Origin of the sequence: Capnocytophaga sp. ARDL2, from assembly GCF_041530365.1 — a bacterium.
Classification (GTDB): domain Bacteria; phylum Bacteroidota; class Bacteroidia; order Flavobacteriales; family Flavobacteriaceae; genus Flavobacterium.
Window position 1 is genome coordinate 1839269 of sequence record NZ_CP168034.1, and the last position, 57671, is coordinate 1896939.

The 57671-nt window shown below is 34.1% G+C and carries 55 protein-coding genes and 3 pseudogenes (2 of these 58 running past the window's edge); 25 read left to right on the forward strand and 33 right to left on the reverse strand.

Going from position 1 to position 57671, the window contains the following annotated elements; translation table 11 throughout:
- The 9 genes from AB4865_RS09290 to AB4865_RS09330 form a co-directional block, all read left to right on the forward strand.
- A protein-coding gene (locus AB4865_RS09290; protein ID WP_372472983.1) for a murein hydrolase activator EnvC crosses the window boundary here: on the forward strand, nt 1-917 show its 3' portion. The gene continues 346 nt to the left of window position 1, outside the view; 917 of the gene's 1263 nt are visible here — the last part of the coding sequence; its start codon lies off the left edge, out of view; its stop codon occupies nt 915-917.
- Between the two features lie 3 nt (nt 918-920).
- The gene (locus tag AB4865_RS09295; protein WP_372472984.1) at nt 921-1433 is read left to right on the forward strand and encodes a 3-hydroxyanthranilate 3,4-dioxygenase; all 513 of its coding nucleotides are present in this window, start codon (nt 921-923) and stop codon (nt 1431-1433) included.
- Between the two features lie 326 nt (nt 1434-1759).
- Nucleotides 1760-2611, forward strand: coding sequence for an adenine-specific methyltransferase EcoRI family protein (locus AB4865_RS09300; RefSeq protein ID WP_372472985.1), 852 nt, complete (start codon nt 1760-1762; stop codon nt 2609-2611).
- Nucleotides 2604-2771, forward strand: coding sequence for a hypothetical protein (locus AB4865_RS09305; protein WP_372472986.1), 168 nt, complete (start codon nt 2604-2606; stop codon nt 2769-2771). Before AB4865_RS09300 ends, AB4865_RS09305 begins: the two co-directional genes overlap by 8 nt.
- A gap of 30 nt (nt 2772-2801) precedes the next feature.
- The gene (locus AB4865_RS09310; RefSeq protein WP_372472987.1) at nt 2802-3080 is read left to right on the forward strand and encodes a DUF262 domain-containing protein; all 279 of its coding nucleotides are present in this window, start codon (nt 2802-2804) and stop codon (nt 3078-3080) included.
- A 44-nt stretch (nt 3081-3124) separates the two neighbouring features.
- Nucleotides 3125-3589, forward strand: coding sequence for an HNH endonuclease (locus AB4865_RS09315; RefSeq protein WP_372472988.1), 465 nt, complete (start codon nt 3125-3127; stop codon nt 3587-3589).
- 118 nt (nt 3590-3707) lie between these two features.
- Nucleotides 3708-5255: an aldehyde dehydrogenase family protein gene (locus AB4865_RS09320; RefSeq protein ID WP_372472989.1), complete on the forward strand. Its 1548-nt coding sequence runs from the start codon at nt 3708-3710 to the stop codon at nt 5253-5255.
- 21 nt (nt 5256-5276) lie between these two features.
- The gene (locus tag AB4865_RS09325; protein WP_372472990.1) at nt 5277-5684 is read left to right on the forward strand and encodes a DUF2059 domain-containing protein; all 408 of its coding nucleotides are present in this window, start codon (nt 5277-5279) and stop codon (nt 5682-5684) included.
- A gap of 159 nt (nt 5685-5843) precedes the next feature.
- Nucleotides 5844-6341 carry an outer membrane protein gene (locus AB4865_RS09330; protein WP_372472991.1) on the forward strand — a complete coding sequence of 166 codons (498 nt, stop codon included), beginning with the start codon at nt 5844-5846 and terminating at the stop codon, nt 6339-6341.
- A gap of 45 nt (nt 6342-6386) precedes the next feature.
- Here AB4865_RS09330 and AB4865_RS09335 read toward each other — a convergent pair whose 3' ends face one another.
- Genes AB4865_RS09335 through AB4865_RS09350 form a run of 4 tightly spaced genes read right to left on the reverse strand, consistent with a single transcriptional unit; the run spans nt 6387 to nt 9962 of the window.
- Nucleotides 6387-7442, reverse strand: coding sequence for a M20 family metallo-hydrolase (locus AB4865_RS09335; RefSeq protein WP_372472992.1), 1056 nt, complete (start codon nt 7440-7442; stop codon nt 6387-6389).
- Between the two features lie 3 nt (nt 7443-7445).
- On the reverse strand, nt 7446-8198 hold the full coding sequence (locus tag AB4865_RS09340) for a glycosyltransferase family 2 protein (RefSeq protein WP_372472993.1): 753 nt from the start codon (nt 8196-8198) through the stop codon (nt 7446-7448).
- Nucleotides 8198-9307: an anion permease gene (locus AB4865_RS09345; RefSeq protein ID WP_372472994.1), complete on the reverse strand. Its 1110-nt coding sequence runs from the start codon at nt 9305-9307 to the stop codon at nt 8198-8200. Before AB4865_RS09345 ends, AB4865_RS09340 begins: the two co-directional genes overlap by 1 nt.
- Before the next feature lie 10 nt (nt 9308-9317).
- Entirely contained in the window at nt 9318-9962 is a 645-nt protein-coding gene (locus AB4865_RS09350; RefSeq protein WP_372472995.1) for a DUF47 domain-containing protein, read from the reverse strand.
- A gap of 561 nt (nt 9963-10523) precedes the next feature.
- On the opposite strand from AB4865_RS09350, the gene AB4865_RS09355 reads away from it, so the two are divergent.
- The 8 genes from AB4865_RS09355 to AB4865_RS09390 all read left to right on the forward strand — a co-directional run bounded on the left by AB4865_RS09355 (nt 10524) and on the right by AB4865_RS09390 (nt 18595).
- Nucleotides 10524-11840 (forward strand): hypothetical protein, encoded by a 1317-nt coding sequence (locus AB4865_RS09355; RefSeq protein WP_372472996.1) that lies wholly within the window; start codon nt 10524-10526, stop codon nt 11838-11840.
- Nucleotides 11841-11859: 19 nt separating this feature from the next.
- Nucleotides 11860-13971 carry a TonB-dependent receptor plug domain-containing protein gene (locus AB4865_RS09360; protein ID WP_372472997.1) on the forward strand — a complete coding sequence of 704 codons (2112 nt, stop codon included), beginning with the start codon at nt 11860-11862 and terminating at the stop codon, nt 13969-13971.
- A gap of 7 nt (nt 13972-13978) precedes the next feature.
- Complete coding sequence (locus AB4865_RS09365; protein ID WP_372472998.1) at nt 13979-15097, forward strand: HmuY family protein; 1119 nt, start codon at nt 13979-13981, stop codon at nt 15095-15097.
- A gap of 134 nt (nt 15098-15231) precedes the next feature.
- On the forward strand, nt 15232-16770 hold the full coding sequence (locus AB4865_RS09370; protein ID WP_372472999.1) for a T9SS type A sorting domain-containing protein: 1539 nt from the start codon (nt 15232-15234) through the stop codon (nt 16768-16770).
- Nucleotides 16771-16868: 98 nt separating this feature from the next.
- Nucleotides 16869-17090: a hypothetical protein gene (locus AB4865_RS09375; protein ID WP_372473000.1), complete on the forward strand. Its 222-nt coding sequence runs from the start codon at nt 16869-16871 to the stop codon at nt 17088-17090.
- A 41-nt stretch (nt 17091-17131) separates the two neighbouring features.
- A complete protein-coding gene (locus AB4865_RS09380) occupies nt 17132-17320 on the forward strand; it encodes a hypothetical protein (protein WP_372473001.1) in 189 nt (62 codons plus the stop codon).
- Nucleotides 17321-17434: 114 nt separating this feature from the next.
- Nucleotides 17435-17641: a T9SS type A sorting domain-containing protein gene (locus tag AB4865_RS09385; RefSeq protein WP_372474902.1), complete on the forward strand. Its 207-nt coding sequence runs from the start codon at nt 17435-17437 to the stop codon at nt 17639-17641.
- Between the two features lie 96 nt (nt 17642-17737).
- Complete coding sequence (locus AB4865_RS09390; protein WP_372473002.1) at nt 17738-18595, forward strand: ChaN family lipoprotein; 858 nt, start codon at nt 17738-17740, stop codon at nt 18593-18595.
- A gap of 58 nt (nt 18596-18653) precedes the next feature.
- Here the strand turns inward: AB4865_RS09390 and AB4865_RS09395 are convergent, their stop codons facing one another.
- The 13 genes and pseudogenes from AB4865_RS09395 to AB4865_RS09455 form a co-directional block, all read right to left on the reverse strand.
- Nucleotides 18654-19067: a CBS domain-containing protein gene (locus tag AB4865_RS09395; RefSeq protein WP_372473003.1), complete on the reverse strand. Its 414-nt coding sequence runs from the start codon at nt 19065-19067 to the stop codon at nt 18654-18656.
- Between the two features lie 112 nt (nt 19068-19179).
- The gene (uvrB, locus tag AB4865_RS09400; protein WP_372473004.1) at nt 19180-21192 is read right to left on the reverse strand and encodes an excinuclease ABC subunit UvrB; all 2013 of its coding nucleotides are present in this window, start codon (nt 21190-21192) and stop codon (nt 19180-19182) included.
- Nucleotides 21193-21266: 74 nt separating this feature from the next.
- Complete coding sequence (locus tag AB4865_RS09405; RefSeq protein WP_372473005.1) at nt 21267-22538, reverse strand: OmpA family protein; 1272 nt, start codon at nt 22536-22538, stop codon at nt 21267-21269.
- Nucleotides 22539-22649: 111 nt separating this feature from the next.
- Nucleotides 22650-22931: a DUF3817 domain-containing protein gene (locus tag AB4865_RS09410; RefSeq protein ID WP_372473006.1), complete on the reverse strand. Its 282-nt coding sequence runs from the start codon at nt 22929-22931 to the stop codon at nt 22650-22652.
- A 2-nt stretch (nt 22932-22933) separates the two neighbouring features.
- Nucleotides 22934-23290 carry a hypothetical protein gene (locus AB4865_RS09415; protein ID WP_372473008.1) on the reverse strand — a complete coding sequence of 119 codons (357 nt, stop codon included), beginning with the start codon at nt 23288-23290 and terminating at the stop codon, nt 22934-22936.
- 165 nt (nt 23291-23455) lie between these two features.
- Nucleotides 23456-24598: an acyl-CoA dehydrogenase family protein gene (locus AB4865_RS09420; protein ID WP_372473009.1), complete on the reverse strand. Its 1143-nt coding sequence runs from the start codon at nt 24596-24598 to the stop codon at nt 23456-23458.
- Between the two features lie 158 nt (nt 24599-24756).
- Nucleotides 24757-25431, reverse strand: a complete 675-nt coding sequence (locus tag AB4865_RS09425) for a metal-dependent hydrolase (protein WP_372473010.1) — start codon at nt 25429-25431, stop codon at nt 24757-24759.
- A 3-nt stretch (nt 25432-25434) separates the two neighbouring features.
- On the reverse strand, nt 25435-26070 hold the full coding sequence (gene menA, locus AB4865_RS09430; RefSeq protein WP_372473011.1) for a 1,4-dihydroxy-2-naphthoate octaprenyltransferase: 636 nt from the start codon (nt 26068-26070) through the stop codon (nt 25435-25437).
- Nucleotides 26067-26336, reverse strand: a complete 270-nt coding sequence (locus AB4865_RS09435) for a prenyltransferase (protein ID WP_372473012.1) — start codon at nt 26334-26336, stop codon at nt 26067-26069. The genes menA and AB4865_RS09435 overlap by 4 nt, the downstream gene beginning before the upstream one ends.
- Nucleotides 26337-26383: 47 nt before the next feature.
- Nucleotides 26384-26776, reverse strand: coding sequence for a PDDEXK nuclease domain-containing protein (locus AB4865_RS09440; protein WP_372473014.1), 393 nt, complete (start codon nt 26774-26776; stop codon nt 26384-26386).
- A 195-nt stretch (nt 26777-26971) separates the two neighbouring features.
- On the reverse strand, nt 26972-27103 hold the full coding sequence (locus AB4865_RS09445; protein WP_372474903.1) for a DUF1016 N-terminal domain-containing protein: 132 nt from the start codon (nt 27101-27103) through the stop codon (nt 26972-26974).
- A gap of 155 nt (nt 27104-27258) precedes the next feature.
- Nucleotides 27259-27381: pseudogene (locus AB4865_RS09450) on the reverse strand (DUF1016 domain-containing protein); the annotation flags it as partial.
- 155 nt (nt 27382-27536) lie between these two features.
- Nucleotides 27537-27926, reverse strand: coding sequence for a helix-turn-helix domain-containing protein (locus AB4865_RS09455; protein ID WP_372473016.1), 390 nt, complete (start codon nt 27924-27926; stop codon nt 27537-27539).
- 139 nt (nt 27927-28065) lie between these two features.
- On the opposite strand from AB4865_RS09455, the gene AB4865_RS09460 reads away from it, so the two are divergent.
- The 4 genes from AB4865_RS09460 to AB4865_RS09475 are packed head-to-tail and all read left to right on the forward strand — an operon-like array spanning nt 28066 to nt 32826.
- Complete coding sequence (locus tag AB4865_RS09460) at nt 28066-28512, forward strand: glucosaminidase domain-containing protein (protein WP_372473017.1); 447 nt, start codon at nt 28066-28068, stop codon at nt 28510-28512.
- Nucleotides 28513-28530: 18 nt separating this feature from the next.
- Nucleotides 28531-29868 (forward strand): hypothetical protein, encoded by a 1338-nt coding sequence (locus AB4865_RS09465; RefSeq protein ID WP_372473018.1) that lies wholly within the window; start codon nt 28531-28533, stop codon nt 29866-29868.
- Between the two features lie 3 nt (nt 29869-29871).
- A complete protein-coding gene (locus AB4865_RS09470; protein WP_372473019.1) occupies nt 29872-31521 on the forward strand; it encodes an MBOAT family protein in 1650 nt (549 codons plus the stop codon).
- 3 nt (nt 31522-31524) lie between these two features.
- The gene (locus AB4865_RS09475) at nt 31525-32826 is read left to right on the forward strand and encodes a GDSL-type esterase/lipase family protein (RefSeq protein ID WP_372473020.1); all 1302 of its coding nucleotides are present in this window, start codon (nt 31525-31527) and stop codon (nt 32824-32826) included.
- 31 nt (nt 32827-32857) lie between these two features.
- Here AB4865_RS09475 and AB4865_RS09480 read toward each other — a convergent pair whose 3' ends face one another.
- Both AB4865_RS09480 and AB4865_RS09485 read right to left on the reverse strand, forming a co-directional pair.
- Nucleotides 32858-33637: an alpha/beta fold hydrolase gene (locus AB4865_RS09480; RefSeq protein WP_372473022.1), complete on the reverse strand. Its 780-nt coding sequence runs from the start codon at nt 33635-33637 to the stop codon at nt 32858-32860.
- A 74-nt stretch (nt 33638-33711) separates the two neighbouring features.
- Entirely contained in the window at nt 33712-36102 is a 2391-nt protein-coding gene (locus tag AB4865_RS09485) for a thiamine pyrophosphate-dependent enzyme (RefSeq protein ID WP_372473023.1), read from the reverse strand.
- A gap of 179 nt (nt 36103-36281) precedes the next feature.
- Between AB4865_RS09485 and AB4865_RS09490 the strand changes: the two genes are divergently transcribed.
- On the forward strand, nt 36282-36737 hold the full coding sequence (locus AB4865_RS09490) for an antA/AntB antirepressor family protein (RefSeq protein ID WP_372473024.1): 456 nt from the start codon (nt 36282-36284) through the stop codon (nt 36735-36737).
- Between the two features lie 189 nt (nt 36738-36926).
- Here the strand turns inward: AB4865_RS09490 and AB4865_RS09495 are convergent, their stop codons facing one another.
- The 3 genes and pseudogenes from AB4865_RS09495 to AB4865_RS09505 all read right to left on the reverse strand — a co-directional run bounded on the left by AB4865_RS09495 (nt 36927) and on the right by AB4865_RS09505 (nt 42874).
- Nucleotides 36927-41945 carry a hypothetical protein gene (locus AB4865_RS09495; RefSeq protein ID WP_372473025.1) on the reverse strand — a complete coding sequence of 1673 codons (5019 nt, stop codon included), beginning with the start codon at nt 41943-41945 and terminating at the stop codon, nt 36927-36929.
- 43 nt (nt 41946-41988) lie between these two features.
- A pseudogene (locus AB4865_RS09500) lies at nt 41989-42337 on the reverse strand (IS982 family transposase); the annotation flags it as partial.
- A 15-nt stretch (nt 42338-42352) separates the two neighbouring features.
- Entirely contained in the window at nt 42353-42874 is a 522-nt protein-coding gene (locus tag AB4865_RS09505) for an FUSC family protein (RefSeq protein WP_372473026.1), read from the reverse strand.
- Between the two features lie 76 nt (nt 42875-42950).
- Here AB4865_RS09505 and AB4865_RS09510 point away from each other — a divergent pair, with 76 nt between their 5' ends.
- Nucleotides 42951-43928, forward strand: a complete 978-nt coding sequence (locus tag AB4865_RS09510) for a M28 family peptidase (RefSeq protein ID WP_372473027.1) — start codon at nt 42951-42953, stop codon at nt 43926-43928.
- A gap of 44 nt (nt 43929-43972) precedes the next feature.
- Here the strand turns inward: AB4865_RS09510 and lpdA are convergent.
- The 7 genes and pseudogenes from lpdA to AB4865_RS09545 form a co-directional block, all read right to left on the reverse strand.
- Nucleotides 43973-45377, reverse strand: a pseudogene (gene lpdA, locus AB4865_RS09515) (dihydrolipoyl dehydrogenase).
- A 90-nt stretch (nt 45378-45467) separates the two neighbouring features.
- A complete protein-coding gene (locus tag AB4865_RS09520) occupies nt 45468-46178 on the reverse strand; it encodes an RluA family pseudouridine synthase (RefSeq protein WP_372473028.1) in 711 nt (236 codons plus the stop codon).
- A 92-nt stretch (nt 46179-46270) separates the two neighbouring features.
- Nucleotides 46271-46621: a PUR family DNA/RNA-binding protein gene (locus tag AB4865_RS09525; RefSeq protein WP_372473029.1), complete on the reverse strand. Its 351-nt coding sequence runs from the start codon at nt 46619-46621 to the stop codon at nt 46271-46273.
- Between the two features lie 144 nt (nt 46622-46765).
- Nucleotides 46766-47581, reverse strand: coding sequence for a 2,3,4,5-tetrahydropyridine-2,6-dicarboxylate N-succinyltransferase (locus AB4865_RS09530; protein ID WP_372473030.1), 816 nt, complete (start codon nt 47579-47581; stop codon nt 46766-46768).
- 424 nt (nt 47582-48005) lie between these two features.
- Entirely contained in the window at nt 48006-48911 is a 906-nt protein-coding gene (locus AB4865_RS09535) for an ethanolamine ammonia-lyase reactivating factor EutA (RefSeq protein WP_372473031.1), read from the reverse strand.
- Between the two features lie 52 nt (nt 48912-48963).
- The gene (ppk1, locus tag AB4865_RS09540; protein ID WP_372473032.1) at nt 48964-51036 is read right to left on the reverse strand and encodes a polyphosphate kinase 1; all 2073 of its coding nucleotides are present in this window, start codon (nt 51034-51036) and stop codon (nt 48964-48966) included.
- A gap of 74 nt (nt 51037-51110) precedes the next feature.
- Nucleotides 51111-52568, reverse strand: coding sequence for an oligosaccharide flippase family protein (locus tag AB4865_RS09545; protein WP_372473033.1), 1458 nt, complete (start codon nt 52566-52568; stop codon nt 51111-51113).
- Nucleotides 52569-52636: 68 nt separating this feature from the next.
- Here AB4865_RS09545 and AB4865_RS09550 point away from each other — a divergent pair, with 68 nt between their 5' ends.
- A complete protein-coding gene (locus AB4865_RS09550) occupies nt 52637-53794 on the forward strand; it encodes a cystathionine gamma-synthase (protein WP_372473034.1) in 1158 nt (385 codons plus the stop codon).
- A 41-nt stretch (nt 53795-53835) separates the two neighbouring features.
- Here the strand turns inward: AB4865_RS09550 and AB4865_RS09555 are convergent, their stop codons facing one another.
- Together AB4865_RS09555 and AB4865_RS09560 are read right to left on the reverse strand one after the other, a co-directional pair.
- Nucleotides 53836-54090 carry a helix-turn-helix transcriptional regulator gene (locus tag AB4865_RS09555; RefSeq protein ID WP_372473035.1) on the reverse strand — a complete coding sequence of 85 codons (255 nt, stop codon included), beginning with the start codon at nt 54088-54090 and terminating at the stop codon, nt 53836-53838.
- A 48-nt stretch (nt 54091-54138) separates the two neighbouring features.
- Nucleotides 54139-54420: a hypothetical protein gene (locus AB4865_RS09560; RefSeq protein ID WP_372473036.1), complete on the reverse strand. Its 282-nt coding sequence runs from the start codon at nt 54418-54420 to the stop codon at nt 54139-54141.
- Between the two features lie 270 nt (nt 54421-54690).
- On the opposite strand from AB4865_RS09560, the gene AB4865_RS09565 reads away from it, so the two are divergent.
- Complete coding sequence (locus AB4865_RS09565; RefSeq protein WP_372473037.1) at nt 54691-54882, forward strand: hypothetical protein; 192 nt, start codon at nt 54691-54693, stop codon at nt 54880-54882.
- Between the two features lie 401 nt (nt 54883-55283).
- Here AB4865_RS09565 and AB4865_RS09570 read toward each other — a convergent pair whose 3' ends face one another.
- Nucleotides 55284-56387 carry a S1C family serine protease gene (locus AB4865_RS09570; protein WP_372473038.1) on the reverse strand — a complete coding sequence of 368 codons (1104 nt, stop codon included), beginning with the start codon at nt 56385-56387 and terminating at the stop codon, nt 55284-55286.
- Between the two features lie 287 nt (nt 56388-56674).
- Nucleotides 56675-57671, reverse strand: the 3' portion of a protein-coding gene (locus AB4865_RS09575) for an acetyl-CoA C-acyltransferase (protein WP_372473039.1). The gene runs 182 nt beyond the window's last position; the window shows 997 of its 1179 coding nt (coding positions 183-1179); its start codon lies beyond the right edge, outside the window; its stop codon occupies nt 56675-56677.

Sequence of the window (57671 nt, forward strand, 5' to 3'; positions counted from 1 at the left end):
ATTCTTATAAATACAAATCTGATGAATCAAAAGTGTTGTTTATCCTTTCATCAGACAATTTTTTGCAAGCATACAAACGAATACAATATCTAAAACAATATGCACAGCATAGAAAACATCAAGTAGATGAAATTCAAGCGAAAACAAACGAATTGAATCGATTGAATGACAATATTTCAAAGCAAATTGTTAAACAACAAGCCATAATCAAGGAACAAGAAATTCTCAAAGGTGATTTGGAAGAAGACCGTAGAAAACAAAAGCAATTGATGGCTTCTGTTCAAAAAGATAGCAGAAAATACAGTCAAGATATCAAGAAAAAACAACAAGAAAGTCGCAATATCGATGCACAAATCAAACGTTTGATTCAAAAATCGATTGAAGAAGCCAACCGCCGTGCTCGTGAAAAAGCAACCAGAGAGGCAAAAGCGAAAGGAAAAACTGTAGAAGCTCCGAAAAAATCTGCTCCAGGAAAGTTGGATTTGACACCAGAAGAAACATTGGTAGCCAACAACTTTAAAGCAAACCAAGGACGTCTTCCATGGCCAGTAGAAAAAGGATATATTTCGATGGGATACGGTAAAAACAGACACCCAGAACACGACAATCTTGAAATTACAAACAGTGGTATCGATATCACAACCGAAAAAGGTGCAAGTGTACGTGCCGTTTTTGAAGGAGAAGTGATGTCAGTACAGGTATATGGAGGACAAAGAGCCGTTGCGATCAGACACGGAGATTATATTACGGTATATTCAAACTTGTCAAGTGTTTCTGTGTCAGCAGGTCAAAAAGTATCTCACAAACAACGTATCGGTACTGTAGGAACTAATTTAGATAAAAACCCAGGTTTGAGATTTTTGGTATCACACAATACAAACATATTAAACCCACAATCGTGGATTAGTAGAAGATAAGTTATGAAAAAGCCTTTTAACCTCAATCAATGGATTAGCGAAAACAAACATTTGCTAAAACCACCTGTTGCAAACAAAAATTTGTATGTAGAAAGTGAGGATTATATCGTGATGATAGTCGGTGGACCTAATGCTCGAAAAGATTTTCACTACAACGAAACCGAAGAATTGTTTTATCAATTGGAAGGTAGTATCAAAGTAGCTATCCAAACAGAAAGCGGAAAAGAAATCGTAGAACTCAACGCTGGTGATATGTTTTTATTGCCAGCAAAAGTTCCGCATTCGCCGATGCGTACAGAAAATTCGGTGGGATTGGTCATCGAAAGAAAGCGAAACGACCTACCCGATGCAAAAGACGGGTTGCTTTGGTTTTGCGAAAATTGCAATCACAAATTACATGAGGTATATTTTTCATTAAACGATATAGAAAAAGACTTTTTATCACATTTTGAAAATTTTTACAATTCGGAGGAAAAACGCACTTGTAAAAAGTGTGGGACAGTAATGCAACCTTAACAAATAAAATAAAATAAAACAATTAAGTAATTTCTCAACAAATAATAAAAAAACAAAATATATAAGAATAGAAATACAATAACGAACATATAATTTATAACCGAGCTTTTAGCTCTTATTCTCTACTCCGTAAACGACCAAATTTTATAAAGTAGATGGGAATAAGACCACGAGAGTTCGCGTCTGTATAGGGCGTGAACTGTTCGTGCTTATTTATCTACTATGCTTTGGTCGGCTAACGGAATAAAATAAGCACATCAAGAACAGTTTCACGCTTTTTTTGTGCTTTGTCCGTAAGAGTTAAAGCCTTATAACTTTTACTATTTATGGCAAAATCTACGGCAAACAGCAACCTACACAAAGCTAAAAAAGGAAAAAACGATGAATTTTACAACCAACTTTCTGACATCGAAAACAAACTCAAACACTACAAAGACCATTTTAAAGGTAAAGTGGTATATTGCAACTGCGATGCCCCACGTGTAAGCAACTTTTTTCATTATTTTTCGCATAATTTTGAACTTTTAGGTTTAAAAAAGTTGATTGCAACCTGCTATAAAAACCAGCAAATAGACCTTTTTAGCGATAATTCTTCCGAAAAAGCCGTATATCTGATTTACGAAGGCGATAAAAACCAAAATTTCAAACCTGATGACGAAAAAATAGAAGTTTTTCCACTAAAAGGCGATGGCGATTTCCGCAGCGAAGAATGTATAGAACTCCTTAAACAAGCCGATATAGTGGTTACCAATCCACCGTTTTCTTTGTTCAGAGAATATGTGGCTCAATTAGTCGAATATGACAAAAAATTTTTGATTATTGGAAATCAAAATGCAATTACTTACAAAGAAATTTTTTCCTTAATCAAAGAAAATAAGATTTGGTTAGGATATAAAAATGGAGATATGGAGTTTAAAGTTCCTGATTATTACGAACCAAAAGCGACGAGATATTGGCAAGATGAAACAGGACAAAAATGGCGAAGTATGGGAAATATTTGCTGGTTTACCAATCTTGACCACAGCAAACGCCACGAAGAATTGATTTTGTACAAATCGTATCACGAAAATGATTACCCTAAATACGATAATTACGATGCCGTAGAGGTCAGTAAAGTAGACCATATTCCGATGGATTACAATGGATATATGGGGGGTACCAATAACTTTTTTGAGTAAATACAATCCAGATCAGTTTGAAATTAAAGGACTTTCTGCTTCAGCGGGTTACAATAAAGAAATTGTAGGGTTAGATTTTTTAGGAATAAAAGATGCCAGGCCACTAATAGATAATAAAAATACATATGCACGAGTATTCATCAAAAACAAAAAAATATAACATTCGTTTCACCTAATAAAAACCAAAATAATGAAAATCCAACTTAAAGAAATTACCGTAAAAGAATTGGTAGAAGGCTATCAAGACAATGAAGAGCAAGGCGTAAGAGGTTATGGAGGAAAGTTAGATATTCGTCCGCCATACCAACGCGAGTTTGTATATAAAGAAAAACAGAGAGATGCTGTAATTCATACACTTACACAAGATTTTCCGCTCAATGTAATGTACTGGGCAGTGCGTGATGACGGCAATTTTGAGGTTATCGATGGGCAACAACGCACCATTTCTATATCCGTCAAGACTACTTAGAAACCACCATCAAATGGATTTCAAAGGGCAATATTGAGGTATATATGAGCAATCATCAGCACGACCCAAACGCCAATGAATTGTGGCTGTATTATCAGTCTGTAATTAATTGGGTAAAAGTAACTTTTCCAAAATACCGCAAAGAGATGAAAGGCATCGAATGGGGATTTTTGTACAATGATTTTAAAGATATTCCGCAAGATAGCAATGCTTTGGAAAAAGAAATTGCAAAACTGATGCAAGACGACGATGTTACCGCCAAAAAAGGAATTTATGAATATGTCTTAGGCCGAAAAGAAAAATTCTTGAATATTAGAGCCTTTACCGACAATCAGAAACGCGAAGCCTACGAACGCCAAAACGGAATTTGTGCTATTTGTGGTGAACATTTTGAACTATCTGAAATGGAAGCCGATCACATCAAACCGTGGCACGAGGGCGGAATAACCAATGCCGAAAATTGTCAAATGCTTTGTAAAATGGATAACAGAACGAAGTCGGGGAAATAAAATAAATGCTGTTTTTTTACATTTATATCCATTGATTCATCAAAAAAGTTTTCAAACTAAAAAAAAATCCCTATCTTCGTAAACGATAAAAAAATAATTCATTAAAATAAATAGAACTATGAGTACACAAACTCAAAACTTCGGAATTGAAGAAGCATTAAAAGCCTTAGGATTAGAAGGAGAAAAATTGGGAACTTCAACAGGAACTCAATGGTTTTCAAACGGAAAAACAATAGAATCTTACTCACCAGCCGATGGAAAATTGATTGGTTCGGTAAAAACTTCTTCTCAAGAAGATTACGAAGCTGTAATGGCAAAAGCTACAGAAGCATTCAAATCTTGGAGATTGGTTCCAGCACCAAAAAGAGGTGAAATCGTAAGACAAGTTGGAGAAGCTTTGAGAGAAAACAAAGAAGCTCTTGGAAAATTGGTTTCTTACGAAATGGGAAAAAGCTTTCAAGAAGGTTTAGGAGAAGTACAAGAAATGATTGACATCTGTGATTATGCAGTAGGACTTTCTCGTCAGTTGTACGGATTTACAATGCACTCAGAAAGACCAAAACACAGAATGTACGACCAATACCACCCACTTGGAGTAGTTGGTATCATTTCAGCGTTTAACTTCCCAGTAGCTGTATGGTCTTGGAACGCAGCATTGGCTTGGGTTTGTGGTGATGTTTGTGTATGGAAACCAAGCTCAAAAACACCTTTGTGTGCAGTAGCTTGTCAAAATATCATTTCAAAAGTATTTGCAGAAAACAATGTACCAGAAGGAGTTAGCTGTTTAGTAACAGGAAACTTGACAGGAGATTTGATCAACACCGACAAACGCATTCCTTTGGTATCGTTTACAGGTTCTACAAGAATCGGTCGTCATGTATCAAAAGTAGTAGCAGAGAGATTTGGACGCACTATTTTGGAATTAGGAGGAAACAACGCAATCATCGTTTCAGAACACGCAGATTTGAACATGGTATTGGTTGGAGCAGTGTTTGGAGCAGTAGGTACAGCAGGACAAAGATGTACGACTACGCGTCGATTGATTGTTCATGAATCTGTATATGACAAAACGATTGAAACATTGAAAAAAGCCTATGCACAGTTGAAAATCGGAAATCCATTAGACGCTTCAAACCATGTAGGACCACTAATTGATAAAAAAGCTACAGAAGACTACTTGAACGCAATTGCAAAAGCAAAAGCAGAAGGTGGAAATGTTATCGTAGAAGGTGGTGTATTGGAAGGAGAAGGATACGAAAGCGGATGCTATGTAAAACCTTGTATCATCGAAGCGAAAAATCACTTTGAAATCGTACAAGAAGAAACCTTTGCTCCGATTTTGTATGTGATGAAATACAACAACATCGAAGAAGCCATTGATATGCAAAATGATGTACCACAAGGATTGTCGTCATCTATTTTCACAACCAATATGAGAGAAGCAGAATTGTTCTTGTCTCATGCAGGATCTGACTGTGGTATTGCCAATGTAAACATTGGAACATCAGGAGCAGAAATTGGAGGAGCTTTTGGAGGTGAAAAAGAAACAGGAGGTGGTAGAGAGTCTGGATCAGATGCTTGGAAAATCTATATGCGTCGTCAGACCAATACGATCAACTATGGAACCGAATTGCCATTGGCACAAGGAATCAAATTTGATTTTTAATAATTTAAAAACTATATAAAAATGAAAAATATCGTTTTATCTATCGCATTCGTAGCTGTGTCGGCAATGGGGATGGCACAATCAAGAGATTTTAAGAAAGATGTGTTGGAGTATATTGAGGTTGCTGGTTCAGAAAAAGCAATGATGGTTCAATTAGAGCAGATCTTTTCTCAAGTTCCAGTTTCAAAACAAGAAGATTTCAAAAAAGAACTTGCAGCTACTTTGCCAGCTTTCAAAGAACAATTGGCAGAAGTAATGATGAAAACTTACACACAAGAAGAAATCACTGCATTGTTGAAATTTTACAACTCTCCAATTGGAAAGACAATTGCATCAAAGCAAGAAGAGCTTACTAAAAAAAGTGCAAAAATTGGAGAAAAATGGGGTGAGGAATATTTGATGCCAATCTTAATGAAATATTTCAACTAAACATTATCAAAACACTCGAAATTTTATCGAGTGTTTTTTGTGTAAAAATCAATAAGTTTTATTTATAAATCATTTTAATATTGTTAAAAAACAAAAAATAATTTGTTTTTTTTACATAATTTTTTTAAATTAACATAAACATCTTAATTTTATTTAATTATGAAAAAAATATTATTAACTGCTGGATTAGTTGTAGCAACTTCTTTATCAGTAAATGCACAGGTTTCTCAAAATGCTATCGGATTACGTTTCGGAGATAGCGATGGTTTAGGAGCTGAAGTTTCTTATCAAAGATCATTAACAAGCAACAACCGTTTAGAGGCCAACTTAGGTTGGAGAGGTGGTAACAATATCAACTTTTTGAAAGTAACAGGTATTTATCAATGGTATTGGCCAATCGAAAACAACTTCGTATGGTATGCGGGTGTTGGAGGTGCAGTAGGTACATGGTCATATAGCTATAACCACCCATTGACAGGAAAACTTTCTGATTCGGGGGCTTCTGTTGCAGCTGCAGGACAAATTGGTATTGAGTACCACTTCAATATTCCTTTGCAAGTTTCATTGGATTTCAAACCAGAATTTAATTTGATGAAAAGCGATCATTACAACAGCTTTGGACGTGATATCGCTTTGAGTGTTAGATATAAATTCTAAGAATATAAAAAATCCTTAATCACTACTATTGATTAAGGATTTTTTTTATACAAGTTCGTTTAAAATTTTACAATAAATATCAATTCCCTCCTCTATTTCACTTCGGTAAATGTATTCATTAGCAGAATGAGAACGTGCAGATTTTCCAGGTCCTATTTTTACAGAAGGAATGTTCAATAAAGTTTGGTCACTTGTTGTTGGCGAACCAAAAGTTTCTCTTCCTATTTTGATACCCGCTTGTACTACTGGATGTGAAACGTCAATTTTTGATGGTCTCAATCGTGTAGAACGAGGTTTCACTTCGCACTGTACATGTTTACGAACTATATCCAGTATTTCTTCGTGTGTATAAGCATCAGTTACACGCACATCTACTACAAATTCACAAACGGATGGAATCACATTGTGTTGTGTACCCGAATTAATAAGAGTAACAGACATTTTTACATCACCAAATAATTCTGATTTTTTTGGAAATTTGTAATTTTTAAACCAAAGAATATCTTCAAGTGCATTGTAAATCGCATTTTCTCCTTCATCTCGTGCAGCATGACCCGGTATTCCGTTAGAGGTACACTCCAATACCATTACTCCTTTTTCTCCAATGGCTAATTGCATTTGTGTGGGTTCACCCACAATGGCAAAATCAACATTTTCAACATGTTTCATCAACAATTCTATACCATTGGCACCCGCAACTTCTTCTTCTGCTGTTGTTGCGATAAGCAAATTGTATTTCAAATTTTTCTGCTCGTAAAAATGTAAAAAGGTAGCAATCAATGACACCAAGCATCCACCTGCATCGGTACTTCCTAATCCATATATTTTTCCGTCAATATCTTCGGCATGAAATGGGTCTTTTGTATAATTGGCATTTGGTCGTACGGTATCGTGATGCGAATTTAGTAGAATCGTAGGTTTTGACGCATCATAATATTTATTGTATGCGTAAACATTGTTTTTCAATCGATGAGTTTCTACTCCTTTTGATTTCAAAAACTTCTCTATAATAGTAGCTACCTCGTCTTCTTCTCTACTAAAAGAAGGTGTTGCTATCATTTGTTTTAGCAAATTGATGCCATCTTCCACGTAATTGTTCATGGGTTAGTCATTTTTATCTCTATAGGAACTATAAACTTCAACAAACTCTGTAAGATTTGATTTTTTATATTTTTCAATATCTCTTTCAAGGAATCCATATTTTTTAGAATAGTAAGGACCCGTTGCATGCAAGCATTTTTCACTGTGTAAAATGGCTGAAAATTTATTTAATTTTTTTCGAATTAAATTACTCAAAGCACCATCTTCACCATTTTTCATAGAAAAACGTTTAAACCATAACCAAAATCTCAATTTTTTTAAATCGGATGTACGCATCATCACACACCATCCTCCAACTGGACCTTTTGCCAAGGATATCGAATGAATGGTTTCTAAAGTATAATGTTCCTCAGTAGGTTTTGCCCCATTTGTTTTTTCATCTTGTATCACATCTAAAGCCAAAAATCCCAACTCAGGTACAGCATTCATAGCATCCACCATTTTTTTGTCAAATTGCGTAGGAAATTCTATAACATCATCATCTACTATGACTATGTAATCTGATGGTGCAAAATTTCTCGCAATTTTCAACAATTTTTTATATTCTTGCAATCCTTTGTTTTCTTGATTATAAGAAACAAAAAAACGCTCATCTTTGGACGCAATTTCTTTCAACAACTCTACAGTACCATCTGTTGAACCATTGTCGATGATGAAAAAGCGAAAATCTTTACAAGCATGTTTTCTAAAAAAATCATCAAAACAGTCTTTTGTAAAGGCTTTTCTATTCCAAGTTAGCATAATATAATGTATCATTAGATAAACATTTTGATTGCGTAATAAACCAACACAGCTACCAATGCACTTACGGGAATGGTCAATATCCAAGCCCAAAGTAGGCTAATGGTAACTCCCCAGCGTACAGCTGAAATTCTCTTGGTTACTCCTACCCCTATAATAGCTCCGGTAATTGTATGAGTTGTAGAAACAGGCACTCCCAAATGCTCGGTTACATACAATGAAAAGGCACCTGCTGTTTCCGCTGCAACTCCTTCTAAAGGAGTAACTTTAGTAATTTTAGACCCCATCGTTTTTACGATTTTCCAACCCCCACTCATAGTTCCTAAACCGATGAATAAGAAGGAGGCTAATGGTACCCAAGACCAATGACTTACAAATACCTTGAAAGTATTTACACCCGGTTTGAAATATTCAGGGTCTGGAACTACATTGATGTGATAATAAATCACTGCTGCACCAATGATACCCATTACTTTCTGTGCATCGTTTCCTCCGTGGCCAAGAGAAAATAAAGCAGAAGAAACCAATTGTAATCGTTTGAACCATTGTTCTGCCTTATGTGGATTTACTTTACGGCAAATCCATAGTATGGCAACTGTGATAAAATAAGCAAGAATTAATCCTAAAAATGGAGCTCCGAAGATAAATAAAAAGATAGGTACAACTTTTTCGTAAACAATTACCGAAGTTCCGTCATCTCCTGTAAAGCCACCAGCAAATGCCAAGGCTGCACCAATAAAACCTCCAATCAATGTATGAGAAGATGAAGAAGGAATTCCTAATTTCCAAGTAGCTAAATTCCAAAGAATTGCTGCGACTAAACCTGCTAAAATTACCTCTAAAGTAATGAATTGTACATCGATAGATTTGGCAATGGTATTTCCAATTTTAAATTCACCAATTACATAAAGTGAAATGAAATATGCAGCAAAGTTAAACACTGCCGCCCAGAAAACTGCTTGAAATGGCGTTAGCACACGTGTGGTAACTATGGTTGCAATAGAGTTTGCCGCGTCGTGAAACCCATTGATGTAGTCAAATCCTAATGCTAATACAATAATGGCAACCAAAAGCCAAGATTGCGTAAGATGAAGATTGCTAAATAATTCTATAATTTCGTTCATTTTGAAAAAATTAAGCGTATTTTACAGTAATTTCATCCAATACATTGGCTACTTTTCTACAACTATCTGTTGCTGTCTCCAAGGCATCCATCACCTCTTTGTATTTGATGATTTCAATGGCATTGGTCTCGTTCTCAAAAATATCGGCAATGGCTTTGTCATAAACTTTATCAGCTTTTCTTTCCAAACGATAGATAATTTTCGTTTTTTCAGAAATTTTTTCAATATGTTTCATCGTGTTTAGCAACAAGATAGCCTCTGATACCTCTTTACAAGCTTCAAGGTTTGCTTCTGTCAGTTTTCTCAGAGGTTTTGTTACTTTGTCAATTTGATACGTACGCATTCTCGATGCAGCGGTACTCAAGTAATCTGCTACCTCGTTTACCGTAGAAATCAATGCGTAAATATCTTCTCTATCCATTGGTGTGATAAAGTTTCTACTCAATTCCATACGCATTGTTTGTGCGATTGTTTCGATTTCAGATTTTAATACTTCAACTTCTTTCAAGAAAGCTTCACGTTCGTCTTGGGGAAGATTTACCGCTTGATCTAATGTTTCAGATAGCTCTATTAATTTGTGTGCAGCTTGTTGAAACAAAGGATAAAACACTTTGTCCTTTGGTACTAATAAATGAAAAATAGAATTTAGTGACATAATTAATGTAATTTTTTCGGAACAAATGTATTTAAAATATAAATACTCCTTATACAATTTTTGGGATTTTTTATTCAAAACTACATTAATTTATCAACAACTTTTCAATATTTTCTCTTTTAGTCATCTAATTATTGCTTCCTTTTTGACAAAATTGAAGTCATCTCGACTTTTATATTTTAGTTTCATTTCACATTTATAAAGATAGATTTTTTAAATTTTATCTTTTGATTTGATTTTCGCTGATGTATTTTTGATTTATCGAAAAAACAACATCTGCTGTAATCTGCCCTAAAACGTAGGTTTAAACCTTTTAATTCTTAAATCATTTCAAAAAATCTGTGAATATCTGTGTTAGACGCACCCCACTCTTTGAGTACCGGTCTTTTTAGAGCCAAAATGTGTGAGAAAAAACAATAAATATGAATTCACTAAAAGTTTCATCACTATTTATCTATCACATTATCAACGATTAAATAAATAATATAAAATTTATATAAAATAATTTTTTGTATAATTTAAATTTTATCTAAATTTGCACTGTTTTTATTTATTCTATATATGAAAAATATAGTTATTTTAGTTGCCTCTTTAGTAGGAAATGTTTTAGCTTATTCACAAAACGGAAATTTTGTAGAGAAAAAAATTGTTTGCAAAGATTCTATAGAACGACCTTTTGTGATTTATACGCCTGAAAATTATCAAAAGGACACTCAAATTCCTATGGTCGTGTTTTTACACGGAGCAGTAGGCAATCCCAATTTGAAAAGCAATCCACTCTATTACGCACAACAATCCAATTGGTTGAAATTAGCGGACGAGGGCAATTTTATGATGGTTTTTCCATTTGGTCAAAAACATACAACATGGTTTGATGCTGTAGGGACTGATATGATTCAAAAGATTCAAACGGCTACCATTCAAGAATTTTCTGTTAATACAAATCAAGTGTTCTTGGCTGGTTTTTCAGATGGAGCATCGGGAGTAATGTATCAATATCTGACAAACAATTCCTCGTATGCAGGATTTTTTGCTCTATGTGGTAGTTTGAACATTGCAGAAAAATTGGGAGAAATTTCTCTCTATCCAACCAATGCAAATGAAAAGCCTATTTACATCATCAATACGACTGAAGATCCATTGTATCCTGTAAATCAAATAACTAAAAGCATTGAGCATTTGCAAAACTATCAACCAAATGTGGTGTATTTCACAGAAGAGGCTTCTCATGATATGAGCTATTTGGAAAACCGCTCACAAGAGATTATAGACTTTATAAAAAATAATAAGAAACACACACCTTTTGAAATCAATCTTTCTTTGGATGAAAATGTGGCTATAAGCTATTCTTGGTTGACAATAAATGATTTTATCAAAGAGAAATTACCAATTGATTACAGTGTAAAAATCATCAATGACAAAGCAGATTTTGGTGTATCCTACGATTTTTCTTATCAAGGCGATGGTCTGAAAATCAAATCATTTAAAAAGGATTCGGCATTAGAAAAAATGGGAGCAAAAGTCGGAGATGTTATTTTAAAAATGGGAGAAATTGCTATGGAAAATGGATATTCGCCTTTTGGATATTTACCTTATAAAAAAGCAAGTGATGAAGCGGAAGTAACCCTATTGAGAAATGAAGAAAAAATTGTTTTAAAAGGAACATTCAACCCTGCAAAAGAATATTCGATTTTTAATAAACAACCCAATGCTGTAATTCATGCAAAAATCGTAAATGATGAACTCATTATCAACTGTAAAGGTGTGCAGTCATTTAGTATTCATCAAAATCTTTTGCCTAAAACGATTTCAACTTTTATCCTAAATGATAAAAAAATGAATGCCGTTTTTGACACACCTATTCAATGCGAAAATTAGAATACTTGGAAACTTGGATATGAAAAAGTGTAGTGATTTAAAAGTTTTTCTACTCCCCTATTTCATTTTTACATCCCTTGCTCACGCTCAAGAACCTACTACGGATGTTGATGAATTGGAAGAAATCGTTATCTACGACCAGAGAAAAATTGAAAATATTCAAAAAGAAGTGGCTAAAGTAAAGACACTTACCGAAGAAGACATAAAAAATATGGCGGCGGTAAACCTCGCCGAAGTATTGAGTCAACAAGCCAACATGAGAATCATCACAGATGAAACTTCTGGTAAAACCACTATTTCACTATTAGGCTTAGATGCAAAATATTTCAAAATCCTAATCGACAATGTGCCTGTGGTAAGTGATGAAGGTGTGGGAAATAATGTAGATTTATCTCAAATTCAATTAGATAACATCGAACGCATTGAACTCATAGAAGGTGCTATGGGAGTGACTCACGGTGCCAATGCCGTAGGAGGTGTTTTGAATATTATAACTAAGAAAAATAGTCGTACTAAATGGGATATCACAGCATTTTTGCAAGAAGAAACCCTGCGAAATGAATACAACTTGAGCAACAGAGGAAGACATATTCAAAATTTGCGAATTGCCAGAAAACTCAACGATAATTGGATGGTTTCGATTGGAGGAAATAGAGATCATTCGTTTGGATTGTACGACAATTTTATGGGAAAAAATCACAAATTCAACGATGGTTTGAGAGGTTATAAATGGCTTCCTTCTGAAAAATACAATGGATTTGCCTTTGTCAATTTCAACAGTGCCAATGATTGGAGATTCAATTATCGCATCAATTATTTTCAGAGTGATATACAATCTGTTTCAAAACATGTAATCGATGCATACAACAGTAATTTAGGAAGTTATAAATATGCCAATGACCAAATTTTTAAAAATAAAAATATACAACATTTACTGAATTTCAACTATGGAAATTCAAATGATTGGGCATTGAACTCATCGATTTCATATCAAAAACAAAGTCGAAACATCGAAAAGTATAGATACATTATTTCTACAGAAGAATCTCAAAACCATACAGTAGAAAAAAATCGTGAAATGGATGTATTTTATACAAAAACAGAGTTTGATAAATCGTATAACAATGGAAAATTTCACCTAACCATTGGAAACGAAAATATTGTCAGTAAAGGATTTGCTTGGGTAGATAGCGAACTAAACAAAAAGACCAGCATCGAAAAATTTATCAACAATTATGATGCGTACTCGCTACTTATCTATAGACCCAATACAAAATGGAGCTTGAGCGGTGGTGGTCGCTATTCGGTACAATCGGTGTTTAGCAATCAATGGGCAGTGAGTTTTCATAGTACCAAAACCTTTGGTAAGGACTATGAATGGCGAATAGGTTTGGGAAAATCGTACCGCACACCAGAGTTTGATGAATTGTATTCGCGTGTCATTTTCGAGGGACATTATTTTGTAGGAAACGAACATCTTTTGCCAGAGCGTTCGCTATCTATGGATTCGCATCTCAACAAAACTTTTGTTTTTTCAAAAAATAATCAATTAAACAGCGGAATATCTACCAATGTTTTGAATGTAAAAGATCGTATTACTACAGCATTGATAGGTTTTGACGGAGCAATTCCGATGTATGAAATGATGAATGTAAGCAGCTATCAAAGTTTTCATTTATCAACCAAGCAAAACTATCAATACCATCATTGGAATTTTGGGATAGGTGCTTCTTTTGTTTGGATTTCACAATTGATTGACAACAAACAGTTTAAAACAGACGACAGATATTTGTTCAACAACAATGCAAATGCTCAAATAGGATATAAAATTCCCAAATGGCACGGACATTTTAACCTCTTTTACAACTTTTTCGGAAAAAGTCAGTCGTGGCGAGCGATGAACGATGGTTATTATTTAAGTGAAATATCTCCGTTTGGTCTCCTCGATCTATCCTATCGTCAGCAATTATTCAACAATCGATGGGAAGTAACCGTTGGTGCAAGAAATGTGTTGAACAATGAGGAAATAACCTATAAAACACAATTTAAAAAATTAGTTATCGAAGAAAAAGTACGCCGATCAAGTGGAAGAAATTTCTTTTTCAGAATTGCATATAATTTCAAAAAATAAATAAACAATGAAAAAAGTAGTATTTACATTATCAATGTTGGCTTTATTAGCCTCATGTGGAGACGATAATACAACTCCAAAAAAAGATGAAAATCCAATCAAACCAGAAGAACCAGCTGTTGTAGAGAAAAAAGTTATGACAGCTTCTATCGGTGGTGGTACACAACCCAATCATGTGTATATCGACCTTTCTACAGGAAAGGAAACGCCGGTAGTGCGTGATGCATGGGATTTGGGATTTTATTGTGGAAATGACAACAGAGTGATTATCAACAACACAATAAAAATGGCTGTAAAACCATTGGAAACAACCAATATCGATGAAGTTGTAACAGCTGATTATACTGTGGCTGTTTCACCAAATGTAGCAGCTTCAAATGGATGGGTTGACAGTCCGTTTGGAATTTTAGCTTCAAATAATCCAGGAGGTGGAACCGCAATCGCTGAAATTTCAGAAAACCCAGACTTAAACAAAGTATATTTGGTAAACTTAGGAGATGATGTAGCCAATGCTGCGGCTCCTGAAACAGGTGCTGTCAATTTATCAGGAGCTCCACGAGGATGGAAAAAAATCAAAATCAATCGTCAAGGTGATAAATACATTTTACATTATGCAAATTTGAACGAAACAACTCATAAAACGATTGAAATTTCGAAAAACAATACGCACAATTTTGTGTTTTTCAACTTGAAAGACGAGAAAATCGTAAACAATCAACCAGAAAAAACAAAATGGGACATTAGTTTTACAGGACATACTTTATATACAGGTCAGTCGATGCAAGATGCTGTATTGTACTATTTTGCAGACATTTGTTTGACAAATATTCACGGTGGAGCAATTTCATATCAAGTAGAATTGGAGTCTGGTCAACAACGCGATACTCAATACGAAAACTTTAAATTGGCCGATGTAGATCAAGCACAATTTACTGCGGCTGCCAATCAACATCAGTTGACCATCGGTAGAAAATGGCGTAATACGATGAGCCGTACACTCAAGGACAATGCGTTTTATGTAATCAAAGATGCTGAAGGAAATATTTTCAAATTGAAATTCCTTGCTATGATGAACGATGCTGGTGAAAGAGGTCATACTACTTTTGAATATCAATTGTTGAAATAAAACGCTTGACGCAGGAGGAAGTTTTGATTCCGCTTTAGTTGAGACAGGAATTTGAATCCTTTATTTGAAGAGATAAAAAATTGGAAGTTTCTATTAGTTTTCTTCCTCCTGCTTTTAGAATAATGAATTAGTATATGAAAAAAATTTACATTACCTTATTGTGTATGTTGGGAGTCGCCTTTCAAGGAAATTCTCAAGTGAGCAATTATATATTTAGTACAGAAAACAACACCTACCAAGAATTGACAGATGCCACAGTTATAGCAACTGCTCAAAATCAATTTGGTGCTATGTTGGATGAAAATATTTATACCGAAAGCTTGCCTTTTCCATTTTATTTCAATGGAAATCAATACAATCAAGTACATATTTCTACCGATGGATTTGTATTTTTCGGAAGTTTTATTCCTAACGAAAATCAATACTATTTCAAACCAATTCCTTTGAGCCATCCGTTTTCTGGTATTATTGCAGGTTTCAATGACGATTTGATTGGTTATTTTACAGATGCACAAGACCCAGGAACCATTTCGGTAAAAACTGTAGGTACTGCTCCCAATCGAGAATATGTGATTCAGTGGAAAAACTTTACTCGTTTTCAAGCAACTATACATGGAGGGTATCTATTAGGACATTTTGATATCAATTTTCAAATTAGATTGCATGAAAATGGAACAATAAAAAGTGTATATGATGTAAATGCTGTAGGCGAACCCTCAGGAATATATATTACCGCAGGTTTGAGAGGTATTAATACAGCAGATTTTAATGTAAGAACCAATCACAATGTATCAGCTGCTACTTGGCAAAATACCGTTGCAGCAACTACCGTAATGGGACAAGCTGGAATGATTTTCACCCCTATTTCAGCACCTCCAAGCAATGGATTTACTTATGTTTGGACTCCAGAAAATGTTGATGTAATCAATTGTGAGTCGGTGGAGTCATTTACTATGAATTTTGAAAATATGAATACTATAGAATTGTTTTCAAATCACTGTTGGAATAGAAACAATACTGATGTACCACCATTTACTGTATTAAACAACTGGAACGGAAATCCACTACCCGACAATGCACTTAGAGTTTACAAAGGGAGTGGCGCAGGAGATTTGATTTTAGTTTCACCCGAATTGACTACTACCAATGGCACTCACGGAATTAGTTTTGACCTCGAGAGTATGTTGGTAGTTGAACCCTACAATTTATTGACAGGTCAGGAAAAAATTGTTGTAGGTACTATGGCATCAGCTACGGATTTTGCATCCTTTATACCGACAGAATTTGAGTTTCCTTTGACCTCTATGGGTACAAAAGAAACAACTGCCATAACATTTCCACAAGGACATAAGTTCGTCGCGTTGAAATTTGATTTGCAAACCCTTGGAAATAAAACTATTTTGATAGACAATATCAAATGGCATACAGCATTGAGCAACAAAAAAATTGATGTTTCTCAAGTAAATTTATTTCCTAATCCTACTAAAGATATATTGTACATCGAAACTGATTTGTTTATAAAAAACATTCAATTGTATGATTTTTCAGGTAGAATGTTGTTGCAAACAGAGAAAAAATCCATTGATTTACACGCTCTTTCACAAGGAAATTATTTACTTACTATAGAAACAACCGACGGAAGTAAAGGAAGTTTTAAAGTGAGTAAACATTAAATTTCAAACTAAAATAATCAACTGGCTTAATAGCCAGTATTTTTTCAAATAAAGAAATTATATTAATTAAATACAAATAAAATAGAAATTCTTTCTCTTTGAAAGCTATTTTATTAGCTTTAGCATTAGGGCTGTCAATAAATACAGAATGGTCTCAAAATGTACCTAATTACACATTTTCACAATCTATCGGAATCTATGTAGTATTGACAGAAGGAACAATTGTTAGTGTTGAAAACTCAGTTCCTGTTGAGGATTTAGATGGTGATTTATCTGCTATTATTTTACCATTTACGATGATAATAACCGAGTTATTTTAGTATCACCTTATTTAAGCAATGTTACGAAAAGAACACATCAATTGAAATTTAGAGCTAGAAAAACAGGAGCGTCAAATGAATATCTTCAGATAGTTGCTCTTTCAGATCCTACAGATGAAGCTACTTTATATGAAGTGATGACCATCCCAACTGGTAATTTCTCAACTTCGAAATATACAGATTTTGTGATTCCGTTTACAGAAGTTGTGGAAAATTCCAATCATATCTGATTTAGATTAAAAGGTACCTCTACAACAAGTACAGTTATTCGTTTAGATAATATAAAATGGGAACCAATCACACAATTGAGTACCAGATAGTATTGATGCTTCACAAGTAAGATTATATCCAAAAAACCTACGACGGATTTTATTACCATAGAAACGGATTTGGATATCAAGTTTATAGATTTTTTTGATTCTATAGGTAAACATCTTGAAACTACAAATGAGAAAACCATCAATTTGCAACCATTTGAAACTGGATTCTATATTCTTACTATCGAAGCAACTGATGGAAGTAAAGGTAGTTTTAAAGTAATGAAAAAATAATCCGTTCACTTTTTTTAATTTTTTCTTCATTGTTCAAAAATCTGTTCTTTTATTAGGACAGATTTTTTTATTTTTGAAAAACTAAACAATTATTAAATGAAAGCACTACTTACAATTTACTTTTTACTACTTACTTTTTTCGGTTTTTCCCAAGAAAAAAAGGCATTTGAATTATACGATGCCATAGGAAAAAAAGTATCTTATTACAAAATGATGAAACAATTGGAAAAGCAAGATGTGGTGTTTTTTGGAGAATTTCACAACAATACGCTGGTACATTGGTTGCAATTGCAAGTTTTGAAGGATTTATCTAATAAACGCTTGATGAGGTTTGGTCTGGAAATGTTTGAAAGAGATCAACAAGAGATTATCAATCGATATCTAAACGACGAAATAAATGAAAAAGCCTTTGATACTTTAACGCGTTTTTGGAGCAATTATTCCACAGATTATCATCCGATGGTCAATTTTGCTAAAGAACAAAACATCCCAGTTATTGCTACCAATGTACCTCGAAAATATGCGAATATGCTTTTTAAACAAGGTGAAGAAATATTGTACAATTTGCCTTCAGAGGAAAAACAATGGATTGCTCCACTCCCCTTTCCCTTTGATGCAGAGTTGAGTAGTTACATAAAAATGCTGGATATGTTTGAGAATGAAACTCGCAAAAACCTCAATTTTCCAAAAGCTCAAGCAATAAAAGACGCAACTATGGCGTATAGTATCGTAGAAAATTGGAAACCAAACAGTTTATTTTTTCATATCAATGGGAGTTTTCATACCAATCATTACGAAGGAATCATTTGGTATGTAAATCATTACAATCCAAACTTGAAAATTAAAAGTATCACCGTAGTCGAAGTAGATGATATTTCTACTTTCAATACAGAAGATAAACTTTTAGCGGATTATATTTTTTATATTCCAAGTGATATGATAAAGAGTTATTAATCAAAAGAGGTTGACCATAGTCAACCTCTTTTTCATTTTAAAAATGTATAAACAACTATTAATATTGCTCTAAAAGATATTTAACCAAATCAGTTGTTGTTACCATACCTGCAATTTCATCGTTTTCTACTACTGGCAATGAGTGGAAACTTTGAGTTGACAAAATTTCAGCTACTTCTTTGATATTTGTATCTGTTGTAACAGTCAAAGGCGATTTTACCATCACATCTTTCAATTGATATGTATCATAAATAGCTTTTAAAGTTGCCTGATCTACATCCCCAGCTCCGTAACCTAATTTCAAAACATCATTTTTACTAACTAATCCAACCAATTTTGAACCTTCTACTACAGGAATGTGACGAATGTTGTAATGAGAAAACATTTCGTTTACTTCACTTACTTTTTTAGTTGGGTCAACTACGATTAAAGCTTTAGCCATAATTTGTGATACTGGTACTCTTTGTTTCATAATGTAATTATTTAGTTATTAATTTTCTGCATTACAAATTTATCGACAGAATACCCCAAAAAATATGACAACTATCCTATGAAAAAAAGTTTTTTTTTCGTAACTTTAATAGTTATTTTTGTGCTAAACGCTCTTTTAAAACTTTAATTTCATCTCTCAGTTGAGCTGCTTTAATAAAATCTAATTCTTTAGCTGCTTTTTCCATTTCTTTGGTTTTGGTTTTAACCAATTTATCTAATTGTGAGTTGTTTAAATACGAAATGTTTTCTTCTTCTGCCACAATTTGCATAGAATCATTTCCTATATTGTATTTGGTATCAGCGTTTGTTATTGCAGTTGTCAAAGCCGAATCTATGTTTTTTTCCAATTGTTTTGGTACAATACCGTGTTTTTTGTTGTAAGCGGCTTGTTTTTCTCTGCGATAATTGGTTTGTTCGATAGCTATTTCCATACTTTTAGTTATTTTATCGGCATAGAGAATTGCTTTTCCATTGACATTTCGAGCCGCACGACCAATGGTCTGAATCAATGATTTTACATTACGCAAAAAACCTTCTTTGTCAGCATCTAAAATCGCTACCAATGAAACCTCTGGCAAATCCAATCCTTCTCGTAATAAATTTACTCCAATCAACACATCAAACAAACCACGACGTAAATCTTGCATAATCTCTACTCGCTCTAAAGTATCGACATCTGAATGTACATATCGACAACGAATACCAATTTTATCGAAATATTTTGCCAATTCTTCCGCCATACGCTTGGTCAAAGTAGTAACTAAAACGCGTTCGTCTTTTTCGGCTCTTTGATGAATTTCTTCTACCAAATCATCTATTTGGTCTTGGGTTGGACGCACTTCTACAATTGGGTCAAGTACGCCTGTAGGTCGAATGATTTGCTCCACCACTACCCCATTGGATTTTTGCAATTCGTAATCAGCTGGAGTCGCCGATACATAAATCACTTGATTGAGTAAAGCCTCAAATTCTTCAAATTTCAAAGGACGATTGTCCATAGCAGCTGGTAATCTAAATCCATATTCTACTAGATTTTCCTTACGAGAACGATCTCCACCATACATCGCATGAACTTGAGAAACGGTTACATGAGATTCGTCAATTACCATCAAAAAATCATCTGGGAAATAATCCAACAAACAGAACGGTCTTGTACCTGGTTCTCTTTGGTCGAGATAACGAGAATAATTTTCAATTCCCGAACAATACCCTAATTCTTTTATCATTTCCAAATCGAAATTGGTTCGTTCTTCAAGGCGTTTTGCTTCTAAATTTTTTCCTATTTCTTTGAAATATTGAACTTGTTTTACCAAATCTTGTTGAATTTCCCAAATCGCATTGTGCAGCACATCTGGAGATGTAACAAACATATTGGCAGGATAAATATTCAGTTTATCATAGCATTCGATAACTTTTGAAGTTTTAGCATCGAAACATTCAATTTCTTCAATGGTGTCTCCAAAAAAATGAATGCGAAACGGATCGTCGGCATAACTTGGATAAACCTCGACAGTATCACCTTTTATTCTAAAATTACCATGTAGAAATTCACCTTCTGTACGAGCATACAAACTTTGAGCAAGATCTTGGAGTAATTTGGTACGAGTGATATCCATGTCTCTTTCAAGTTTAATTACATTTTTCTGAAATTCTATAGGATTTCCAATACCATATAAACAGGAAACAGAAGCCACAACCAATACATCTCTTCTTCCTGACAATAAAGAGGAAGTAGTACTTAGTCGCATTTTCTCTAAATCTTCATTTATAGATAAATCTTTTTCGATATAGGTACCAGTAACAGGTATATAGGCTTCGGGTTGATAGTAATCGTAGTACGAAACAAAATATTCTACCGCATTATTCGGAAAAAAACTCTTAAATTCTGAATACAACTGAGCTGCTAAAGTCTTATTATGAGCCAGAACCAAAGTAGGTCTTTGCACCTCTTTGATTACATTGGCAATAGTAAAAGTTTTACCAGAACCAGTAACCCCAACCAAGGTTTGAAATTGTTCGTTATTTTCTATACCGTTGACCAATTGTTTTATCGCTTCTGGTTGATCTCCCGTAGGTTTAAAATCAGAATTTATTTGAAATTGCATAATATAAAGATTTAAATACAAAAATAAAAAAGCGAGATGAATCATCTCGCTTTTTAGTTATAATTAAGAATTAATTATTTTACTCTGAAAGTTACTTTTCTAGCAAATCTAGCAGTAGATTTGTTTCTTCCGTCGATAGAAGTATTTTCACCTTCTCCTCTTACTGTCAATCTTGAGCTAGAAATTCCAGCTTGTTCTAAGATTTTAGCTACGTTTTTAGCTCTCTTTTCTGACAATCTGTTGTTGTAGCTTGTAGAACCTATTGAATCAGCATATCCTAATACTTCAACAGAAGCGTTTGGATTAGACTTCAAGTAAGTTAAGATAAAATCGATAGATTCAACATTTTTAGGTTGAGATTTATCGAAGTCAAAGTAAACTGCTACATAACCATCGTTGATCAAACCTTTCACAGTGTTTGAATCTGCTTGAGTCAAAGGAGCATTAGATTTTGTACCACCGTAGTTTTGTGCAAAATATGCCTCGTAAGAATCTGGAATACCGTTTTTGTTCAAGTCGATAGAACGTCCTTTAACATCAACAATGTTTCCTAGTGGAGTGTTAGGCTCTAAATCTAAGTAATCTGCTACACCGTCATTGTCAGAATCTAACATTTTGTTTTCGATATCAGACACTCTTGATTCCAATGAAGTAACTCTGTTAGTCAAATCATCATTAGCATACCAATCTGCGTGCTCTCCGTTTCCACCTAAGTAGAAAGACAAACCTACAGTAGCGTTGTACAATGAAGCGTTGAAAGCTCTGTCTGCATTTCTATCAGTGTAAGCTGTTCCATCCCATGTGATGTGCTTTCTTGTAAAGTTTACCATAGTGAAATCAGCGTTTAAAGCAGCTCTTTTCCCTAATTTTACTTGACCAGTGATTCCAGTAATGATATGACCTGTTTGATCTTTGTCATAAGAAATACCACCTACTTTACCATCTACTGGAGTAGTCCAAGAGTAACCTCCTCCCAAGTGGAATTGTACGTTGAATACTTTAGTCCACTCTTCAAAGTTTAAAATTCTACCAAGATTAGCAACCCCTTGCAATGATGTTCTATAAGCAGCTTGTCTGAAATATGCTGAAGTCTCTCCTTGCTTGATATAGTCGTAACCAAAATCAGCCTTCAAACCAAACTTGTTGTTGAACATATAACGAACACCAGCATCAGCGTGAGGTAAACTGAAGAAAGTATCAGCATAATAACCTGTTGCAAATGGATTTGTTGGCTTTGTTGAACCAAAATTTACATCAATTGACCATTTATTATAGTCTGATGTTTGAGCGTTTGCTGTAGTAGCTCCTAACACTAGAGCTAACAATGGAAAAGTCAATTTTTTCATAAACTTTTTATTATTATTAAATTCTTTATTGTTTAATAACATCTTGTTTTGATGCTATATTTTGTGCAAAAATAAAAACTTTTTATATTCTATGCAAGTTTTTATTTAATTTTATTCGTTTAACCATTTTTTTTCTGAATAAAATGTACCAAATGGTATTACTGAAGCAATGGCAATCTTAAAAAATTTTCCTAAACTCCACTGGTATTTTTCTTTCAAAAGAATGGCTAATATAATGTATGCTACAAAAAGTATTCCATGTGACATTCCTATTGGAAATAATAATGTTTTATATAAATCAAAATTCATATTTTTTATCACCAACATATTAAAGAACAACACGATATAAGAAATACCTTCTAATAGACCCACGATTTTAAACAGTTTTAGCATGATTAAAATTCTAAAAACATTTTGTTATACGCTTTGATATCATCGATATTGTGTCTGTTTTCGGTATCTAAATACAAGTTCAACAAATAGTATAAACTTTCAACATTTGTAGATTCTGTATTTACCGTTTCCTCATCTTCTAAAGGCTCGTCCGACGGAATCGAAACCAAGAAATCATTGTTTGCCTCTAAATGCTCATAAGCCAAACGAATTGATTTTGTTACTGCTGGTTTTCCTTCCTCTAAAGCGTATTCTCTTAACTTTTGTAAATTTTCAACCAAATTCTCTGTCTGAATTCCGTTGGTTTCTACTCCGCTAATAATTTCCTTTACTAATTTTTGTGCGTTTGTATTTTCCACGATTATTATTTATTTTTTGCAAAAGTACTATTTTTTCTGTATATTATAAAATGTATTGAGAATGTATTGTTGTAAAATGTATTACTGTATAATGCTTATTTGTTTACAGTCTTACATTTTTTCAATTTTACAGAATTGTGATATAATAAATAATTTCACTACTCACTATCCCTTCGCAATTCCCCTTGAAATAACGATTTTTTGAATTTCCGATGTTCCCTCGTAAATTTGGGTAATTTTCGCATCACGCATCATACGTTCTACGTGGTATTCTCTTACATATCCGTTTCCACCATGGATTTGAACCGCTTCTGTAGTTACATCCATTGCGGTTTGTGAAGCAAATAATTTCGCCATTGCTCCCGAAATCGAAATATCTTGTCCTAAATCTTTTTCTGACGCTGCTTTGTGTACCAACATCCTCGCTGCCGAAATATTGGTTGCCATATCTGCCAACTTAAACGCAATTGCCTGATGATTGATAATTTCTGTTCCGAATGCTTTTCTTTCTTTGGCATATTTCAAAGACAACTCATACGCTCCTTGTGCAATTCCAAGAGCCTGAGAAGCAATTCCTATTCTTCCACCGTTTAAGATTGACATTGCAAAAGTAAATCCAAATCCGTCGTCTCCGATTCTGTTTTCTTTTGGTACTTTTACATCAGTAAACATCAACGAATGTGTATCCGATCCTCGCATTCCCATTTTTTGTTCTTTGGCTCCTAATACAAATCCGTCCCAACCTTTTTCTACGATAAATGCGTTGATTCCTTTGTGTTTTTTTTCAATATCGGTTTGAGCAATAACAATAAAATAATCCGCTGTGCTTCCGTTGGTAATCCAGTTTTTTGTACCATTCAACAAATAGTAATCTCCCATATCTACTGCTGTGGTTTTTTGAGAAGTTGCATCCGAACCAGCCTCTGGCTCTGACAAACAAAATGCTCCGATAGACTGTCCTGATGCCAATGGTACTAAATATTTTTGCTTTTGCTCTTCGGTTGCATATTTTTCCAATCCTGCACAAACCAATGAATTTTGTACAGACATTACCACAGCTGACGATGCATCAACTTTTGCAATTTCCTCCATTGCCAATACATACGAAATACTGTCCAATCCAGCTCCTCCGTATTTTGGATCTACCATCATTCCCAAAAATCCAAGTTCACCCATCTTTTTGATTTGCTCTGTTGGGAAAATATTATGTTCATCTCTTTCGATTACTCCTGGCAATAATTCTGTTTGTGCAAAATCTCTTGCCGCTTGTTGTATCATTAATTGTTCTTCTGTCAATTGAAAATTCATATTTATATTTATTTATACAGGAAGTTTTCCCGCATTTGGCGGAATAGGTAAGCGATAAGCTTGTTCCTGCGAGGTTATTATCTGTTCGGTGCTCTGTCCTTATTAATGTTAAAAAAAAATCTATGTGTCCTATGTTTCTACGTATTTAATATAAAAATCTACAAAGAAATTCCTTCTCCTATTTCCAACAAAATCAATTCTTTTGATTTTTGAGAAAATAACTCTTTTGCTTTGTTTTTGTCTATTTTGATATATCCAAAAGTATCGTAATGATACCCCAAAACTTTATTCACTTGCAAGAAATCGGTCGCTATCAAAGCATCTTCTACATCCATTGTAAAATTATCCCCAATAGGCAAAACAGCTAAATCCAATTTTGTACGCATAGGAATTAATTTCATATCCATTGTCAAGGCGGTATCTCCTGCAATGTAAATATTTTTATCTGCTTTAATCACAAATCCACCTGGCTGACCACCGTAAGTTCCGTCTGCAAAACTACTCGAATGCACTGAATTTGTGTAAGTTAATTTTCCAAAATCAAAATTCCAAGAACCACCGTGATTCATAGGATGGGTTTTCAACCGTTTGGCTTCGTAATATCCTGCAATTTCCGCATTGGAAACAATAACTGCACCCGTGCGTTTGGCAATCGCTTCTACATCCAACACATGATCTTGATGTGCATGTGTAATCAAAATATAATCAGCTGGAATTTCATCTATTTTTATGTTTTCAGCCAATGGATTTCCCGAAATAAATGGATCTACCACTATGTTTTTTCCTTTGATTTCCAATCCTAAAGCAGCGTGTCCGTAATAGATAATTTTCATTTTTTACAATATTTGTGTTATAAAATAGGCTAATGAAATAAAAAATGTCGTCATGGCTATTTTTTTCAATTCACTATCTAATTCTCTTGGAATTTGCGTGTTTTTTACCTTATCTATATGTTGAAAAAACGGAATAAATAGTAAAAACATTAAAAATTGCCATACTTTATTAAATGTCAATGCTCCGAATATGAAAAAACTGAACATTCCTGCAAATATAAGGCTATATTGATAAAGTTTTGCTTTTTCAAAGCCCATTTTTACAACCAAAGTGTTTTTGTTCATTTGAGCATCGTTTTCTACATCACGCATATTGTTCATATTGAGTACAGCTGTACTAAACAATCCTAGCGAAGTTGCTGGTAAAAATAATAACCAATCTATTGTATGGCTGTACAGGTAATAAGTCGCGATTGTTCCTACCCAACCAAAAAACAAAAAAACAAATACATCGCCCAAACCTCTGTATCCGTAAGCAGAATTTCCAACAGTGTATTTGATAGCTGCTCCTACACAAGAAATAGCTAATAATAGATAAAGTATCACTTTAAACAAATCTTCATAACCAAATGAATAATAAATAACTAAAACAGAACTAATCAAGGATAAAACACTAGTGATTATGATAGCGATTTTCATTTGCGAAGCCGAAATTTCTCCACTTTGTATTGCTCGTTTTGGCCAACTCTATGTTCGTTGTCCGTTCCTTTTTTAGCATCTCCATAATCGTTTGCATAGTTGGATACTACTTGAAAAAACAAAGTAGTTAGCAAACTTAAAAAGAAAATTGTCCAAAAATTTCCTTCCTTATTATAATCTGAATAAGCAGCCACTGTTCCTACAATAATTCCCGAAACAGAAAGCGGTAATGTTCGCAATCTCGCAGCTTTAAGCCATTTTTTCATTTTTTGTTTTTTTATTAATTTTTTCGTAGATTTCTTTACCACAGAAATCACACAAAACCAATCTCTCTTTCAATTTCTTCAATACTCGGTAAATCGGTTTCTAGTTCCTTTGGAATTTGTTGTTGCAACTGAAAAGTTGAAACGCTCAAAGGTTTTTTAATATCTTGGAACGCCCATTCTACAATAGTATTGTCTTTCGTTTTACAAATCAAAAGTCCGATAGTTAGATTATCGTCATCGTTTTTCAATAATTTATCCGTTGCCGTTACATAAAAATTCAATTTCCCTACAAATTTAGGCTCAAAATCTACCACTTTCAATTCTATGACCACATAACATTTCAGTCGGATATGATAAAAAAGCATATCCAAAAAATAGGATTTGTCCTCATTCATTTTCAGTTCTACTTGCTTTCCTACAAAGGCAAATCCTTTTCCCAATTCCAATAAAAACTTGGTAATAATCTCAGTAAGAGTATTTTATAATTGTTTTTCGTTATAACCTTTGGTAATAGTCAGAAAATCAAAATTATAGGGGTCTTTCAAAATTTCCTGTGCCAACTAACTTTGAATAGTAGGAAGCGTATTCTGAAAATTAGTAATCGGCTTGCCTTTGCTGTGATAAAGTTTACTTGCTTAATAATCTTCCAGCACACTTCTACTCCAATTTTCCTCAATGGTTTTTTCTACACAAAACAAGACCTCTTCTACGGATTTACACTTAGAATAAATTTCAATATGATGCCTCCAAGGAATTTTTCCTAAGATTTATAGAAATTGATTACCAAGTTGCTAACCATTTTCGATAGGTTCCAATTTTACACCTTCTTCAAATTCGTCAGCAAGTTGGTGACGAATTTCAAAATACTGATAAAAAAAAGATACCACCTTTTTATATACTTTAAATTAGTAACAGAAAATCCTGCAAGATTTGGAAATTCAGTTTTTAAATCCAAACTTAGTTGATTGAAAAAAACTTTCCCCCAATGTTGTGCTGTTTTTATTGAAACAACATCTCTTCCCAAGCTCCAATAAAAATCCAGCATTTCTCTATTGCCCCTATACTAAGCCTTTATTTGACTCTGAATCAATTGGGTTTTGATGTCCTGTAACCAATCTCGGTATTCATTGTCTTTTTTATTATTATCGTTGAAAATAAGCATAGTGATTTGGTTTTAATATAGTTAAATTACAAAGAAAACTACCTTATCTTATCCAAAAGTTTATTATTCTGCTCTTTCAGGTATTTATTTTCGTTGATGAGTTGCTCAATGTAAAGTTCATACCCCGTAGCAACTTCTTGACCGATGAGTTTATGATTTCTATCTTTATTATGTTGTGTCAGTTGAAAAATATTGTCAACTTCCAAAGAAAAGACTTGTTGAAGCGAAATTTTGTAATGATTGCACAATTTTATCAACAAGCTCAACTGCAAACTCTCATATCGTCCATTCTCTATCTTGCTGATTATAGGATGAGTAACTCCAATTTGAGCAGCAACCGCTTGAAGTATTTCCTTTCTTGCATTTCGTATAGTATGTAGGTTTTGTCCTATGATATTCAGTAAATTATTAAAATCTATTTCTTTCATATTTTCATGATTTATACTGCAAATTTACAAAATGTAACTGGTATAAACAAAATTTATAGACATAGACAAATAATAATGTAACGAATTATAGATTTTTGCATCCGCAATATACTTAAGTTTAACTAAAACCTATCATTATATGAAATCAAAATTCTTTTATATTTTATTGTTGTTAATTTTTACAACACTGACAATCAACGCTCAACAACACAAATACATTCAGACACATTTGCCGTTGGCGGAGGAATTGTCTCAGCAATACAAAATCCCTTTGGCGATAATTTTGGCGATTGCTTTTGTCGAAACTGGGGCAGGTAGCAGTAAGGGAGCAAAGGTGTATAACAATCATTTTGGAATTGTTGGAAAAAATACAGTGGTAAAATCTAGATACAAAAGTTTTGCCTCTACAAAAGAGAGTTTTGTGGCTTTTTGTGAAATGGTCTCTAGAAAAAAATATTACCAAAATCTAAAAGGAACTAATGATTATGATGCTTGGATTACCGCTATGGCAAATGCTGGATATTCTACGCGTCCAACTGAATGGAAACGCAGAATTCGTCAAATTATCAAACAAGAAAAATTATAATCGTTTCGAGAAATAATTATGGAAAACAAAAATCGTAAAGTGGTATGGCTGGTGTCGATTTGCTTTGCTTTGTACCTATTTTTTTCTTTGCTTTCAGTGGTTTTTCAATGGAATTTTGAACCTTTCAACAAAGTAAATTTGGTGGCTGAATTGTTTCCTAATGCCATTCCATCGGAAGAAAAAGAAACTGATAAAGAACTTGTTGTAGCGGTGAATTTGCCTCAACAAGTTTTTTCGCTTTATCAAAATTCGCATACAATTACCAATTTTTATGAAGGAGATAGCCTTGTGGCTCTTCCGCATTTTGTAGAAAAATTACACACTTTAAAAAACACAGGAAAAGGAAAAATACGCATTGCATACCTCGGCGATAGTATGATAGAAGGCGATTTGATTTCTCAGACTTTCAGGAAATTACTTCAAGCTGAATTTGGCGGAAACGGCGTTGGCTACTTGCCTATGTTTTCCAATGTGAGCGGTTATCGTCAATCGGCTACTATATCGGCTTCGAATTGGCAAGATTTGAGTTTTAAAACTAAAAATCAAAAAAATTTTTACCTTTCTGGACACATTTTCAAAGGGTTAGGAAGTGGTTCTTACAAGGATAATACAATTGCAGAAAATTCAATTACCGAAAAAATAATAATCTTTGGAAAATCTGAGGGTGATGTGGTGGAAATCAACGGAGAAAAAATGACACTTCAAGGGAAAAATTTGGTCAATAGAAAAGTGATTTCGCTTGATGCCAATAACTTAATAAAAGTAAAATCTCATTCTTCAAAACTGCCGATTTACGGAGTGGCTTTTGAATCTGAGAATGGTGTTTTTGTGGATAATTTTTCTTTTAGAGGGATTACTGGAGTGGAATTAGATAAATTGGAAACCGATTTTTTACAAGCTATTCAAGACAACAATCCTTATGATTTGGTAATTCTTCAATATGGTGTAAATCTGTTATTTAGAGCAAAAGACACCGATTATAGTTATTACGAAAAATTGGTTTCTCCTGCTTTTTCAAAAATCAAAAAAGTATTTGAAAAATCCGATGTGCTGTTGGTTAGTGTGGGAGACAAGGCATTTCGCTATTCGGGAGAATACAAAACAGCTATTGGATTGCCTAATTTGATAGAACTTCAAGCGAAATTGGCTTTTGAAAATGGCTTTTCGTTTTACAATCAATTTCAGACAATGGGGGGAGAAAATACAATTGTAGAATGGGTAAAACAAAAACCTGCATTGGCGGCAAAAGACCACACGCATCCGAGTGCGAAAGGAGCAGAAGTTTTGGCTCAACTTTTATTTGATGCCGTGATGAAAGATTATCAAAAATATCAACCAAAAAATCAAGCGAAATAGTTTATGTCGTTGTTTAATCAATTGGATTGGAGTGCTTTTTGGCAACAGTTTCTTTACGATAGCAAAAATCCGTTATTGTTCAATAATGGATTTTTCGTGTATTTCTTTTTCTTTTTCATCTTACTTTTCTTTTTGTTGAGAAATCATCATCAGATGAGAAGGTATTTGTTTTGTGCTTTTTCACTGTATTTCTTTTACAAAGCAAGTGGTTGGTTTGTAGGATTGGTCATTGTTTCGGCGATTGTCGATTTTATTTTATCAAACGCTATTTATAACTCTATCAATAAATTAAGAAAGAAATTACTGCTCATTGTGAGTATTATTTTCAATTTGGGAATGTTGTTTTATTTCAAATACACCGATTTTTTTATTGAAATTTCCAACAATATTTTCGAGACTAATTTTAATCCGTTAAATCTTATTTTACCTATTGGAATTTCATTCTATACCTTTGAAAATTTGAGTTATACGATTGATGTTTATCGAGGTGAATTTCGTCCTGCAAAGAAATTTTCGGATTATTTGTTGTTTTTGGCATTTTTCCCAAAATTGATGATGGGACCTATTGTAAGAGCCCACGATTTTGTTCCGCAAATCAATCAACCTTACTCAATTACCGAAAAAGATTTTAACAAAGGTTTTTATTTAATCCTTTCTGGGTTGATAAAAAAACTGATAATTTCCGATTATATTACCCTTAATTTTGTTGATAATATTTTCGACACTCCGTCTTTATATACTGGTATTGAAAACCTTATGGCAGTGTATGGCTATGCAATGGTGATTTATTGTGATTTTAGCGGTTATAGCGAAATAGCGATAGGAATTGCCTTGTGGTTGGGGTTCAAAATTCCCCCAAATTTTCTATCGCCTTATCAAAGTAAAAACATCACCGAATTTTGGAGAAGATGGCACATTTCGCTTTCTACCTGGTTGAAAGACTACCTATATATTCCATTGGGAGGAAATCGAAAATTTTCCATTGCCTCATTTATTTTTGTAGGAAGTTTTCTGTTGGGGGCGTTTATGATGTGTACGCATCTTTTTGGACTAAACCTTATTTGGGCTTCGGTGATTACTGTTATATTACTGATAATCTTTTTAATACCAGCTCTAATTACAAAAAATTCTATGGGAATTGCGGCTAATTTCAACTTATTGACAACGATGCTTTTAGGAGGATTTTGGCACGGTGCCAGTTGGAATTTTATCATTTGGGGAGCCATTCACGGTGTAGGATTGGGCATTCATAAAATTTGGATGCTACTCACAGGAAAAAGATTAACCTCTATAAATCAGAAATTAGGATATAGAATTTTGATGGGAATACTCACTTTCCATTTCGTATGTTTTGGTTGGATATTCTTCAAAGCCGAAAATTTTGACACTGCAATGACGATGCTCAATCAAATTGCATTCAACTTTGATATATCGTTGTTTGTGCCGTTTTACGAAAATTATTATTCTGTAATTTGGATGATTGCACTCGCAGGAGCATTACACTTAATTCCTGATAATCTATCAGATAAAGTCATTGACAAAATAGGAAAAGTGCCAATGGCGGTTTATGTCATTGCCTTTTTTACCTTTTTGTTGATTTACGGATTTTTTAAATCATCGGAACAAGTGATGCCGATTTATTTACAATTTTAAGCTATGAAAAAGATATTTTTAAGTTGCTTTTTTTGGGTTGGAATGACAGGTTTTTCTCAAAAAATTGAAAATTCAGAAACATTACAACCTTTTTGGAATTCATTAAAAGATAAAAATAACGTTACACAAATATTATTTTTGGGAGATTCTCATACCCAAGCAGGATTTATCACCGATTATTTAAGGGAAAAATTTCAGTCGGAATACGGCAATGCAGGTCGTGGTTTGGTGTTTCCTTATCCATTGGCAAATACCAACGGAGCAAATGATTTTTCGGCAAGTTCCAACAGCGTTTGGGAAGCGTTTCGTTTGACTCACGAGCAGGAAATTTACCTTCAAATTGGAGCTGGTGGTTTTATCATTGGTAACAAATCTCAGGCGTTGATAGAAATTGAATTAAAAAATGATGATTTCAACCAAGTTACCATTTTCAACGATCCAAAAATGCAGGGTAAAGAGGTGGAACTGTTGCTTTCTGACGATTCTTCTTTAAAACATTTTGTTGAAAAACAGACAGAAAGAGTTTCGTATCAAATACAAGAAGGCGATACTTTTCCGAGTTTGGCATCAATGTTTAATACCACGACTACCAAATTGAAAAAACTCAACGGAACTGCCGTTACACAACCACAAGTAGGCACTTGGATAAAAGCCGATAAAGTCACTGTGGATTATGATTCTTCTTTTGAAAATTTGTTACAATCTATTGACAAACAGGTTTTTGGTGAAATTTACACTTATTTTCAATTACCAATTTCCACTCGAAAATTATTGTTAAAAACATACTCAGACGACAATAATTTTTATGGTTTTCACTTTGCCAATGGAAAAAATGGAGTAATTTTCAACAGCGTAGGCGTAAACGGAGCTACTTACGCTGATTTTACCAAATTTCCTTTGCAATTTCAACAGTTAAAAACCCTCAATCCGCAGTTGCTCATTGTGGCATTGGGAACCAATGAAGGTGTAAGTAAAATTACCGAAGAGGAATTTAAAGAAAGTGTTGAAAATTTTATAACTAATTGGAAATTAGAAAACAAATACTCACCCATTCTACTCATTACTCCAACCGACAACACAATTAACGCTCAAAAAACGAAAAAAATTGCCGACTGGATTATAGAGATTTCCCAAAAACATCAAATCGCCTACCTTGATCTCTATCAAGCAATGGGCGGAGCGGGATATTTTCGAAAAGCCTTGGCAAAAAAAGTAGCCAACAAAGACGGCGTTCACCTATTCAAAGCGGGTTATGAAGAACAAGCAAAAGTTATTTGGGAAGCGGTGGAGAAGAGTAAGAAATAGTGCAAATGATAAACAGACTAACCGATTATAATTAATCTTTTTTTTTATTCCCCTCCAAAAAACTCACAATCTTTTCAAAAACCAAAGATTTGTTTTCTTTGTGGGCGGTGTGTTTTACTCCTTTTACGATGAGTTTTTCAACTGGAACATTGGCTTGGTCAAAAGCATCTACTTGTGCTAATGAACCAAATTCGTCATATTCGCCTTGGATAACCAAAATGGGTACTTCTATTTTGGGAATGAAATGCTCGATATTCCACGAACTATGAGCCTCGGACAGCCAAGTTTGCGTCCAAGCTAAATACAAATCCATTACTTTATCTCCGTGGTATTTTTCCAATACTTGAGCTATTTTGGTCGTTTCCAATGTTTTTTGTGCTTCTTTTACTCCATTGAGTGTAACTTCTTCCAACAAAACATGTACGCCCTCTATAACCAATGATTGTATTTTTTTGGGAAACATACCTGCATAAATCGTTGCTACTGAAGCTCCATCGCTAAAACCAAAAACAATCGGCTGGTCTAATTGCCAATAATCAATCAATTCGTGCAATATCTCTGCCTCTTTTTCGAGATAATCTATTGCTCGTGGCACGGTATAATTATCAGATTTTCCATAGCCACGACGGTCGTAACTTATTACATTACAATTCAATGCAAGAGCCAATTCCTCTGGCCATTCTTTCCACAAAACGGTACAGCCCAACGAATCGTGTAATAATACGATGGTATTTTTAGCATCACTTACTTCCCATTTTTTGTAGTAAAGTTTAGTATTTTGATGGTTGTAAAATCCTTCTATTGTGGTCATTTTTTTGTTTTTATCATTAAAAAAGGCTGACTGAAATTCTCAGACAGCCTTTGGTATCTATTTTCCTCTTTTGATTAGTACAAATTTGGGTATTTAGCTGGATTGGTTTCGTTCATGATAGCATATACTTTCTCTACCACATCTTCTACCGATGGTTTTGAGAAATAATCTCCATCTGTTCCGTAAGCAGGACGATGTTCTTTGGCAGTCAATGTTTCAGGTTTGCTATCTAAATGTACATATCCATTTTGATTTTCAACCACTTGTTGTAACAAATATGCCGATGCTCCTCCTGGTACATCTTCATCTACTACCAACAAACGATTGGTTTTTGCCAACGATTTTACCGTATCGTGTTGAATATCAAACGGTACTAACGACTGAGCATCGATGATTTCTACCGAAATATTCAATTCTTCCAATTCTTTTGCGGCTTGTTCTACAATTCTCAATGTTGAACCATAAGACAAAATGGTAATGTCGTTTCCTTTTTTCAAAGTTTCTACTTTACCGATTGGCGTAGTAAATTCACCAACATTTGCTGGCATTTTTTCTTTCAAACGGTATCCGTTCAAGCACTCCACCACCAATGCTGGTTCGTCTGTTTGTAACAATGTATTGTAGAAACCTGCTGCTTTGGTCATATTTCTCGGAACCAACACATACATCCCACGAATTGCGTTGATAATCATACCCATAGGAGACCCCGAATGCCAAATTCCTTCCAAACGGTGTCCACGCGTACGCACAATCAACGGAGCTTTTTGTCTTCCGCTACTTCTGTATTGTAAAGTAGCCAAATCATCACTCATAATTTGAATTGCATACAACAAATAATCCAAATATTGAATCTCTGCAATCGGACGCAATCCTCTCATTGCCATACCAATACCTTGTCCTAAAATTGTAGCTTCACGAATACCTGCATCCGAAACTCTCAATTCTCCATATTTTTCTTGCAAACCTTCCAATCCTTGGTTTACATCTCCAATATGTCCTGAATCTTCTCCAAAAATCAAAGTTTCTGGATATTTTGCAAAAATAGCATCAAAATTATTTCTGATAATCAAACGAGCATCTACCGTTTCACTATTTTCATTGTAAACAGGTGCTACTTCTCTTACATTTCTATAAGTTTGATTGCTTTCTGAATAAGTATATTTTGAATATTTTGGTTGAACCGTTTCAAAATATTTCTCAATAAATGCTACCAATTGAGTTTTTCCTACTTCATCGTTTACTTTTCTCAATATTTTTCTTGCAGTAGCAATAATATCTTTACGAATTGGTTCTTTAATAGATTGTAATTCATTGATTTGTTGAGTAATAAAATCAGCAGAAGCACTTGTACTTGCTACCGATTGCAAAACTGAAATCAATTCGGCTCTTTCCTCTTTGATTGGATTCAAATACGCATTCCAAGCGGCTTTTTTTGCTTCCAATACTTCTTTTTTCAACTCTTCGTCGATTTTGTCCAATTCTTCAGCAACAGCATATTCGTTTTCAATCATCCACTGACGCATTTGAGTCAAGCAATCGTATTCAGCCTCCCATTGCAAGCGCTCTGGAGATTTATAACGCTCATGCGAACCCGAAGTTGAGTGTCCTTGTGGTTGTGTCAATTCTTGCACATGTACCAACACTGGCACATGCTCTTCTCTCGCTACTTTCGACGCTTCCATATAAGTACTCACCAACGCTGGATAATCCCAACCTTTTACAGTAAAAATTTCGTATCCGTTGGTTCCTTCTTCTCTTTGGAAACCTTTCAAAATTTCAGATATACTCTCTTTTGTGGTTTGATGACGAGCGTGAACTGAAATTCCGTACATATCGTCCCAAACACTCATTACCATTGGCACTTGCAACACTCCAGCTGCATTGATTGTTTCAAAAAACAAACCTTCAGAAGTCGAAGCGTTTCCGATAGTACCCCATGCTACTTCATTTCCTTTAACAGAAAAATTATGTTGTGGGTCTATATTATCAAAATTTCTATAAATTTTTGATGCTTGAGCCAAACCTAACAAACGAGGCATTTGACCTGCTGTTGGAGAAATATCCGAACTCGAATTTTTCTGTGCAGTTAATTTTTTCCAATTTCCATTTTCGTCAATTGAGTGTGTAGCAAAGTGTCCGCCCATTTGTCTTCCTGCCGACATTGGGTCGTGGTTGATGTCTGAATGTCCGTACAATCCTGCAAAAAATTGCTGAGGAGTCAAGGCTCCAATAGCCATCATAAAAGTTTGGTCGCGGTAGTATCCCGAACGAAAATCTCCGTCTTCAAATGCCTTTGCCATTGCCAATTGAGGCACTTCTTTTCCATCGCCAAAAATACCGAATTTAGCTTTGCCTGTCAGTACTTCTCTCCTACCTAACAAACTACATTCTCTAGAAATTCTTGCAATTTTATAATCTTCTAAAACGCTTTGTTTAAAATCTTCAAAAGTCAATTCTTTTTTCATACTATATTGCTTAAATGTATGTATCTATTTTTTTAAATCGCACGAAAGTACGGAATTTTATTTTAATTACCAAATAATACTTTTAATTATTTATTTTTCAACAACTTAAAAAAAAAAATAACACGATACTCTTTACACTTAAAAACAATCTAATGTATAACCTAAAAACCGCTTAACATATGAAAGAGTTAATCAAAATAACAGAGCAAAACGGCATTCAAGCCGTGTCAGCAAAAGAGTTATACGAAGTTTTGGAGTATAATAAAGCGGTTTGGTCTCGTTGGTATCAGAAAAACATAGAAAATAATGAGTTTTATTTTGAAAACATTGATTATCAAACTCTCACCTTAATGGTGAACGGTAACGAAACCAAAGATTTTGACCTAACTATTGACTTTTCCAAGAAGTTAGGAATGAAAGCCAATTCAGCAAAGGGCGAAGAAGTGAGAGAGTACTTTTTAGAGTGTGAACGCATCGCCAAAAACCCAGTCGCCCACCTCTCAAAAATAGACCTTGCTCAAATGGTTATCGAAAGAGAAAAAGAGCGTTTGCAAATTCAGAACCAATTACAACAGCAAAAACTCCAAAAACAAGCCCCCAAAGGTAGCCTATTTTTCGTGGTCGTATTTCTTTAACCTATCCGATATTTATCACGATTTAAATACTAACCAACCCAAATACTCCATCATAGAATGGCACGATGAAAGCACAGAGCAAAGTATAAAAGACGAAGACTCTAAATGGATTAATTACAAATCGTGGACTATGGGAAAGAGATATGAAAAGAAAAAGCCCTAAAATTTTAGGGCTTTTTTTAATACCTCTTACGGACATCTCGCTTCCATAACCAAATCATTCGCAAAAAGTACCGTACGCAATTGCACAGAATTCAGCCCACGCAACACATTAGCATTTTGGACAATTTCAGCCTTAGACAATCGCACCATCGGAACTTTCTTACCTTGTAACAAATTATCCGAAATATTATTCGCCACATCAAGCAACGATGCAGACTGCCATTTCGCATCAGACCACCTTTCCAATTTCGTCCCCTTACTCAAAGTATTGCGTACCCATTGCCAAATATGTTTCGCCAATCGGTGCAAAACAGACTTAGACTGCTCCGCCTGATATTTACGCTCCCCAAGATTACCAATCTCTGTCGCCAAAATCTCCTCTGCAATAGCTTCATCAGATTTCAAATGAATATAATTAGGATTATTACGCATAAGCTCCATAGCTTTTTTATCACGCAGTACCGTAGCAATAGCTTTGTTATATAGAGCCTTATTACCATTTCGCAACGAATGTACCCACAAATGCCCAAACTCATGTATCGCAGTATTCGCATTTAGTCCAGCATCCGCATTCAAATAAATATTGTTACCACGAGCCATACCATACACAGTACCATTGTTGGTACGCAACTCTTGTAAATTGTTATTCTGTTTTGGATTTTCGAAATTATTAATTATATTTGCAGAGCGATTGGCAAGTTGGGTAGCGTCAGCGGAATTGAACTGCTGTCTGCCTAACCAGTCAGTCGCTTTTTCTTTATTGATATATACCGCTTCATTATTCGTAATGGCTCTAACTATCTGTGTGTTATTTCTTGGATAAACACTTCTAATACTATTAACTTGAATACCTGTCCTCCTTGAGTTAAGTTCTAAAGCAACAACAAAGTTTTTACCCTCGTGGACAAGTTCCGTAAAAATCACTTTTCTACCTACCATTGTACTACTATCAAAAACCGCAATAGGATTTTGAATAGCTTGTGGTAAACTTTCCATTTCGGATAAATCAAAAGGATGATTTTCTTGCTCTGATTTTTCTTTCAGTTTATTTGCTTTTAATTCAATAGGCAAATTCGGAATACCAGCACTTTGCAACAAAGTATTTGGGCGTCCTAATTGGAAGATATGACCACTCGGCAAACTACCCTCTCGCATCTGTGCCAATTCCTCATTAAATGTAGCATTTACTCTTTTCTGCTCCGATAGTTCGCTATCTGTATGATACCTAATATCATCGCTATCCTCAGAAAATGTACCTACATTTGCAGTGGCAGATTTTATTTGATTGGGGTGAAGAGCGACAATTGTAGAAAAATCTATTGCTTTTTCTTGTTCCATAGAAATTTTATCTACATCTTTTTCTTCTAAAAAAACACCATCATAACCTCTTTTTTTAAGGAATTCTACAAAAAAAACACCTATTTCATCGTCTAAATATCCCCAAGCACTTTCACTTGGAACTAACAAACTAAAATCATTATTGAAAACTTGTATTCCGTTGGTTTCGGCTTCTTCTAGAAACTTCTCAAATAATTGACTTATATTTTCATTAATCCCTTTTAAATGTAAATTTTGACTAAAATTAAAAGGGTTCTTTATGTTAAGAAATGTACGCATTATCCTTTCCTTACTACCATAAGGTCTTAATTCGTATTTCTTACTAAACTCAAAATCAGGAGAAAAGAAAAAACCATTTCTTTTTACTTTTTTATTCCCATAAAGAAATGAGCTTACATATGCTTCTCTTTGTTCAAATTCATAAAAATCTTCACTTCTATAACCATGATACACCACCATAGGTTCTCCGTTCTCATCAACTACTTTTGAGGAATTTTCCTTAGCAGATTTTATTTGTTCAATTTCTTTTTGTACCTTTGTGAGGTCAGAGTCGTTTCGGACGTTGAGCCTCGGGGTTTCTTTTGAAGCATCTAAGGCATCTGACTTTTTCTTTTGCCAACTGGTAACTACAAAGTTTTTATCCTTTCCCTTTTCAATAGTAGCAACTACATAAGTACCATTTACTCGTTTAGTTATCTTTATCGCTTTATTACCTTGTTTGTCGTCAAAGTCTTCACTTAACTCCATTGTATCAAAGTTATTGATAACATAAGGTAGAACCACTATATCTTCAGCAGTCATATCTATTTGACCTCGCATCGCTTCATTCTGTCCGTGTTTTTTATTGATATGCCTAATGCTGTCATCAGTAATTACAACAGAGTTTATCTCGTGTTCCAATAACTCACTAAATCTTTTTGCAGTCTTTTCAGACGGCGAAAAAATATATTTACTTTTAGAGTTTTTATCCCTAAGAGCATTTTCCGCCATTGCTATCAAACTCGCACTCTCCCAATCCCCAAACCAATCTTTAAAGGCTTCGGTACGCACCGTTACCCATTGCTCCTCGTTTAGATTGGTAGGTTTGCCATTAGGTGCTTTCATATACGTACCATTGGCTTTCGCTTGGGCTACAATCCGCTCTTTCTCCAAACGCAAACTATCAGCAATCATACGTTCCACCTGTTGTTGATTTACAATATGCACATTCGCATTCGGAACAGATTTTAACAATCGTTTTACAATCTTATCCAAAGACTTGCGTGTAATTTCTTGCATCTTTCCCTGCACAGAGTGAAAATCAAACAAACTCGTTTGATTCATACCAGCTCGTATTACATCTCGTTTCTTTTGTCTATGCTCTACAATCTTCTGTTCCAAACTACGAACCTGATTTTGCAACAACCCTATCTTCTCATCAGACCTCCTTTTCAATTCTGTATATGACGCACTATTCGGGTCTATAAATCCCTCCATAGCAGGATTGGTAAAACGCTCTCGCAAAGTATCAATCTCCTTTTCAACCTTCTTTTTATCTTGGGTCAATTCGTTCAAAGTGTTGTCCCACTCACGCTCCAAATTCGTCTTGTCTTTTACTCTCGACAAGTTCAAAGGCTGATTTGAATCGTAATCTAATGTCTCAACAATCGCCCTTACCTTTTCAATAAAATCTTGCTTATTAGTAAATCGTTTAGACAAATCTCTATTCATCAAAAAGTCAAAAACCTCCTTTTCGTGGGCATCAGTGATTTTATCCTTAAATGTTTTGCGTATTTCTCCAATCCAACCTGCAAATTTCTCCATATCTTGCAAACCGTCGGCATTTTGCGTACCATAAAACCTTTGCAAAGTCTGATAAACAAATCCTTTCGGATTTAAATATGACAAATTTTCAACAAAACGCCTATTCTTACCCTCTCTATTCAAAAACTCTTGAACCTCCTCAAGAGTAGCACCACCTTCTATTTTGTTTCGCAAAGTAGTACCCCTTTCAAGTGGTGTCTCCATAGAGCGGTTTGCATTAGCCTCTTCCTTAGCAAATTTTATTGCTTGAGACTCCGTAAAATCATTAGACCTATCCACGATTTTTACATCATTCCTACCAGCATTTTTAGCACCATAATACCTGTGATGCCCACTCAATACATAATATTTACCACTTTTAGGGTCTTTCCAAATATGAATAGGGTCTTGATATGCATCGTTAAAATTTTCAGAAATATTTCTCAATACAGCCTCATTTAGCTGTTTCCTACCTTGAAATCTATTCTCGTCTGTATGTATATCACTCAAAGACATACGCTTTACAGACAAATCTTCAACAGCCTTAGAGTTAGTTTCAGTTGTCGTAGTATCAGAGTTGTTTTGTATATTTGTATCGAAAGAATTTCCGTGCAAATCAGCAGATTGGTTTCCTTGTATTGATGGCACGGCATCAAGTGGCAAGGTCGCCTTGTTAATGTAAGCCAATCTGCCCTCTTTCATTATTCTTTCATCTTGCCTATTAAACAAATCACCCAACAAAGCGTCAAGTTCATTATTCACCTCTTGCTGTGAAACATTTTCTATAGTCCAAGAGTTGTTGAGCGTAGTCAAAACACCAGCCTCTTGCATTCTCCTATCAACCTCCTCATCTATTTTTTTGTTCAAATCATCGTTAGTAACAAGCTCTTTATTTTGACCGCTGAGCGTAGCTGAAGTATCAGAATTATTTTGTATATTTGTATTAGAAATGGATTTTTGAGGAGTAGTAGTTCCATTTTCCAACTCTAAATCGGAAGCGACAGCCCTACTTCCATTAGTGCTATCAGGGGTTACGAGGGTGGTAGCAGATTTAGAGTTATGAGAATCTTCAAGAAGAGAGTCACCTTCTTGCGTATTTTGCGAAATATCAGTGTTCATCGTCTTGGTATTTAACGATTCTCTTTTTTCATAAGCAGTTAGCAACCACTTTTTATTTTCCCCATAATATTCCAAACTTATTGCAGCTTCGTGGGTCTTACTCTCTAATCTTATTCTATTTTCCGTTCTTGACACAACAACCATATCATCAAGTATATCTTGTAAGTTATTCAATACCTCAGGATGATACTTTGCAATTTTCGCAAGACCAAAGCCGTTACTTTTTCCTGTTCCCTCTTTACCCCATACCAAATCTATATCTCCTACCTCTTTATGATTTAAAGCAGATAAAGCTTCCCCCTCTTTCTTGTGCAACAAAAAATCAATCGCTTGTTTTACCTTACCCTTAAATTGGTCGTAGATATTCCCAAAAGCACCTTTACCAACAGGCTCTATACTATCAAAATCTACCTCAGTTTCCCCTTGTCCCAAAGTCTCATTACCTTGCTTTATCGTCAAAGCATTATCCGCATACTTATCTTTCCATAAATTATTGCCCTGCCAATGCTTGTACATCTCCACCAACATTCCACCTTTAAAATAACCGTCCTCAAAAAACTCACGCACCAAATTCAAATCCCTCAAACCATTATACCCCATAGGAGAAAGTTCATCAAACCAAGCATTTGTCTCATCAATCGCTCGTTCCTGATTTTCCACCTCATACAATCTATTCAACCTATCCAAAGCCATCATCGTTTCCTCGTTATGCTCACCCCTTCTCATTCTATCAATATGAGTTCTTATACCTGTACGATAATCGGTTTCCGCATTATTTTCAACTTCCGAATTCCCATTTTCAGGCACTTGCCTCTTGCCGAATTCAAAATCATTTTACCCGTTGTTCATTTTAAATTATACTTGCTTTAATTTTATTTATTTCCTTTTTTAATACAAATTTGTTAATGTATTGAATTAAGGTTAAAGCAGTTATTTTACTGATAATTCGTGTTTTAAAACCGTTGAATGATTTTGCATAATTCCTTTTAATCATAAATTGATCACATAACCGCGAAATCGAAGATTCGACGAAGTCAAAATAATGTTTCGATTCTTTTCCTCTTTTTCTTGAATAAGTAAAACTGAAGTTTGTAATCTTTTTGATTCAGTCTCTTTGAGGTATTTAACTGAATAGTAGCAGTGTTAAACAAATCTAATTGATATTGTGACGATATATAACCTCTGTCACCTATCAGACTTTTATAGCCAATTTTTCATACATCCCCCTCCAACGGATATTTCTTTTTTATTTTTCGTATAAAATGTGAACTCAACACTGTGATACTCAAACCTATTAAACATCCTATGGCAACGGTTGAAAATCGGATCAAAGGCGTTAAAACTTCTTCAGAAACATGTGATTGCAACATTACAATCAAAAAGGAAACAATCGCTACGCGTGCCATGTTCATTACTTTAAACAAATAACAAACAATGGCAGTAATCACAATCCCAATACACAAAAGCAACACACTTTTGTCGTGAATCATATAAATCACTGTTCCTACACACGAACCTATAAAATTAGATTTTACGCGTTCAAAAGTCAACCTGCGTGAGTCTTTTTCCTCGGGTGAAATTACCAAAATAATAGAAAGTAACAACCAAAATAATTCATATTTCGGAAATTTTAGCATCAAAAAATATCCTAATAAAAAACCAATCAAGCATCGTATGAGATAGACCGCCAATTGGGAATAAACGATTTTAACTAATAATTGTGTAGCTGTTTTCAATGGTAATTTTATTTATTTGCAAAGGTAAAAATAATTAACTTTGCTTATATTAATTTAAAATTAAATGTGAATCTATATGAAAAAAATCATTTTTAGTTTATTAATCTTAGGGCAAATGTCCTTTGCACAGCAAGCTGTTGAAGTTATGCCTCCTGCGGAAGCGTATGCTCGATCGATTTCATTAGAAAATCTAAAAGAACATTTGTTTACTTTGGCTTCTGATGAATATGAAGGTAGAAAAACAGGTGAGAAAGGTCAGAAAATGGCTGCTGAATACATCAGAGATTTTTACAAAAAACACAACATTCCTGCATTGCCTGGTACAGAAGACTATTTTCAATTCGTTCCCAGTAAATTTATGAAACGATTGTTTAGTCATACGCTAAACGATAGCGAAAATGTAATAGCTTATTTAAAAGGTTCGGGACTTCCTGAGGAATACATTGTGATTTCTGCTCATTACGATCATATTGGCATGTCGAACAATGAGATTTTCAATGGTGCAGACGACAACGCTTCAGGTACAACAGGTATATTGGAACTTGCTCGAATTTTGAAAAAAGCAAGCGATGAAGGATTTTTGAGACGCAGTGTGATTTTCCTTCATTGTACAGGCGAAGAATACGGATTGCACGGTTCGAGGTATTTTTCACAAAATTCATTAATACCTTTGGAAACTATCAAAGCCAATTTCAATATCGACATGATTGGTCGCATTGACTACAAATATAAAGACAATGGTGACTATTTGTATTTGGTTGGTTCGCTCGACGAAGGAAAGCATCTGTACCAATTTGCAGAAGATGCGAGTAAATATTTTGTAAATCTAACTTTGGATTACACCTACGACGATAGAAAGCATCCAGAAAAAATATTCTATCGCTCAGACCATTACAACTTTGCAAGGCATGGGATCCCTGTGTTGTTTTTCTACAGTGGCGAACATGATGATTATCATCAAGCAACCGATACCGCAGACAAAATCGAATACGATACGATGAAAAAACGATTGCATCTGATTTTTCACACGATTTGGAAAACCATCAATCAATAGAAAAAGAGGAAATTCTATCGAATTTCCTCTTTTTCTATTGATTATTACATGTGAATAGCTCTTTTTCCAGTTGCGTCCAATGCTGCTTCTTTGATAGCTTCTGTAAATGTAGGGTGTGCGTGAGAAATTCTTGTAATATCCTCAGCACTTGCTCTATATTCCATAGCTACTACTGCCTCAGCAATCATATCTGCAGCTCTTGCACCTATCATATGAACTCCTAAGATTTCATCTGTTTTTTCACAAGCAATTACTTTTACCAATCCATCAATATCACCACTTGCGCGGCTTCTTCCTAAAGCTCTCATTGGAAAACTTCCTACTTTGTAAGCTGCTCCTTCTGTTTTCAATTGCTCTTCAGTTTTTCCAACTCCTGCAACTTCTGGCCAAGTGTAAACTACCCCTGGAATCAAATTGTAGTTGATGTGAGGTTTTTGTCCAGCTAATGTTTCTGCTACAAATACACCTTCTTCCTCTGCTTTGTGAGCCAACATAGCTCCTTTTACCACATCACCGATTGCGTAGATGTTAGAAACATTGGTTTGTAAATGGTCATTTACATCAATACGACCTCTTTCATCAACTTTCACCCCTGCTTTTTCAAGGTTCAATCCATCAGTGTATGGTCTTCTTCCTACCGATACCAAACAGTAATCTCCCTCTACTACTACTTCTTCTCCTTTTTTGTCTTTTGCAGTGATTTTTACTGTATCTCCATTTCTTTCCACCGCTGAAACTGCTGTAGAAAGCATAAATTTCATACCTTGTTTTTTCAATACTTTTTGTAATTCTTTAGACAAAGCACCGTCCATTCCTGGGATGATTTTGTCTAAATATTCGATTACCGTTACATCTGCTCCTAATCTTTTGTAAACAGATCCCAACTCTAATCCAATAACTCCACCACCGATTACTACCAAGTGTTTAGGAATTTCTTTCAAATTCAATGCTTCTGTAGATGTAATGATTCTTTCTTTGTCTAAAGAAATAAATGGTAAAGAAGATGGTTTTGAACCTGTTGCAATAATAGTATATTTAGATTCGATTTCTTCAGCCGAACTGTCTTTTTTCGTGATTTTGATTTTAGTAGCAGACTCAAAAGATCCTACACCTTCAAAAACAGTAATTTTGTTTTTGTCCATCAAAAAGTTAATACCCTTTGTCGTTTGTTCTACCACTTCATTTTTTCTTTCCACCATACGAGCGATGTCTGCTTTTGGCTCATTGATGTGAATTCCGTGGTTTGCAAAATTGTGTTTAGCATTTTCAAAGTGTTCAGAACTGTCTAACAATGCTTTTGAAGGGATACATCCTACATTCAAACAAGTTCCTCCCAAAGTTGGATATTTTTCAATAATTGCAGTTTTAAACCCCAATTGAGCCGCACGAATGGCAGCTACATATCCTCCAGGCACCTGAGCCTATTACTGTTACATCAAATGTACTCATTATACTATATTGTTTTTGATAAATCGATTAATATTTGCAAAATTACAACAATTTTACTATTTCAAAGAAAATAATCACATTATAATAGTGTTATTTTTCATCCTTTACTGCATTCCAAAGTGTTTCATTAGGTAAAGGAGCATTGATAAAAATTTCGTTTTTGCTTACAGGATGAATAAATGTTAAAAATTTAGCATGAAGATGAATGCCTCCATCTTGATTACTTCTCTTTGCTCCATATTTCAAATCTCCTTTGATTGGTAAACCTATAGCTGAAAGTTGACAGCGTATCTGATGATGTCTTCCTGTATGCAATTTTACCTCTAAGACGGTATAATTTGACAATTTTTGAATAATTTTATAATCTAAAATTGCTCTTTTACTATTGGAAACTTCTTTATCATAGGCTTTGGAAGTATTTGTTTTTTCATTTTTAGCTAAATAATGTGTCAATGATGCATGACTCTGCTTTGGTTGATTTTGCACAACAGCCCAATAAATTTTATCTAATTTTCTATCCTTGAAAAGCTCGTTTAATCGAGTTAATGCTTTTGAAGTACGTGCAAAAACAACAATTCCAGTGGTTGGTCTGTCTAAACGGTGAACTACCCCAAGAAAAACTTCTCCCGGTTTGTTGTATTTTTCTTTGATATATTCTTTTACGACCTCAGAAAGAGGTTTATCTCCTGTTTTATCTCCTTGAACAATATCGCCTACTCGCTTATTTATAACAATAATATGATTGTCTTCGTATAATATTTGAAGATTTTCTTTGGTTGAATATTTTGTATCGTTTTTCACTTATTTAATTGGATTTAAGGTAAAATATAAAAAACTTGTCCAATAAATCTATTGAACAAGTTTCTCAACTTAATTAATAATAAATGAATGAATTAAATTTCATCAAACTCAACGTTTGTAAAGTTTGAAGTATTTGTATATTCTCTTTTAAAATCTTTTTGATGTCTTTCAGAAATTACCTCTTCACCTTTTTCTGTAACGATAAAATCTGTAATTTTTCCTAAAATATCTTTAAATGCTTCAAAATCTTCTTTGTATAGATAGATTTTATGTTTTTTAAAGTGGAAAGATCCGTCTTCTTCTGTAAATTTTTTACTTTCTGTAATGGTAATGTAATAATCATCAGCCTTTGTTGATCTTACATCAAAAAAATACGTTCTTCTTCCTGCTCTCAATACCTTAGAAAAAATTTCTTCTTTTTCTACAAATTCATTTTCTCTCATATCTCTTTCTTGTAATTATTTTACGAGGTCAAAAGTCTTAAAAAAAAAACTAATTTCAAAATATTTTATTACTTAGTTTTTCAATATTTCAATGTATTTTTATTACTATTTGACAATCAAAAATATAGATTTTCTTTTTCTTAATTATACCGCTACATTGTGTTCTCTCAACGCATCGTTTAGCGAAGTTTTCTTGTCCGTTGATTCTTTTCTTTTACCGATAATCAACGCACATGGTACTTGATAGTCTCCCGCAGGAAATTTTTTAGTATAACTTCCAGGAATCACTACCGAACGCTCAGGAACATATCCCACAATTTCTTTCGGCTCGTCTCCTGTTACATCAATGATTTTTGTCGAAGCTGTCAAAACCACATTAGCTCCCAAAACGGCTTCTTTACCTACACGCACTCCTTCAACTACGATACAACGCGAACCTATAAAGGCATTGTCCTCGATGATTACTGGCGATGCTTGCAACGGCTCCAATACACCTCCAATACCTACTCCACCCGAGAGGTGAACATTTTTACCGATTTGAGCACAAGACCCAACTGTAGCCCAAGTATCTACCATTGTACCTTCATCCACATAGGCACCTATGTTTACATAAGACGGCATCAAAATTACTCCCGATGAGATGTATGCTCCATGACGAGCCACAGCATTAGGTACTACACGAATTCCTTTTTCTGCAAAGTTTTTCTTTAAAGGCATTTTGTCGTGGTATTCAAAAATTCCAGCTTCTAAGGTTTCCATTTTTTGAATTGGAAAATACAAAATCACTGCTTTTTTTACCCATTCATTAATTTGCCAACCGTCGTTTGTTGGTTCGGCAGTACGCAATTCCCCTCTGTCTATATGTTCAATAACGCTACGGATTGCATTTTGTGTTTGTTCGTTTTGCAATAAGTCGCGATTTTTCCACGCTTGTTCTATGATTTGTTGTAAATCTTTCATTTTGTATATTAATTATTTATCTTCGTAATGTCCCAAACATGCAAGGATTTCAATTTTCTTTTCTTCTTCAAAAACTTCATAAGTTAGACGATGTTTTTTATCTGAAGTAATAACATTTTGCATTATTATTCCAATAACATTTTTTCTATCTCTTCAATATCTATTCTTGTTTTTTTACTTTTACTTGATTTTTCAATCATAGCAAAGTACTCTTCTTTTGACATTTTTGTATCGTCAACTTCTTTGATTATAATTTTCTTTGCTTTTATTTTTTTAATATTTCTTCAATATATGAAAGTTAATTGAGATCTATTTCTGCTTTAATTGCTATTGCTCCCATAATTTTTTATTTTGTTGAACAAAAATAAAAAAAATAATATGATTTTTTGTGAATAATAATTAGATATTTCACATATCAAATTCTCTATAGTTTATTTATTTTTAATAACTTAGGGTTGTAATACATCATTTTTACTATTCCATCAGACAGACCTATTTTGGGAACTATGATATTTTTAGCTCTGCTCCATTTCATCACTTTTATATAAATGTTCATAGCTGGAACGATTACATCTGCTCTATCGGGATTAAGTCCTAATGTTGAGACTCTTTCTTCATAGGCCATAGTAACCAACTCATTGTAAATATTTTTTAAGTAAGGAAATGACAGGAAATTTTTATTAGATTTAGTTGCCATTTTAGAAATTTTGTTGATATTTCCTCCCGAACCTATTACTTGAATATTCGGCATATTTGAGGTGTATTTTATTGTCCATCTTTGTATTTCGTTCCATGTTTCTTCTGCAACCATTTGATTGATCAAACGGACAGTTCCAATTGGAAATGACTTGGAAATGACAATTTTACCATGTGAAAAAACTGTCAATTCAGTACTACCTCCACCAACATCAATGTATAAATAATTAGAGTCTTTTTGGATAAATTGCTTCAAATCAGATGCTGCTATGATTTTCGCTTCTTTTTCTCCACTGATAATATCAATAAATACGCCCGTTTCCTGATTAATTATTTCTACTATTTCATTGGCATTATTTGCTTCACGCATGGCCGAAGTAGCACATACTGTGTATTTGCAGACCTCATATACTTGCATTAGCAACTTAAACGATTCCATCGCTTTTACCATTCGTTTTATGTTGTATTCACTTATTTTCCCAGTTGTAAATACATCTTGACCTAAACGGATGGGTACTCGTACTAATTCAGATTTGTTGAAATTTACTTCATTATTTCTTTCAACTACATTGGAAATTAACAATCTGATTGCATTTGAACCAATGTCTATAACCCCATATTTTTTTATTTCCATATTTTTTTATGTTAAAATTAATTCATGATAACATTCAAGAATAGATTTATAATCACAAATTTACTTCAATTTTATTCCTGTAATAATTATACATTTCTTCTTGAGCTCGGAATAATGTATTTCCATTCGTATTTACATACAAATTGGATAAATTTTTATCGTGAATTCTTGTTTTTACATTTCCATTCCAATAGATTGCAAATGTGTCTATCAATTGTTGTTTTATATTTTCATCATAAATCGGACAACTTACTTCCACGCGTTCATCGATGTTTCTTGTCATAAAATCTGCCGATGAAATATAGACTTCGCAATCGTCGTCTTCTCCAAAAATGTAAATTCGAGAATGTTCCAACAATCTGTCAACGATACTTATTGCTTGAATGTTTTCACTCAGTCCTTTTTCATTGGGAATCAAACAACATATACCACGGATAATCAATTCGATTTTTACTCCTGCTCTACTCGCTTGATACAATTTATCTATCATTTTTGCATCTGATAGTGAATTCATTTTCAAACGAATTCGGGCTTTTTCTCCACGAAAGGATTTGTCAATTTCTCGATTGATTAGTTTTTCAAATTTTGAGCGTGTAAAATGTGGTGAAACAATCAAATGCTTGTATTTGTTGATTTTGTAATTGACATCTAAAAAGTCGAAAACTTTGCTAACTTCTTTCAAAATAGGCTGATGCGAAGTCAAAAGTGTAACATCTGTGTAAAAATTTGCAGTTGATTCGTTGAAATTTCCTGAAGAAACAAATCCATATCGTTTGATTTTTTTACCTTCTTTTCGTTCGATGACACATATTTTACTGTGAACTTTCAATCCTTTTACTCCAAAAATCAATTCGATGCCTTCGGTTTGCATCAATTCGGCATAAAAAATATTACTCTTTTCGTCGAAACGGGCTTTTAACTCGATTTGAACCGTAACTTTTTTACCGTTTTTTGCAGCATTTATCAGCGAACTGATGATTTGTGAGTGCTTTGCCAATCGATACAAAGTGATTTTGATACTACTCACTTTGGGATCCAACGCGGCTTCTCTCAACATTCTCACAACATAATTGAAAGACTGAAAAGGCGTGTGAATCAAGAAATCTCTTTCTTGTATTTGATGTAAAATGCTTTTTTCTAAATCCAAATCTTGCAATGCCAAAGGATACACTTTTGGATAAATCAAATCGTTGCGTCCCATAGTTGGAAAGTTCATATAATCACGGCGATTATGGTATTTTCCTCCAGGAATCAAACTGTCGTTGTTGTTATCGATGCCGATGTGCTTGATGAAAAATTGCAAAGTGTCATCTGCTATTTCTTTGTCATAAACAAAACGAACGACTTCTCCTACTCGACGGTCTTTTACTCCTTCGGAAATTTTTTCTAAAAAACTTTTGTACAAATCCGAATCCTCCTCAATTACTGCATCTCGTGTGATTTTAATCATGTGAGCCGAAATTGATTTACATTCAAAAATTGAGAATATATATTCCAGATTTAATCGAATGACATCATCCAATAATATGATGTATTTTTTCCCATCTACTTCGGGCAATTCTACAAATCGATTGATGTGATTGGGTATCTCGATGACAGCATATCGACTTTTTTCTTTTACTCCACCATAAATCATTTTTACTGCCAAATATCCATACGAATCTCTCAACAATGGAAATTTCTCAGATTTATTGAGGATAATAGGCGCCAAATCGGGACTGATTTTATTAATAAAAAATTCTTTTATGAAGTTTTTTTGTTCTTCATTCACTAATTTTTCGTCAACGATAAAAATATTTTCCCTTTGTAGAGCAACTTCGATTTCGCCTAAAATTTCCAAACTTTTAGATTGAATTCGAATCACTGTTTCCGTAATATCTTTCAACAGTTCTTCAGCATCAATACCGCCTATCAATCGTTGTTTTCCTTTGCCCAACATTGCCAAACGACGAACTGATGCATAGCGAACTTTGAAAAATTCGTCCAAATTATTTGAAAATATTCCTAAAAATTTCAAGCGTTCTAACAAGGGAACACTCGTATCTGCTGCTTCTTGCAACACGCGTTCGTTGAATGCCAACCAACTTTTTTCTCTATTTATATAGGTGTTTTCGATTTGTTTCATTTTGTTTTATACTTCTTTAGTATATGTGATTTCAAATTTATATTTTTTAATGTTATAAAAATATTAAAATAAACCTATCTTTTCAATTTCTTTATGAGTTGAATCAAAATCTTCTTCTCTTTTTGATAAATCAAACCTACAAATGCCAATACAAATAATCCGCCTATCCAGTAATTTTCCCTAAATACATAAAAATGTACAAATGACAATAATACAGAACCTCCCAAATACACAAAAATATCTTTGCTATAAGGTATTGGATAGTATTTTTGACCCAAATAGTAAGAGGCAAATGACATGAGGAAATACACAATCAAGGTGGTCAATGCAGCTCCGTCTATTCCAATCATCGGAATCAAAACCAAATTCAAACCTATGGTAAAAAAAGCAGCTCCTAATGACAAAATGGCTCCTATATATGTTTTGTCTTGCAATTTATACCATACCGATAAATTGGTGTAAATTCCCAACAATAAATTGGCTAAAATCACCATAGGTACAATGCTCATTGCCGACCAATATTGGGGTTTTGATATTAAAATAGGTTTTAAAAAATTTGCTAAAACAATGATTACCAACATAGCGACACTACCAAACAAAACAAAATATTTGGTTACGGTTGCATACTTTACAGGAGCGTCTTCGTTTTTGGCATAATTGAAAAAAAACGGTTCAATTCCCAAAGAATACATCGTGCGAAACAAAATCATAAAGATTCCTATTTTGTAACAAGCGGCGTATTTTCCAGCTTCTGCCTGACTAATATCCGAAGGCAACAGTCGCTCAATCATAAATCGGTCGATTCCCTCGTTTATTGCAAAAGAAATACTCGCCACCATCACAGGAAATGCGTACATCAACATTTCTTTCATCAACGAAGTGTCGATTTTATTTCTCAGGTTTTTATAAATCGGTATGAGTACTACAAAGGTAAAAGCACTTGCCAGTAAATTTGCCAAATACACATATTCTACTTGAAAATCTGGAATATACCAACCAGAAAACCAATCATTTGCCGACCATTTTGGAAAGAAATACAAAAACAAAACGGTAAGTAACGCATTGATAATCACATTACACATTTTGATAATTGCATATTTTTTTGATTGACCAATGGCTCTAATCATCGCAAACGGAATCACCACCCAAGCATCTAACAATAATATTCCTGATAAAATGCGAATCAATTCTGGAGAAACTCGTAAATAATCGGCTATAAAATCCGTTGCTCCAAATAATATTACCCCTGCAAAACAAGACAGTAGTAAAACAAACCACAACGCGTTGCTCTTTACCTTTTCTTTATCTTCGATTTTGTTGAAAAAACGGAAAAAAGCCGTTTCCATACCGAAAGACAAAAACGCATTGAGTATCATAATCCATGAAAACATAACGCTATAGCTTCCATACACCGCTTCGTTGTTCATCCATTTGATGTGATAAGGCACCATAATCACCCCAATCAATCGAGGCAACATGGTGGCAAATCCATATATTAAAGTGTCTTTGAATAGTTTTTTGTATATACCCATGGAATGTTTTTCAATAGTTTGGCACAAATTTACGAAATAACTACCTTTGCTCATTAAAATATTTCACAATGAAAAATCAAGTAAAATTCAATACACAAGTAATTCACGGAGGGCAACAACACGACCCTACGACAGGTGCCGTTATGCCTCCGATTTATCATACTTCGACCTTTGCTCAGTCAAGTCCGGGAGTGCATACAGGCTACGAATACAGTAGAGCCGACAACCCTACGCGTACGGCATTGGAACACGCATTGGAAAGCATCGAAAACGGAGCAAGAGGTTTGGCTTTTTCGTCTGGTTTGGCAGCTATTGATTGCGTAATGCGATTGCTAAAAACTGGTGATGAAGTAATTGCAATGGACGATTTGTATGGTGGAACTTACCGTTTGTTTACCCGTTTTTATCAAGAAATTGGAATTAAATTTCATTTTATAGACATCAATGATACGGATTTGTTTTTATCTAAAATTAACGCAAACACCCGATTAGTTTGGATAGAAACTCCTACCAATCCATTGATGAAATTGGCAAATATTGAGGCAATTGCAAAAATCACCAAACAACACAATATTCTCTTTGCTGTGGACAACACTTTTGCTACTCCATACATTCAAAAACCGCTGGATTTGGGGGCTGACATAGTGATGCATTCGGCTACAAAATATTTAGGTGGCCATTCAGATGTAATTGCTGGTGCGTTGGTTATCAAAGACGAAGAGTTGGGTGCAAAATTACATTTTACACAATTTGCCACAGGTGCTACTTTAGGACCACAAGAGTGCTTTTTGGTTTTGAGAGGAATCAAAACTTTGCATCTTCGCGTACAAAGACATTGCGAAAACGGAATCAAAGTAGCGGAATTTTTAGAAAATCATCCGTTGATAGATAAAGTGTACTATCCAGGTTTGCCATCACATCCGCAATACGAATTGGCTCAAAAGCAAATGAAAGACAAATTTGGAGGAATGGTTTCTTTTACTTTCAAATCCAAAGCAAAAGAAGACGCAATAAAATTTTTAGAAAAATTACAGATTTTCACATTGGCCGAATCATTGGGTGGTGTTGAATCATTAGCAAATCACCCTGCGTTGATGACCCACGCTTCGATTCCAGCCGACAAACGAGCAGAAATCGGTATTACAGACGATATGGTTCGCTTGAGTGTAGGTGTGGAAGACATCGAAGATTTATTAGCAGATGTACAACAATCATTGGAAGGATAAAACAAAAAGTCCTCAGAGTTTTACAACTTTGAGGACTTTTTTTATCTCAGTTCCAGCTCTTTTTTGAAAAATTCTTTTAGAGTCATACCCACATATTTTTTGAAAACTTTCCCAAAATGGCTCAAATACCCAAAACCTGAAAGATAACATGTGTCGGAAATTGTATGATTTTCGTTTCGTAAAATCTCCTTAGCGTGTTCGATTTGCTGAACAATTACATATTCCGATGGCGTCGAAAGATTATATTCTTTAAACATTCTAAAAAGAGACGAACGGCTTTTATCTGCAACTTGCATCAATTCTTCAATGTTGATTTTCTGTGAAATATGATTGCGAATATACTTCTAAATTGCCAATAATTGATTGGGTAAATTCTGTGTAGATAATTGACGAACAAATTGTTGCGTTTGTATAATACGAACCAAAAGCGTTTTTAAAGTCAAATCGGTCAAAACATCTTTTTCCAAACTATCTTCTATGCTGATAACAATTAATCGATTCAATGCTTGAGCCAACAATCGATTGTTGTTGAAATGAAAATTAGAAAAATCCAATTCCCAAAGTTTCCCGTCTTTACCAGTACCAGACATAAAATCAAAATCTTCAAAATCATCGTAATGTAACACTTTTTTCCCTCGGTTTTATGAGAAAAACACTACTTATATTTACTTTTTGATGCATGATTGGTTTGGCACAGAAACAATATGTTTTGAAGGAATATGTTGAAACAAATTACGCAACATAGACTGAAGACAAATTGAAATCTATCAATAAAACAACTTTTACATATGATTCCAAAAAGGGGATAATAAATAAAAATACAATGTATATAAATACATCAAATATACCTGATTATAAAGATTCTGTTATCTATAATTTAAAACAAGAAAAAATTTTTGTTAGGAAGTAAACGGAATAAAGATAATAATATCTGGAAAAATGTAAAGAAAGAAATTTATGATAAAGAAAATAATGAATACATTTTAGACACCTTTGATGAGTATTCTGATTCTCTTATACAATATAAAAAAAATAAAATTAAAGAAACGGCTAAAACATATCAATTAAAAAACTTTAATAAAAATTAAAAAAGGAAATGGATAGAAACAAGCAAACAATTTTCAAAAAAAAAAATAAAAAAGGTAAAAACACCTATCTTTTAGTTTTTGCACATCAAATGAATGATAATGAAGTTCTAATGAGATTTAAGAGTAAATCATTCTATAAAAAAGATACTTTACTGAAAAAGTAAAACAATATAAATGGAATGAAAATAAAGACCGATGGGAATTAGATTTAATAACAAAGTATTAATATACCGACAATACGATAACAAAAAATGGTAGTATTTCATAATCAATTTATGCTTATATTTGCAGAAAGGCTCAAGTTATAAAAACTCAAGCCTAACTTTTTTAACTTACACACTTTGGGGGATAGTGTCGTTAAATCCTGTATCATTTTTTCAGGACGAGAGAGTAAATGATATTTAATTGGATAAAACTACAGGAAACTGCAACCTTTTGTTGTTTCTAATTACAGTAAGATTTACAGTTTCCTTTGGACTTTTATTTGACAAAATTCGAGTAATATCAGAAAAGCCTTTGATTTCTGCATTGTCTATTCCTACGATGATATCTTTTATTTTCAACTCAGAACGAAAGGCACCACTATTTGGTAAAATATCTTCCACAATAAAACCTCTTGTTTGAGATAATTGTAAGGATTGAGCGATAGAAGCATTTAACTCAATACCTTGAATTCCTAACATACCTTGTTGTACTTTTCCATAATTTTTCAAATCATTGACGATTTTCTTTACTGTGTTAGATGGAACAGCAAACGAATAACCCACATAGGATCCCGTATTTGAAGAAATCATCGTATTGATACCTATCAACTCTCCATTTGTATTTACCAACGCACCTCCTGAATTTCCTGGATTTACCGCAGCATCTGTTTGTAAAAACGACTGAATACCTGTACTGTCTAAATTTCTTGCTTTTGCAGATATTATTCCCGCAGTAACCGTTGAATTTAAATTGTATGGATTTCCGACTGCTAATACCCATTCTCCTACTTTTACATTGTCAGAATCGGCAAAAGTTGCATAAGGCAAATCGTCGTTTGTCTCGATTTTCAACAAAGCAATATCGCGTCTTTCATCAGTACCAATGAGTTTTGCTGGAAAAACTTTGTCATTATTTAAAGTAATCTCAATTTCGCTTGCTCCTTGAATCACATGGTTATTGGTTACAATATATCCATCTTTTGAAATAATCACTCCACTTCCCGTTCCTACTTGTGCTTGCATTTCGCCTCCTCTGTATCCATAAAAGTATTCCAAAATAGGATTGGATGGCGTACGTCTGTAACTTACATTCTTTACATGGACTACTGTGTGTAGCGAACTCTCAGCAGCAGAGGTAAAATCAAATCCACTAGCATTCGAACGTTCAACACGAGTCGATGGAGCATCAAATGATAAAACACCATCAGAATTTCCATGATTTGCATTCAAATATTTGTATCCCATTAAAGTAGTTGCACTTGACAGCAATGCAACAATTGCTAAACTTGTTATTTTTTTCATATATTCAATATTTTAAGATTTTTAATGTTGTAAATTTACTTTTTTAGTTAATATAAAACACATTATTTAACCAATAATTAACTCATGTGAAAATATTTCAATAAACATTTAAAATAATTATCAACTTTACAATAAACTATTTCAAATTTTAATCAACTTATTAAAGTATGAAAAAAATAAAATCTTAAAATTTAAAATTTCTAATATTTTCAATTAAATCAAAAAAACATATTAAAAAGAAAAAATCGCCCAATAGGACGATTTTCTTATAAATTATAAAAAGTCAATTAGCATTTTTCGATAACAATAGCAGAAGCTCCACCACCTCCATTACAGATAGCAGCTGCACCGATTTTACCATTGTTTTGCTCCAATACATTGATCAATGTTACGATGATACGAGCTCCTGAACATCCAAGTGGGTGTCCTAATGCTACAGCTCCACCGTTTACATTTACTTTATTTGCATCAATATTCAACAATTTTGTATTGGCGATTCCTACTACTGAAAAAGCTTCGTTGAACTCAAAGAAATCTACCTCATCGATAGAAACTCCCGCTTTTTTCAATGCTACTGGCAATGCTTTTGCAGGAGCTGTAGTAAACCATTTTGGCTCTTGAGCAGCATCTGCATAGCCTTTGATGTATGCCAATGGTTTCAATCCTAATTCGTTTGCTTTTTCTTCGCTCATCATTACCAATGCAGCCGCACCGTCGTTGATTGTAGAAGCGTTAGCCGCTGTTACCGTACCTTCTTTTGTAAATACAGCTTTCAATGTAGGGATTTTATCCAATTTTACATTGGTGTATTCCTCATCTTTTGTTACCAAAACTGGCTCTCCTTTTCTTTGAGGAACTGGTACAGGTACTACTTCGTTGTCAAATTTTCCAGCTTCCCATGCCGCTGCAGATTTTTTGTATGAATCGATAGCAAAATTATCTTGCTCTTCTCTTGAAATGTTGTGTTCAGAAGCACAAAGATCAGCACAAACTCCCATTGCATTTCCGTCGTAAGCGTCTGTCAAACCATCTTTTTGCATACCATCAACAAATGTTGTAGGTCCAAATTTAGTACCACCTCTCAAATGTGCATAGTGAGGAATCAAACTCATGTTTTCCATACCACCAGCAACCACGATGTCAGCATCACCAGCCATAATCGCTTGAGCTCCTTGCATCACGGCTTTCATACCTGATGCACACACTTTATTTACCGTAGTCGAAGGAACATTGTTTGACAAACCAGCCAAAATTGCTGCTTGTCTTGCAGGTGCTTGTCCCACG

Excerpts from the sequence above, each read along its gene's own strand:
- AB4865_RS09295 (WP_372472984.1), top strand. The coding sequence starts at position 921 with ATGAAAAAGCCTTTTAACCTCAATCAATGGATTAGCGAAAACAAACAT.
- AB4865_RS09300 (WP_372472985.1), top strand. The coding sequence starts at position 1,760 with ATGGCAAAATCTACGGCAAACAGCAACCTACACAAAGCTAAAAAAGGA.
- AB4865_RS09310 (WP_372472987.1), top strand. The coding sequence starts at position 2,802 with ATGAAAATCCAACTTAAAGAAATTACCGTAAAAGAATTGGTAGAAGGC.
- AB4865_RS09315 (WP_372472988.1), top strand. The coding sequence starts at position 3,125 with ATGAGCAATCATCAGCACGACCCAAACGCCAATGAATTGTGGCTGTAT.
- AB4865_RS09320 (WP_372472989.1), top strand. The coding sequence starts at position 3,708 with ATGAGTACACAAACTCAAAACTTCGGAATTGAAGAAGCATTAAAAGCC.
- AB4865_RS09325 (WP_372472990.1), top strand. The coding sequence starts at position 5,277 with ATGAAAAATATCGTTTTATCTATCGCATTCGTAGCTGTGTCGGCAATG.
- AB4865_RS09330 (WP_372472991.1), top strand. The coding sequence starts at position 5,844 with ATGAAAAAAATATTATTAACTGCTGGATTAGTTGTAGCAACTTCTTTA.
- AB4865_RS09335 (WP_372472992.1), bottom strand. The coding sequence starts at position 7,442 with ATGAACAATTACGTGGAAGATGGCATCAATTTGCTAAAACAAATGATA.
- AB4865_RS09340 (WP_372472993.1), bottom strand. The coding sequence starts at position 8,198 with ATGATACATTATATTATGCTAACTTGGAATAGAAAAGCCTTTACAAAA.
- AB4865_RS09345 (WP_372472994.1), bottom strand. The coding sequence starts at position 9,307 with ATGAACGAAATTATAGAATTATTTAGCAATCTTCATCTTACGCAATCT.
- AB4865_RS09350 (WP_372472995.1), bottom strand. The coding sequence starts at position 9,962 with ATGTCACTAAATTCTATTTTTCATTTATTAGTACCAAAGGACAAAGTG.
- AB4865_RS09355 (WP_372472996.1), top strand. The coding sequence starts at position 10,524 with ATGAAAAATATAGTTATTTTAGTTGCCTCTTTAGTAGGAAATGTTTTA.
- AB4865_RS09360 (WP_372472997.1), top strand. The coding sequence starts at position 11,860 with ATGAAAAAGTGTAGTGATTTAAAAGTTTTTCTACTCCCCTATTTCATT.
- AB4865_RS09365 (WP_372472998.1), top strand. The coding sequence starts at position 13,979 with ATGAAAAAAGTAGTATTTACATTATCAATGTTGGCTTTATTAGCCTCA.
- AB4865_RS09370 (WP_372472999.1), top strand. The coding sequence starts at position 15,232 with ATGAAAAAAATTTACATTACCTTATTGTGTATGTTGGGAGTCGCCTTT.
- AB4865_RS09390 (WP_372473002.1), top strand. The coding sequence starts at position 17,738 with ATGAAAGCACTACTTACAATTTACTTTTTACTACTTACTTTTTTCGGT.
- AB4865_RS09395 (WP_372473003.1), bottom strand. The coding sequence starts at position 19,067 with ATGAAACAAAGAGTACCAGTATCACAAATTATGGCTAAAGCTTTAATC.
- uvrB (WP_372473004.1), bottom strand. The coding sequence starts at position 21,192 with ATGCAATTTCAAATAAATTCTGATTTTAAACCTACGGGAGATCAACCA.
- AB4865_RS09405 (WP_372473005.1), bottom strand. The coding sequence starts at position 22,538 with ATGAAAAAATTGACTTTTCCATTGTTAGCTCTAGTGTTAGGAGCTACT.
- AB4865_RS09410 (WP_372473006.1), bottom strand. The coding sequence starts at position 22,931 with ATGCTAAAACTGTTTAAAATCGTGGGTCTATTAGAAGGTATTTCTTAT.
- AB4865_RS09420 (WP_372473009.1), bottom strand. The coding sequence starts at position 24,598 with ATGAATTTTCAATTGACAGAAGAACAATTAATGATACAACAAGCGGCA.
- AB4865_RS09425 (WP_372473010.1), bottom strand. The coding sequence starts at position 25,431 with ATGAAAATTATCTATTACGGACACGCTGCTTTAGGATTGGAAATCAAA.
- menA (WP_372473011.1), bottom strand. The coding sequence starts at position 26,070 with ATGAAAATCGCTATCATAATCACTAGTGTTTTATCCTTGATTAGTTCT.
- AB4865_RS09435 (WP_372473012.1), bottom strand. The coding sequence starts at position 26,336 with ATGAAAAAATGGCTTAAAGCTGCGAGATTGCGAACATTACCGCTTTCT.
- AB4865_RS09455 (WP_372473016.1), bottom strand. The coding sequence starts at position 27,926 with ATGAAAGAAATAGATTTTAATAATTTACTGAATATCATAGGACAAAAC.
- AB4865_RS09460 (WP_372473017.1), top strand. The coding sequence starts at position 28,066 with ATGAAATCAAAATTCTTTTATATTTTATTGTTGTTAATTTTTACAACA.
- AB4865_RS09465 (WP_372473018.1), top strand. The coding sequence starts at position 28,531 with ATGGAAAACAAAAATCGTAAAGTGGTATGGCTGGTGTCGATTTGCTTT.
- AB4865_RS09470 (WP_372473019.1), top strand. The coding sequence starts at position 29,872 with ATGTCGTTGTTTAATCAATTGGATTGGAGTGCTTTTTGGCAACAGTTT.
- AB4865_RS09475 (WP_372473020.1), top strand. The coding sequence starts at position 31,525 with ATGAAAAAGATATTTTTAAGTTGCTTTTTTTGGGTTGGAATGACAGGT.
- AB4865_RS09480 (WP_372473022.1), bottom strand. The coding sequence starts at position 33,637 with ATGACCACAATAGAAGGATTTTACAACCATCAAAATACTAAACTTTAC.
- AB4865_RS09485 (WP_372473023.1), bottom strand. The coding sequence starts at position 36,102 with ATGAAAAAAGAATTGACTTTTGAAGATTTTAAACAAAGCGTTTTAGAA.
- AB4865_RS09490 (WP_372473024.1), top strand. The coding sequence starts at position 36,282 with ATGAAAGAGTTAATCAAAATAACAGAGCAAAACGGCATTCAAGCCGTG.
- AB4865_RS09510 (WP_372473027.1), top strand. The coding sequence starts at position 42,951 with ATGAAAAAAATCATTTTTAGTTTATTAATCTTAGGGCAAATGTCCTTT.
- AB4865_RS09525 (WP_372473029.1), bottom strand. The coding sequence starts at position 46,621 with ATGAGAGAAAATGAATTTGTAGAAAAAGAAGAAATTTTTTCTAAGGTA.
- AB4865_RS09530 (WP_372473030.1), bottom strand. The coding sequence starts at position 47,581 with ATGAAAGATTTACAACAAATCATAGAACAAGCGTGGAAAAATCGCGAC.
- AB4865_RS09535 (WP_372473031.1), bottom strand. The coding sequence starts at position 48,911 with ATGGAAATAAAAAAATATGGGGTTATAGACATTGGTTCAAATGCAATC.
- ppk1 (WP_372473032.1), bottom strand. The coding sequence starts at position 51,036 with ATGAAACAAATCGAAAACACCTATATAAATAGAGAAAAAAGTTGGTTG.
- AB4865_RS09545 (WP_372473033.1), bottom strand. The coding sequence starts at position 52,568 with ATGGGTATATACAAAAAACTATTCAAAGACACTTTAATATATGGATTT.
- AB4865_RS09550 (WP_372473034.1), top strand. The coding sequence starts at position 52,637 with ATGAAAAATCAAGTAAAATTCAATACACAAGTAATTCACGGAGGGCAA.
- AB4865_RS09555 (WP_372473035.1), bottom strand. The coding sequence starts at position 54,090 with ATGCAAGTTGCAGATAAAAGCCGTTCGTCTCTTTTTAGAATGTTTAAA.
- AB4865_RS09570 (WP_372473038.1), bottom strand. The coding sequence starts at position 56,387 with ATGAAAAAAATAACAAGTTTAGCAATTGTTGCATTGCTGTCAAGTGCA.